The organism is Streptomyces sp. NPDC005435 (assembly GCF_040703155.1).
In the GTDB taxonomy this organism is placed as follows: domain Bacteria; phylum Actinomycetota; class Actinomycetes; order Streptomycetales; family Streptomycetaceae; genus Streptomyces.
Window position 1 is genome coordinate 228,387 of sequence record NZ_JBEXEQ010000008.1, and the last position, 56,465, is coordinate 284,851.

Consider the following 56,465-nt stretch of genomic DNA (forward strand, 5'->3'; position numbering starts at 1 on the left):
GTCTTCGCCGCCGGGGATCTCGTGGTCAAGGTCGGCCGCGACGAGAGCCTGCTGGAGCGCGCCCGGCGTGAACTGGCGGTCGCGGGCTGGCTGGCCGCCGAGGGCGTACCGGCGGTGCGCGCCGCCGAGGCCGAGCCGGTGCTCGTGGACGGCCACCCGGTGACCGTGTGGCACCGGCTGCCCGACGCCGTACGCCCGGCCGAGCCCGAGGACCTCGCGCGGCTGCTGCGGATCGTGCACGCGCTGCCCGCGCCGCCCGTCGCGCTGCCGGCCCGGGAGCTGCTGGGCGGGGTGGAGCGCTGGCTGCGCCTCGCGGGCGACGCGATCGACCCGGCGGACGCGGACTACCTGCGCGACCGGCGCGACGGTTTCGCCCCGGCGGCGGCCGCGCTGACCCCGCACCTGACGCCCGGTCCGATCCACGGCGACGCGCTGCCGCGCAATGTGCACATCGGGCCCGACGGGCCGGTCCTGGTCGACCTGGAGACCTTCTCCGCCGACCTGCGCGAGCACGACCTCGTGGTGATGGCCCTCTCCCGCGACCGCTACGGCCTGCCCGCCGAGAAGTACGACGCCTTCACCGAGGCGTACGGCTGGGACGTGCGCGCGTGGGAGGGCTGCTCGGTGCTGCGCGGCGCCCGCGAGACGGCCAGCTGTGCCTGGGTGGCCCAGCACGCGCCCGCCAACCCCAAGGCGCTCGCGGAGTTCGAGCGCCGGGTGGCGTCGCTGCGGGACGGGGACGAGTCGGTGCGCTGGTTCCCGTTCTGAGCCCGGAGCCCCCGGAAACCGGGCCGCCGGCTCAGACCCGCTCCTCCACCAGCTCCCGCACCGGCCAGCTCCCGTCCACCACGGCCTCGGCATCGCCCTTGCGCCGCAGGAAGCTCTGGAAGTCCGCCGCCCAGGCCGCGTACCACTCGATCTGGCGCCGGTGCAGCTCGGCCGGGCCCAGCGCGGCGATCTTCGGGTGCCGCTCGGCTATCGCGACGGCGAGGCGGGCGGCGGCGAGGGCGTCGGCCGAGGCGTCGTGGGCGGTGCCGAGCACTATGCCGTACTCGGCGCAGACGGCCTCCAGGTTGCGCTTGCCGCGCCGGTAGCGGTCCACCCAGCGGTCGATCGTGTACGGGTCGACCACCGGGCCCAGGGGCTCGCCGCCGAGCCGCTCGGTGAGCGACGGCAGGCCGTGGCGGCGCAGTTCGGCGGAGAGCAGGGTGAGGTCGAAGGCGGCGTTGTAGGCGACGACCGGTATGCCGGCCCGCCAGGACGAGACGAGGGCGTCCGCCACGGCGTCGGCGACCTGGTCGGCCGGGCGGCCCTCGGCGGCGGCGCGTTCGTTGCTGACGCCGTGCACCGCGACCGCGTCGGCCGGGATCTCCACGCCCGGGTCCGCGAGCCATTCCCGGCGGCCGGCGAGCTCGCCCGCTCGGACCTCCAGGACGGCGGCGGTCACGATGCGCGACTCCTGCGGGTCGGTTCCGGTCGTCTCCAGGTCGAAGCCGGTCAGTGGTTGGCGGTGCCAGGCCATGGGTGTCCCCCTTCGTGGTGGTGCGTTCCCCCCAGTGGTCTCCACCATGGCACGCGGCACTGACAATCCCCGGGCGGCCCCCACCCCACGGCGGGACGAATCAGGACACCGGGCGCGAATCCACCCAAGCCGTTTCGAATTCCTCACGGTAGGTCGGGAAGAGACCGGCCTCGCCCACCTGGTCGGGGCGGACCACCCGGCTGCCGCCGCGCAGCACCAGCACCGGCGACTCCATGCCCCGCGCCCCGCGCAGATAGGACTGCACCACACCGACCCCGTCCGCGCCGTCCCCGTCCACCAGATAGGCGGTGAAGCGCGGTGTCTCGTCGTAGACCTGGATCTCGAAGGCGCCGGGGTCGCGCAGCCGGGAGCGGACCCGGCGCATGTGCAGGATGTTCATCTCGACCGAGCGGCTCAACTCGCCGCGTTTCATGCCGAGTTCGCGCTCACGGCGCTTGACCGCGCTGGAGGCCGGGTTGAGGAAGAGCAGCCGTACCCGGCAGCCGGTCTCCGCGAGCCGGACCAGGCGGCGTCCCGAGAAGTTCTGCACCAGCAGGTTGAGCCCGATGCCGATGGCGTCCAGGCGCCGGGCCCCGCCGAACAGGTCCTCCGCCGGGAACTGCCGCATCAGGCGCACCCGGTCGGGGTGGACGGCCACCACGTCCGCGTACCGGTCGCCGACCAGGTCCTCGACCGCGTCCACCCGCAGCCGGCCCGCCGAGGGCACGTCGCCGCCCGCGCCGAGCAGTTCGAGGAGGCGGCTCGAGGCGCGCTCGGCCTGGCCGAGGACGGCCTCGGACAGGGCGCGGTTGCGGGAGACGACGTTGCGCGTCACCTCCAGCTCGTCCAGGGCGAGTTCGAGATCGCGCCGCTCGTCGAAGTACGGCTCGAAGCACGGCCAGTGCTGCACCATCAGCTCGCGCAGCTGGGGCAACGTCAGGAAGCTGAGCACGTTGTCGTCGGCCGGGTCGAGCAAGTAGCCCTTGCGACGGCTGACTTCACGCACCGCGACGGCCCGCTGCACCCACTCCTGTCCGGCGGGTCCGGCAGCGGCCACCACCCAGTCGTCGCCGTGGACGGGCTCGTAGACCGGGCGCAGCACGGCGGCCACGACGGCGCGCAGCCGCTGTTCGACGAGGTTCAGCCAGATGTAGGCCCGGCCGGCCCGCTGGGCGCGGGTGCGCACCTCCAGCCAGGCGCTCGCGTCCCAGTCCAGTTCCGGTCCGATCGACCCCGCGTCCATCGGCCGTGCCAGGGACACCGCGCCGGGCGGGACGTCCGTGGAGCTCCCCTCGTGACCCTCGCCACCAGGGGGCAGCTCCAGCCCTCCCGACCCCACCCTGCACCGCCTTCCGTCCCCCGGACCTTCCCCGTCCCAACGATCAAGGAAGGGTACTCCGGGAGCGGCGGGCGGTGCAGCCGGATGGACAGGTCGGTTTCTCAACTTCCCGACGCGCAGTGGGGGTTCCGCACCGCGCGAGAGGCGGGAGTGAGCGGATTCATAGCGGTGGGGGCGCCGGGGCGGCCGCGTCCGCGCAGGTGCGGGCGCTGCCGGACCGTCCTGGCACCGGGGGGCGACACGGCGGAGCCCCGTGTTGACCCGGGGCCGTCCCGGGCTCGCCCGGGAGCCGTGTCCCGGCCGATATCCGGCCGGTGCGGAACCGAGGCGCCATGGGGGCACCAGACGGGGTAGTCCTCTGAGGGTCCCTCACTTTCGGGGAGACTCGCCGCCGACGCGCCCCCAGCGGGGCCGCCCACCTGAAAGAGTCGTGTCCATGCAGGTCTGGCCTGGAGAGGCGTATCCACTCGGTGCCACCTATGACGGCGCCGGAACCAACTTCGCGGTCTTCACGGAGGCCGCGGACCGAGCAGAGCTGTGTCTGCTGCACGACGACGGCTCCGAGACGGCGGTGGAACTGCGGGAGAGTGACGCGTTCGTGCGGCACGCGTACGTCCCGGGCATCATGCCGGGCCAGCGCTACGGCTTCCGTGTCCACGGCCCCTACGAGCCCGGGCGCGGGCTGCGCTGCAACTCGGCCAAGCTGCTGCTCGACCCGTACGCCAAGGCGGTCAGCGGGGCGGTCCGGTGGGGCGAGGAGGTGTACGGCTACCACTTCGACGCCCCGGACCAGCGCAACGACCTGGACTCGGCGCCGCACACCATGGCCTCGGTGGTGATCAACCCGTACTTCGACTGGGGCGACGACCGTCCGCCGCGCACCGACTACCACCACACGGTGATCTACGAGGCCCATGTCAAGGGCCTGACCATGCGCCACCCGGGGCTGCCGGAGGAGCTGCGCGGCACCTACGCGGCGCTCGCCCACCCGGCGATCATCGAGCATCTGACCAAGCTCGGGGTGACGGCTCTTGAGCTGATGCCGGTCCACCAGTTCGTGAACGACCACCGCCTTGCCGACATGGGCCTGACCAACTACTGGGGCTACAACACCATCGGCTTCTTCGCCCCGCACAACGCCTACGCCTCCTGGGGCGACCGGGGCCAGCAGGTCCTGGAGTTCAAGTCGGCGGTGCGGGCGCTGCACGAGGCGGGTATCGAGGTGATCCTCGACGTGGTCTACAACCACACGGCCGAGGGCAACCACCTGGGTCCCACCCTGTCGTTCAAGGGCATCGACAACCCGTCGTACTACCGGCTGACCGAGGACCCGCGCTACTACATGGACACCACGGGCACCGGCAACTCCCTGCTGATGCGCTCCCCGCACGTGCTCCAGCTCATCATGGACTCGCTGCGGTACTGGGTGACCGAGATGCACGTCGACGGCTTCCGCTTCGACCTCGCGGCCACGCTGGCCCGGCAGTTCCACGAGGTGGACCGGCTGTCGTCGTTCTTCGACCTGGTGCAGCAGGACCCGGTGGTCTCCCAGGTGAAGCTGATCGCCGAGCCGTGGGACGTGGGCGAAGGCGGCTACCAGGTGGGCAACTTCCCGCCGCTGTGGACCGAGTGGAACGGCAAGTACCGCGACACGGTACGGGACTTGTGGCGCGGTGAGCCGCGCGCGCTCGCGGAGTTCGGCTCCCGGCTCACCGGTTCCTCCGACCTGTACCAGGACGACGGGCGCCGGCCGCTCGCGTCGGTCAACTTCGTGACCTGCCACGACGGTTTCACCCTGCACGACCTGGTGTCGTACAACGAGAAGCACAACGCGGCCAACGGCGAGGACAACCGGGACGGCGAGAGCCACAACCGGTCCTGGAACTGCGGGGTCGAGGGCGACACCGACGACCCGGAGGTGCGCGAGCTGCGCACCCGGCAGATGCGCAACTTCCTTGCCACGCTGATGCTTTCCCAGGGCGTGCCGATGATCAGCCACGGTGACGAGTTCGCCCGCACCCAGCGCGGCAACAACAACGCCTACTGCCAGGACAACGAGCTGTCCTGGGTGGAGTGGCCCGAGGACGGCGGTGAACTCCTGGAATTCGCCCGGGCGATGGTGTGGCTGCGCCGCGACCACCCGGTGTTCCGGCGGCGCCGTTTCTTCCACGGCCGCCCGGTGGAGGGCACCCACGACGAGTTGTCGGACGTCGCCTGGTTCACGCCCGAGGGCGAGGAGATGACCCAGCGGGACTGGGACTCGGCGCCCGCGTCCGCGCTGACCGTGTTCCTCAACGGCAACGCGATCTCCGAGCCGGGGCCGCGCGGGGAGCGGATCGCGGACGACTCGTTCCTGCTGATGTTCAACGCCTCCCCCGAGCCGCTGGACTTCCTGGTCCCGGCCGACCACGGCCGGCAGTGGCAGGTGGTGGTCGACACCGCCCGGCCCGAGGGAGTACCGCCGAATACGGGGCCGAAGGTGGCGGGGGGCGAGCGGATCACGCTGCCGGACCGGAGCCTTACGGTGCTGCAGCGGCCGGCGTGAGGGGGCCGGGGGTGGTCGTGGCCGGTCCGTACGGGTCGCCGCTGGTCCGTACGGGGACCGGTGTCACGAAATCGGGCACACGGGGTACGTAGCACAGCATGACTGCTGCCGCGCGACCCCGGCCGGGCGTGCCCACGGCCACCTACCGACTCCAGCTCCAGCCCTCGTTCCCGTTCGCCGCCGCCGAGGCGGCCGTCCCCCAGGTGGCGGAACTCGGCGTCTCCCATCTGCATCTCTCCCCGATCCTGGAGGCCGTGCCGGGCTCCGCCCACGGGTACGACGTGACGGACCCCGCGCGCGTGCGCGAGGAGCTGGGCGGCGAGGCCGGGCTCCGCTCGCTCGCGCACACCGCGCACGAGCACGGGCTCGGCCTGGTGGTGGACATCGTGCCCAACCACATGGCGATGGCCCCCCGGCACAACCGCGCCCTGTGGGAGGTGCTGCGCGAGGGCCCCGAGTCGCCGTACGCCCGCTGGTTCGACATCGACTGGGAGGTGCGCGGCGGCCGGCTGCTGCTGCCCGTGCTGGGCGGCCCGGTCGCGGCCGTACGGGACGAGCTGGTCGTCGACGGCGACGTGCTGCGCTACCACGACCACGCCTTCCCGCTCCGCCCGGGCACCGCCCACCTGCCGCTGCCGGAGCTGCTGGACGCGCAGTGGTACCGCCCGGTGTGGTGGCGCCTTGCCCGCACCGAGCTGAACTACCGCCGCTTCTTCAGCATTTCGGAGCTGATCGGGGTCCGCGTGGAGGACCCCGAGGTGTTCGGCGCGACCCACGGGACGATCCTGCGGCTGCTCGACGAGGGTGTGATCGACGGGCTGCGCGTGGACCACCCGGACGGTCTCGCGGACCCGGACGCCTATCTGGCCCGGCTGCACGAGGCGACCGGCGGCCGCTGGACCGTGGTGGAGAAGATCCTCGCCGACGGCGAACGGCTGCCCGCCTCCTGGCCCGTGGCGGGCACCACCGGCTACGACGCCCTGCGCCATGTCGACGGCCTCTTCACCGACCCCGAAGGCACCGGCGAACTCGCCGACCACTACCGGGCGTTCGCGGTCCCGCAGGCCGACCGGGGCGGCGACTGGGAGGCCACCGTACGGCGGGCCGCCTACAAGGTGCTCACCCATGAACTGGCCGCCGAGGCCGACCGCCTCACCCGTGCCGCCGTCCGCCTGTGCGCCGCCTCACCCGACCTCGCCCTGCGCGACCGCGCCCCCTGGGCGCTGCGCACGGCCCTGGAGGAACTCCTCGTCCGGCTGCGCGTCTACCGCCCGTACGCCTCCGAGGACGCGGCCACCGTGATCACGCCCCAGGCGGCGGAGGAGGCCCGGCGCGCCTTCGCGGTGGCCGAGGAGGCGGAGGCGGTGGACGTCGTACGGGCGCTGCTGACCGGTGCGGCCGACGGCTCGGTCCCCGAACTCACCGAGTTCCGGACCCGGTTCGCGCAGACCGCATCCGCGCTGCGCGCCAAGTCCGTGGAGGACACCGCCTTCTACCGCTATGTGCCGCTGCTGTCGGTGAACGAGGTCGGCGGCGATCCGGGCCGGCCGGGCGTCTCCCCGGCCGAGTTCCACGCGTACTGCGCGCGTCTGGCCCTCGACTGGCCGGGCACCGGCACGGTCGTCAGCACGCACGACACCAAGCGCAGCGCCGACGTACGGGCCGCGCTCGCGGTGCTCAGCGAGTGCCCGGGCCGCTGGGCCGCCCTGCTCGCGGACCTGGCCCGTACCGTCGGCCCGGCGCCGGACGGCCAACTCGCCTGGGCCGCCTGGCAGACGGTGTTCGGCCTGGGCCCGGCGGAGGAGGAGCGCGTCCGCGAGTCCCTTCTCAAGCACGTGCGCGAGGCGGGCCTGTACACGAGCTGGACGGAGCGCGAGGCGCCCTACGAGGAGGCCGTGACCGCGTTCGTCTCGGCGGGCCCCTGCGGGCCGCCCGGTGAACGCGTGGCCGCCCTCCGCAAGGCCCTGGACCCGCACATCCGCGCCAACGTCCTCGGCACCGCCCTGGTCCATCTGACGATGCCGGGCGTCCCGGACGTCTACCAGGGCACGGAGGCGGAGTACCGGGCCCTGGTGGACCCGGACAACCGCCGCCCGGCCACGTTCCCCGCGAAGGCCCCCGGCGAGAAGGGGGCGCTGACGGCGGCGGCGCTGCGGCTGCGCGGCCGCCGTCCGGACGTCTTCGGCACCTCGGGCACGTACGCCCCGCTGTCCGTCGAGGGCCCGGCCGCCGACCACTGCCTGGCCTTCTCCCGCTCCGGCGAGGTGATCACGGCGGTGACCCGGCTGTCCCTGCGGCTGGCCGAGTCCGGCGGCTGGCGGCAGACGACGCTCTCCCTGCCCCCGGGCCGCTGGCGGGACGTCCTCACCCCGGACCGGGAGTTCAAGGGCTGCGTACCGGTGGCGGACCTCTTCGGCCCGCTGCCGGTGGTGCTTCTGGAGCGGGCCGACGAGGACGCCGAGGGGGTCTGACGCGGGGACGGCGAGCGGTCACGCGTCCAGCGCGAACACCGCTCCCGTCCGCGCGGACATGACGCACCCGTTGGAGAAGGTGTGGGTGTACTCGACGCGGTGGCCGTGCCAGAAACCGGAGGCGTGGGCGGTGACCGGGGCGTAGAGCATCGTGCAGAAGACGTCCTTCGGCGGGATGCGGTCGATGTCCCCGCCCGCCGCGGCGAGTTGGGCGCAGGCCTGCGCCGCGTGGGCGGTGCCGCGCGGCGGGTCGCACACGAGGAGGGCGCGGCGGGAACCCGGGGCGAGGGTCTCGCCCCGGCTGACGGTGAGGTGGAGCCAGCCGCCGGGGAAGGCGGGGCGGGGAGTGGCGGAGGCCGGGGCGGCCGTGAGGAGGCCGAGGGCGGCCATCAGGGCACCGGCCGCCGCTGTCGCACGGGTGAGAATGGTCATGCCCGGTGCATCGGCACGGGCGGGCGGCTTCCGCAGCGGAGGTCACCCGAACGATGAGCCCACCCACCTGCGGAGGAACGCCAGTTCGAGCCGCCTCAGCTCGCCGACAGCCGGTACATGACCTTCCCGAACCCGACGTGGTCGCCGTCGCGCACCACCGTCGCGCCCAGCACGCGATGGCCGTTGACCGTGGTGCCGTTGGTGGAGCCGAGGTCGCGCAGGACCCACAGGCCGCCCTGGTGGCGGAGTTCGGCGTGGACGCGGGAGACGGTGTCGTGGTTCAGGCGGAGCCCGTTGGCCGGGTCGCGGCCGATGCGCAGGGGGTGGCCGTGGCCGGGGTGGGGCAGGAGCAGCTTGGGCAGCCGCTCGGCCTGCCAGGCCCTGCGGAGCCGCATGGTGAAGCCGGAGACGGCCCCCACGCTGCCGAACAGGGCGCGGGCGAAGCCGTTTCCACCGGGCAGGTCCGCGGTGACGGCGGCGAGTTCGGCGTGGCTGCGCGCGGCGAGGACCAGCTCCATGCGGTGCAGGAACGTGTCGTGCGACATCCGGCCCATGGCGGCGCCGTCACGCAGCACGCGCAGCGCCTTGTCGCGCTCCGCGTCGGAGATCCGCGCGGCGCGGACGGGGAACTCGAAGGACGACGTCACGCTGCTGATTGTCGGTCAGGCGGCCCGTGGTGTCCAGAACGGGGAAGTCCGCTCCCCCGGCGCGTACTTGCGCGCCCCGCGCACGCCCCCGCGACACCCGCCCGGAAAGCCCTGATCCGACAGCGGATTGATCGCTTTCGCGGCACGATGGACGGACTACCTCACGATGAGCAGACGAAGGGGAACCGTCCGTGCAGTTCGAGGTGTGGGCACCACAGGCAGAACGGGTCACGCTCCGGTGCGGTCAGGCGCGGCAGGCGCTGGCACGCGATCCGGGGCGCGCGGGATGGTGGACGGGGGAGGCGGACGCGGCGGACGGCACCCGGTACGGCTTCGCGCTGGACGACGGGCCCGAGCTGCCCGATCCCCGCGCGCGCCGGCTGCCGGACGGTCCGGACGGGCCGAGCGCGGTCGTGGACCACGACCGTTACGAGTGGCGGACGCCCTGGACGGGACGCGGGCTGCCGGGCGCGGTGCTCTACGAGCTGCACGTCGGCACCTACACCCCCGAGGGCACCCTGGACGCGGCGGCGGACCGCCTCCCCCATCTCGCGGAACTCGGCATCACGCACGTGGAGTTGATGCCGCTGTCCTCGTTCCCCGGTGTCCACGGCTGGGGGTACGACGGAGTGGCGCCCTGGGCGGTGCACGAGCCGTACGGCGGACCCGAGGCGCTGAAGCGGTTCGTGGACCGGGCGCACGAGCTGGGACTCGGTGTCGTACTGGACGTGGTGCACAACCACTTGGGCCCGTCGGGGAACCATCTCCCCGCGTTCGGGCCGTACTTCACCGACACGCACCAGACGCCGTGGGGCGCGGCGGTGAACCTGGACGCGCCGGGTTCGGACGAGGTGCGCGCGTACTTCCGGGACAGCGCGCTGGCCTGGCTGCGGGACTACCGCCTGGACGGGCTGCGCCTGGACGCCGTGCACGCGCTGCACGACACCCGCGCCCGCCACTTCCTCGAAGAGCTGTCGGAGTCGGTGGACGCGCTCGCCGCCGAGACGGGCAGGCCGCTGTTCCTGATCGCCGAGTCCGACCTGAACGACCCCCGGTACATCACCCCGCGCGCCGCGAACGGCCTCGGTCTGCACGCCCAGTGGAACGACGACTTCCACCACGCCCTGCACTCCGCGCTGACCGGTGAATCCCAGGGCTACTACGAGGACTTCGCGGCCGCGCCGTTCGCCGCGCTCGCCAAGACGCTCACCGGCGGCTACTTCCACGACGGCACGTACTCCACCTTCCGGGGCCGGCGCCACGGACGCCCGCTGGACCGCGCCCGGCTCGGCGGGCACCGGCTGCTCGGCTACAGCCAGACCCACGACCAGATCGGCAACCGTGCCCAGGGCGACCGTCTTTCGGCCGGCCTCTCCCCCGGTCTGACGGCCTGCGCGGCCACGCTGACGCTCACCGCGCCGTTCACGCCGATGCTGTTCATGGGCGAGGAGTGGGCGGCGGGCACGCCCTGGCAGTACTTCACCGACCACACCGACCCCGAGCTGGCCGAGGCCGTACGGCGGGGCAGACGGCGGGAGTTCGCCGCGCACGGCTGGTCCGAGGACGAGGTGCCCGACCCGCAGGACCCGGCGACGCGGGAGCGGTCCTGCCTGGACTGGTCGGAGCCGGAGCAGCCGGCGCACGCCCGCGTCCTCGACTGGTACCGGCGCCTGATCGCGCTCCGCCACGCGTACCCCGACCTGACCAGCCCCGCCCTCGCCGGCACCAGCGTGGCCTACGACGAGGACGCCCGCTGGCTGGCGTTCCGGCGCGGGGACGTACGGGTCGCGGTGAACCTGGGCAAGGAACCGGCGTCCATCCCGCTCGGCAGCGGCCGTATGGAGGTCCTCGCCGCGTGGGACGAGGTGGAGGCGCCGGGCGCGGACGGACGGCTGCGGGTGCCGGGCGAGTCGTGTGTGGTGCTGGCGCGGGTCTGAACGGACCTGTAAAGCAACGGAGTTGAGGCCCGCCACCCTCACTCGAACTCGGTGACCCGCTCCAGCAGGATCGGTTCCCAGGCCCGCCGCAGCCGGGTGCGCGGCAGCGCGGGGTCGTCGGCGGTGCGGCCGTCGAGCCGGGCCGCCAGGCGGACGAGGGTGTCGCAGCGGGCCAGCCACAGGCCGCGCAGACAGGGGCGGGGCCCGTAACCGGCGAGGGTCGCGGCGCGGACGGCGGCCGGGGCGCCGACGGCGGCGGCGAGCCCGGCGATGTCCTCGGCCGGATCGCCCAGCGCCGCGCCGCCCCAGCCGAGAACGGCACGCACCCGGCCCTCGGTGCCGACGAGGACCCGCGCGCCGGTCAGCCCGTGGTGGGTGAGCACGGCGGTGCCGGGCTGCGCGGCGAGCCGGGCGGCGGCCGTCGCCGGGAAGGGCTGGAGCAGGGTGCGGTCGAACTCGTCGGCCGCGGCGAGGCGTTCGGCCGTGTGCGCGGCGATGCGGCGCAGGGCCTCCAGGGAGCGCGGCGGCGTACGCGGCACGCCCAGTGTCTCGGCCTGGCGCGGGGACACCTCGCGCAGCCCGGAGAGCAGTCCGGCGAGGTCGGCCTCGCCGAGCGCGGACACCTCGTGCTCGTCGCCGCTGCCGCCGGACAGCCGGGCGTCGAGCACACAGGCGAGGCCGGGCACCCAGTCGCCGTGCGCTACCCCGGCCGGGACGGCGACGGGCACCCGGGAGCGCACCAGGTCGCGCAGCCGGGGTTCGCGGCGCAGCCGGGCGGCGGATTCGCGGTCGGGGGCGAGCCGCAGCACATGCCGGGCACCGACCCACCAGGTGTAGCCGTCGCCGCCCTCGACCGGCCGGACGTCGAGCCCGGCGGAGCCGTCGCCGGCCGTGCCGTCTCCCCTGACGGGCGCGCGTTCCCTGAGGAGGGAGCGGACGAGTGCGCGCACGGTGCCGACGGTGGGTGCGGGTGCCTGGGTCATGGTCGTGGCGGGCCGTTCCGGTGGGTGGTCGCTGGGGTCTCCTCCATCCCTCAGTCCACTATGACCATCTCGCGCGTGGTGTTGTTGAGGCGCCGGCCGCCGTCCTCGGTCACCGTGACGATGTCCTCGATGCGCACCCCGAAGCGGCCGGGCAGATAGACACCGGGCTCCACGGAGAAGCACATGCCGGGCACCAGGGGCTGCTCCTCCCCCTCGATCATGTACGGCGGCTCGTGCGTGGTGACGCCGATGCCGTGCCCGGTGCGGTGGATGAAGTACTCGCCGTACCCGCCCTCGGTGATCACCGCGCGGGCGGCGCGGTCCACCTCCTGGCAGGCCACCCCGGGCCGTACGGCCTCGAAGCCCGCCTGCTGGGCGGCGCGCACCAGGTCGTGCACGCGCTGTTCCTCGTCGGTGGGTTCGCCGACGTGGACGGTGCGCGTGGTGTCGGAGCCGTAGCCGTCCTTCAGGCCGCCGAAGTCGAGGACGACCATGTCGCCGTGGCGGATGAAGCGGTCGCCGACCTCGTGGTGCGGGTTGGCGCCGTTGGGTCCCGAGCCGACGATGGTGAAGTCCACCTGGGAGTGGCCGAAGCGGCGCAGCAGGTCCGCGAGGTCCTGGGCCACGTCCGACTCGCGGCGGTCGGCGAAGGGCACCTTGCGGATCTCCTCGAACGCCGCGTCCGCCGCCGCCCCGGCCGCCGCGAGCAGCTCGACCTCGGCCGCGTCCTTGACCGCGCGCAGCATGGGCAGCGCGTCGGTGAGGGCGGCGTAGGAGCTGTGCGGCAGGGCGCGCTGGAAGCCGAGCAGATGCATGGCCCAGGTGTTGTCGCTGACGCCGAAGCGGCCCCGGCCGTCGAGGAGGGCGGCGGTCATGGCGTACGGGTCGACGCCGTCGGTCCAGGGGCGCAGTCCGAGGGCCGTAGAACCGGCGGCCGCCTCCGCGTCGGGGGCCTCCAGCGTGGGCACGACGAGCACCGGCTCGCTGCCGGGCGTGAGCACCAGCAGGGTGAGCCGCTCGGTCACGGCGGGCGGGGTGTAACCGGTCAGCCAGACCATGTCGGGTCCGGGCGCCACCAGCAGCCCGGCGAGTCCGGCGTCGGCCGCCTCCCGGGTCGCGCGGGCCATACGGGCCCGGTAGTCGTCGGCGGTGAAGGGCGCGGGCGTACTACCGGTCATCCGGTGCCTCCGGGCGCTGTCGTGGTGCGGGTGCGGGTGCTGTCGTGGTGCTGGTGCGCGTGCTGGTGCGAAGCGGTGCCGGGCAGCATCCTGCCCGCCCGCACGGACGCGCGCGACCCGGTCGGGACACGACGCGGCGGCGAGGCGCGGGGCAAGCGGGCGGCAGGGGGTCGTCACGGCGGCCGGGGACGGGCACGACCAGCGGTTTTCCGCGCGCGGAGGGTGCGGGGCGTGCGGGGGCGTGCGAAGGCGTACGGGCGGCCGTCGCCGGCCGGTACGGCGGATCACCTCATCGAGGGCCACGGCGCGGTACGGCGTCAGCGCCGCGCGGACTCCCCCTCGCCGGACTGGGGGACGGTGTCGCCGATGACGGCGGCGAGGCGCTGGAGCTGGGCGGCGAGTTCGCGGCGCTCTTGCGGGGCGAAGTGCGACAGCGCCTCGGACTGGCGGGCCCGCAGCTCCGCCCGCATGGCGGCGAGCCGGTCGGCGCCGTCGTCGGTGAGGCGGACGAGGACCTGGCGTTCGTCGTGCGGGGAGCGCTGCCGGGTGACCACGCCCGACGTCTCGAGCTGCTTGAGCATCCGGGTGGCGGTGGGGACGCTGACCTCGGCCGTGACGGCGAGCCTGCCGACCGGCAGTCCCTCGCTCCGGGCGTCCGCGGCGAGGGGTTCCAGCAGGGTGAGCTGGGCCATGGACAGTCCGGCCCCGGAGCGGCCCACGGTGGCCGCGCGGGAGCGGCGCATGGCGTAGAAGAGCCGGTCAGCGGCCTGCGCCAGCTCTCTCACGCTCGCCTCGTCGCGGTCCGGTTCCTGGCGGTCGTCCACTGCGGGGTTGCTTGTTTCTCTCATGACTGTTAGCTTACTAAATGAAGTCGTTAGCAAGCTAAGCTTTAGGAGGCTTTGAGTCATGGACTTCCCCGCACGCATCGACGTTCACAACCACATCGTCCCGCCGGTCTGGGCCGAGACCCTGGCCGCGCGCGGCATGAACTCCGGCGGCTGGGCCATCCCGGCCTGGAGCCCGAAGAGCGCGATCGCGATGATGGACCAGCAGGGCATCGCCACCGGTGTCATGTCCGTCACCTCGCCCGGCGTCCACCTCGGCGACGACGCCGACGCCCGCCGCCTGGCCCGCGCGGTCAACGAGTACGGCGCCGAGGTCGTCAAGGACAACCCGGACCGCTTCGGCCACTTCGCCAGCATCCCGCTGCCCGACGTCGACGCCGCCGTCGCCGAGGCCGTGTACGCGCTCGACGTCCTGGGCGCCGACGGCGTGGTCCTCATGTCCAACGCCCACGGCAAGTACCTCGGCGACGCGGACTTCGAGCCCCTGTGGGCCGAGCTGGACCGCCGCTCGGCGAACGTCTTCGTCCACCCGGCGCAGCCCCCGATGACGCTGCTGCCCGGCACCCCCGCCCCGCTCGCGGACTACGTCTTCGACACCACCCGCACCGCCCTGAACATGGTGCTCAACGGCGTCATGGACCGCTACCGCAACGTGCGCGTGATCCTGTCCCACGGCGGCGGCTTCCTGCCGTATGCCGCGTACCGCTTCTCCGGCCTGACCTCCACCGTCGTGGACCCGGAGCGCGACGCGGACGACATCGTGCGCGCCCTCAAGCGGTTCTACTTCGACACCGCCCTGTCCGCCAGCCCCTCCGCCCTGCCCGCCCTCCTCGCCTTCGCCGAGCCCGGGCACGTCCTCTACGGCAGCGACTGGCCCTTCGCCCCGACGGAGGCCGGCTCCTACTACAACCACTTCCTGGAGACCTACCCGGACTTCACCCCGGGCCAGGCGGCGGCCATCGACCGCGGCAACGCCGAGGCGCTCTTCCCCCGCCTCGCCCGCTGACCCCACCCTCCGGGCGCACCTGACGCGCCACGCCATACCGCGATGCCCCGCACCAACGGTGCGGGGCATCGGCGCGTCCTGCCGGACGGGCGTGGCGTCTCGTGCGTCCGTCCTCGTCAGGCGAGGCGGGAGAAGATCCTCTTGGCGTTGCCGTGGTTGAAGGCCTTCTTCTGCTCGTCCGTGAGACCGCTGTGCGTGTCCAGGAGATGGTTGAACGCCGTCGCCACGGGCGCGGGCGCGTAGGGGAAGTCGCTGCCGAACAGGATGCGTTCATGGTCCGCGAAGGCCAGGAAGCTGGGGAAGGCGTCCGGCCCGGAGGACAGCGCGGTGTCCCAGTAGAACAGCTTGAACTTCGCGAGCAGTTCGTCGGTGGTGGGGCCGCCGGGGTCGAGGGCCGGCTGCAGCTCGCAGAACCGCATCACCGCGTACGGGACGAAGCCGCCCGCGTGCGCCAGGATGATCTTCGCGTCCGGGTTGCGGTCCAGCACCCCGGTGAACACCATCTGCACGGCGTTCCGGGTGGTGTCGAACGGATAGTCCACCAGCGGTCCCGGCACACCCCCGAGGGTCTCGATCGGGGGGCGGGCCGGATGGATGAACACCACGGCCGACCGCCGGTTCAGCGCCTCCCACAGCGGCGCGAACTTCGGGTCGCCCAGGTAGGAACCCTCGTAGTTGCTCATGAGCACGACGCCGTCGGCGCCCAGCTCGTCCAGCGCGTACTCCGCCTCCGCCACGGCGCCCTCGACGTCCGGCAGCGGAACGGTGGCGAAGTTCCCGAACCGGCCCGGGTACCGGGTGACCAGGTCCGCCACGTACTCGTTCACCCGGCGCGCCATCTCCCGGCGCTCCTCGCCCTCCCAGCCGACCACGCTCGGCGCGGTCAGCGACAGGACGCTGGTGGCGATCTGCTGGTCGTCCATGTACGCCAGGTGCGCCTCCGGGCTCCACGCCGGGGTGGCCCAGCCCGACGGGTCGCCGCCATGACTCGGCAGTGCCTGGCCCCAGAAGGGGGGCACCACATGCGTGTGGACGTCGATACGGTCCGCGTTCGCCATCGCAGGTTCCCTTTCGGCCCCGTTCCGGAAGATGCCCTTGGACCGTAACGAGCGGTCGGCAAGGTCACCACGCGGACGCCGCCGTACGGGGACTCGGTCAGGTCACCACCCCCGGCACCGCCGTCAGCCGCTGCTCCGCCCCGTCGCGATGGCGCACGGTCACCGTCACCTCCGCGCCCGGGCGGGCGCGGGCGACCGCCCGGGCCAGGTCGGCGGCCGTGGCGATCGGGGTGGGGCCGAAGCGGATCAGGGCGTCGCCGCGGACCAGACCCGCCGTGTAGCCGGGGCCGGGGACGTGTACGGCGGTGATCAGCGCGCCCATTTGTCCGGCGTCCACGGCTTCCAGGCCGAGCGTGGCGCCGGACCGGGCCTCGGCGGGCCCGGGCGCCGGGGGAACGGGGGCGGACGGAACCATGTGCCGCTGCTTCCCGCCGTGGACGCCGAGGCCGAGCGCACTGGTGCCGGCCATGCCGAGGCCCACCCCGGACAGCACCAGCACACCGCCGGCGGACAGGGTGAGCACCACGCTCCACAGCCGCCTACCCCGCCGCCGCTCGCCGTGCGGACGGCCCGTGGCCGCCCGTTCGACGGGCTCCGGCCGCGCGTCCTCGCTCCGCCACCGGCCGGGCATCGGCGTCGCCCGCAACACACTCTGTTCCATGATTCGTTCGCCTCCACCGGTGGTCTACCCAGGTCACGCGCCTCCGACGAGCCACGAACGAGTGACACCGACGCGGGCGGGGAGTGTCACCGGTCTGCCGACAGCCGCGCGACCAGGTCACCGACGGCGCCCGCGAGCGCGGCCGAGTGCAGGAGTTCGGTGCGGTGGACCAGGCGGGGCGCGGCGAGCGGTACGGCGACGGTGCCCGAGGCGGCGGCGGCCGCGAACCGGGGCAGCAGGGCGAGGCCGTGGCCGGCCGCGATCAGCGCGGTGAGGGTCCGCACATCGGTGCCCGCGTAGGCCAGGGCGGGCCGGAAGGCGCCGCCGCCGTTCACGGCGCGCAGCCGGGCAAGGGGTACGGCGGCGTCGGGGGCGTCGATCCAGCGGGCGTCGGCGAGGTCGGCCAGGCGCAGCCCGGGGCGCCCGGCGAGGGGGTGGGCGATGGGCAGCAGGACGGCGAGGGGCTCCTCGGCGACAGGGTGCGCGGTCAGCGGGGCCACGTCGGGCAGCTGCAACGGGTCGCTGGGCGCCGCCGGGCCGTCGACCAGGCCGAGGTCGGCGTGCCCGGTGGCGACGGCGGCGGGGATCTCGCCCCGGCCGAGCACCTGGACGCTCACGCCCGACGCCGGGAGCGCGGCGAGCACGCGCGGGCCGAGTGCCGTCGAGGTGGTCGCCAGGGTCACCCCGCTCGGCGGCGCCGCGGCCATGCGGATCACGTCGGCGCGGGCGGCGTCCAGGCGCAGCAGCAGCGGGGCCGCGTGCTCCAGCAGCCGGTGGCCCGCCGGCGTCGGGACGACCGGGCGGCGCGTCAACAGCGGTGCGCCCAGGTCCTGTTCGAGGGCGGCAATGTGCTGGGAGACCGCCGACTGCGTGTACCCCAGCTCCCGTGCGGCGGCGGAGAACGAGGCGAGTCGCGCCACCGTGACATAGGTGCGCAGCAGATGCGGGTCCATGATCCACAGCATCCCACGCCCATCAGCATCTCTTATCAACCATGCATGAATCATCGTTGGACGTGAACGGCGGTGGCCGCCCAGGATGGCTGTCATGACCGAAACCGCAGTACGCACCGCCACCGTCGCCCTCGTCGGCGACCGCTCCCCCAACGTCGTCTCCCACACCCGGATTCCGCGCCTCCTCGACGCCCTCGCCGAACGGGACCGGCTGGTCCTGGACGCCTACTGGATTCCCACGGAGGACGCCGAGGCCCCGGGCGCGGTACGCGGCTTCGACGCGGTGTGGGTGCTGCCGGGCAGCCCGTACCGCAGTGAGGCGGGTGTGCTCGCGGCCGTCCGCACCGCGCGGGAGGAGGGCATCCCGTTCCTCGGCACCTGCGGCGGCTTCCAGCACACCCTGCTGGAGTTCGCGCGCAACGCCTGCGGGCTGACCGGTGTCGCGCACGCCGAGAACGACCCCGGCGCCGAGGACCTGCTGATCGAGCCGCTGGCCTGCTCCCTGGTGGGACACGAGGCGACGGTCGTCCTGGAGGCGGGCTCCCTGGCCGAGTCGGTGATCGGCTCGCCGCGCACGGTCGAGCGGTACTTCTGCTCCTACGGCCCCTCCCGTCATCTCGACACGCTGCGCGCCCACGGCATGCGGTTCTCCGGGCACGACACGGACGGGCAGGTCCGGGTCGCCGAACTCCCGGACCACCCCTTCTTCCTGGCCTCCCTGTTCCAGCCGGAGCTGTACGGCGACGGCTCCCGCCCGCACCCGATGATCCGGGCGCTGGGCCGGGCGGCGGTCGAGCACGCCGCGAAGACCGCCCAGCCCGCCTGACCTGGGCCGACTGACCCGCCCAGCCCGGGTCCCGTCGCCCGCCCCCGGTCCGCCCGCGCGCGGGAGGGCTCCGTCAGCCGATCAGCTGGAGCCGCGCCGGAGCCTGTCCGGGGACGAACCGGTGGGCCCGGCCGCCCAGCCACTCCGCCTTGTAACGGTCCACCGAGCGATGCCAGTTGAGGATGCCGGCCAGCCAGTTCTGGAGGTCGAGCACATAGAGCCCCATCTCCGCGCGGGCCTCCTCGGACAGCTTGAAGTCCTCGTAGAGCACGGGGAGTTCATGGGCGACCACATGCTCGAACTGTTCCATGCGCTGGGTCATCAGATCGTGGACGACGGCGAGCGCGGCCGGATAGTCGACGCCGAAGAAGTTCTGCACGACGAGGATCGCGTTGTGGATCTCGCCCTCGTACTCGATCTCCTTCTGGTACGAGAACACGTCGTTGAGCAGGCAGGCGTAGTCCATGGCCGCGTTCTCCAGCGAGCGCACCGGGCCGCTGGCGTAGACCTCGGGCGGGATGGCGGGGCCCCGGCCCGCACGGCACATGCTCAGGGTGAGGTCGGAGCCGAAGGTGGCCCGGCGCATCTCCAGGTAGTCGACCGGGTCCGGGACGCGGTTCTGGAGCTGGTTGGACAGCTCCCACACCCAGCTCTCGGTCATCACGTCCACCGCGGCCTTGAGGGTGACCCGCTGCTCGGCGGTCATCGGGGCCGTGGTCCGCTCCCACAGGTCGATCAGCGCGCGCTCCATCGCGTTGGCCGGCACGATCTCCGGCGGCCCCTCAAGAGACATGCACGCGGAGAGCCGGGCGGTGGTGAGGCGGGCGGCGGCGAGGTCGCGGCGGTGGCCGTAGACGAGGGGGTAGTAGTCGTCGCCGTAGGTGCCCCAGGCGAGCCACTGGGCGCTGAGGTCGAGGCCCTCGGCGGTGGCGTCGGGGTCCAGTCCGGCGGAGCAGAGCGCCAGGTCGTAGGCGGCGAGTTTGTCCTCGTCCCAGACGCCCTCGCCGAGGATGCCCATGCGGGTGCACCAGGTGACCAGGTTGCGGCGCGAGGTGTCGGCGTGGGGGCTCAGCTCCAGCGGGAACGGCATGTGGAACTCGGGCAGCAGGGAGGGCCCGACCTTCTGGAACGGCACATGGGTGTGCCGCCGCAGCCGCTCGTTCGCCGCCGAGGCGAGCAGGGCGCCCACGTCGGCCGCGGACGCGCCCGGACCGCTCGGGAGCTGCCAGGGGGAGCTGGAGCGTGCCCCCTTGTTCATGTAGCGGCTCGACCGCAGATGCCATTCATGGCCGCCGCTCTGCCAGTCCTGGAGTCCCTTGGTGTACGCGGCGACTGCGGCCACCTCGTCCGGCCGGAGCCCGTTCTCCAGGGCGACGGCGGGGACCTCGGTGAGCGCGGTGTGCTCGAACTGGTGCAGGCGTGAGGTCAGGATGTCGTTGACGGTGTCGGCGGCCTGCTGGGTGGTGCAGTCGAAGAACGTCTCCAGGACCAGGACGCCGTTGCTGTTCTCCCCCTCGTCCTCGACCTCGCGCTGGTAGGAGAAGAGGTCGTTGCGCAGGTGGACGGCGTCGGAGAAGGTCTCCATCAGGACGCGCAGCGGACGGCTCTCGGCGACCGACGCGGGCACCTCGGCCGTCGCGTACTCCACGAGCCCGGCCGACCAGGGGGCGCCGCCCACCTTGCGGCGCATCTCGATGTACTCGACCGGGTTGGCGATCCGGCCCTCGTTGATGTTGGACAGCTCCCACAGCGACTCGTTGAGCAGATGCTCGGTCGCGACGGCGAAGCGGCGCCGCCAGTCCGCCGACATGGCCGGCACCGTGCGCGCCCACAGGTCGGCGAGGCCCGCCTCCACCGGGTTCTCCGGCTCCGGGACGGGGGTTTCGAGGTCGAGCGGCATGAACAGCGGCAGCCGGTCCAGGTGCGCCTTGCCCGCGGCGCGGTCCTGGGTGCGTTTGTACATGTCCAGGAAGTGGTCGTCGAAGAAGAACACCCACACGTACCAGTCGGTGATCAGCGAGAGCGCGGGCCCGTCGCAGTCGGGGTGGGTGTAGGCGCACAGCAGGCCGTAGTCGTGCGCCTCCAGGTCGGCCTGGTCCCAGATCCCGGAGCCTTCCAGCATCCCCATCTCGCGCGCCCACGCGGTCGAGTGGGCGCGCGCCTCGTCGACATGGGGGTTGAGCCGCGCGGGATACGGCATGTAGAAGTTCGGGAGTTCGAACGGCTGCGTCATGCCCGGGTCCTGCCCGGCGGCCGAACGGGTCATCCTTCGCACACCGGACGATCACACCATCGCGTGAACCCTCCCGGCATTCGGGAACTTCCGGAACCCCTCCTGCCGTTGGACGGGACAGCCGACGGGCACCCTCATGTCACATCCGGGGATCGACCTGGATCAGCGCGTGGGTACCACTGGTGCGCCAGGACCGTCCCTCGGCCGCGTTCAGCGCGGTCTCGGTGGCGGCCGGCAGGCCGGTGATCACGTCGGACTTGAGGGTGCGCAGGGTGGCGACGGGGCCGGGGAAATAGGCGGTCACGTCGCGGAAGGGCGTGGTGGGCGGCCAGTACCGGTCGCCGACCAGGCGGCGGTAGTTGAGGTCGCCCTTGAAGAGGGTCAGCCGGGCTTCGGCGAACTCGGCGCGCAGGTCGTCCGGCAGGTCGGTGTACGGCAGGGGGGAGGCGAGGAAGGGGTGGGTGCGTACGGTGAGACGGCCGTCCGCCATGGCCCGCCACAGGGTGTCGCCGTACGCGGCGGCGGCCCCGGACGCGGACCGCAGGCGGGTCAGCGCGTCCACCACGTCGGCGGTCGTGGCGTCGGAGACGTAGTACGGCCAGGGCTTGACGTAGAGGACGGCGCGGGCGATCCGGTGCTCGTCGAGGAGGTGGGCGGTCAGCAGCAGGTCGGGGACGAGTTCGCGGCCCGCGTTGTCGGCGACCAGGCAGAGCGTGCCGGCGCCGTCGGGCGGGAGCAGCGACCAGAGGGTGTCGCTGTCGTCGGCGACCAGGCCCGGTGTGGCGGCGCGCGACCGGGCGCCCTCGGCGGAGAGCCGGAAGCTGAGGTCGGCGCGGTTGCCCCAGAGCGAGCCGTGCAGCAGGGCGCGGCCGCGCTCCCCGGCCGGCTTGCCCTCAAGCGCGTCGAGCGCGGCCAGCTCCTCCTGGGTCTCCGGGGCGCCGAGTTCGGCGTACTTGAAGGGGCGGAAGGGGTCGATGCCCTGCCAGGGGCCGGGGGCGAAGTAGCCGACGGCGTCGAGGAGTACGCGGTAGAAGTAGCTCTCGGACCACAGCCAGGGCGCGTCGTACCAGGACTTGCCCACGTACTCGGCGAGACCCCAGGCGTGCCAGCGGGCACGGTCGGCGGGGTCCGTCTCCTCGGGCAGGTCCTCGATGACGCCGTCGGCGCAGGAGCGGAGCAGGCCGTCCAGCGCGCGGTGCTGTGCGGGGCCGTAGGGGAGGGCGTCCCGCACCTGGCGGATGATCGCGGGGTGCCGCTCGGCCAGCACGCTGTGCGGGAAGGAGCCGGGTGCGGCGCCGGTGATCAGGGGGGCGGTGGGGGCGTCGGGCATGCCGTCACCGTACCCCGCCGGTCAGGCGGCCCTGATCTCCCGCTCCAGCTGCGTGGCGAGGGCGAGATAGCGGGGGCGGCGGTGCACCGGGACCAGGCCCCTGAGCAGCAGGAACCACATCTCGGCCACCCTGCGCGGCAGCCGCGAGACCGGTTCGATGGAGCGTCCCGCGACCCGGGTGCCGACGAAGAAGCAGACGAGGGAGTGGGCGACGGTTCCGGCGTCCACGTCGGGGTGCAGATCCGAGTCCTTGACGGCGCCGGCGAACTTGCGGGTCGCGAACTCCAGCCATTCGGTGAACGGATGACGCAGTGGCGGCCGTACGGACACATCGGCGGTGACGAGCCGGAGCCCGGCGCGGGGCACCGGGTCGTCGACGGCGAGCCGGGCGATGCCGAAGGTCGTGCGCATCAGGCATTCCAGGGAGGAGCGGCCCCGGTTCTCGGCGTCGGCCACCACCTGCCGTACGGCGGCCGCCTGGAGTTCCAGGATCGCGTGGGCGAGGTCCTCCTTGGCGGCGAAGTGGAAGTACAACGCGCCCTTGGTGACACCCGCGTGCCCCACGATGTCACTCAGACTGGTGGATTCGTAGCCCTGCCGGTCGAAGAGATCGGCGGCGGCCGCGATGATCGTCGCCCGGGTCTGTTCAGCGCGCAGTTGCCTCGCCATCGACCGACCCCTCTCATGAACGAACGGGACACGCGGTTTGTTTTAACCCCGCGCATACGATAACTCACCGCAGGGGAACGGGAGTCCAGTAAGACGCAATGGATTTCGGCCACTTCCCTCAAGCCCGGCATCGCTTCCGTCCGGCGGCGCGATACGTGCCATTTCCGCACTCCTTCAAGGGAGTTGAGCGGCTCCGCTTGTGTCGCGCGGTAGGAATCGAGCCATGTGAGCGCGCTCGCCCGGCAGATGAGCACGGTGACGCTACGCGGGTGGAAACAGCCCGCGCGGTCGGTCTGAACGGCACGGCGCCCTCCCGCGTACTGGTGGGGACAGCCTTTGTTCCCGCGCCGAGGAGACGTCCCGGATGACCCGGTTGACCCGGACGACCGCCCGCCTGAGCGTCACGGCGGCCGCCGCGACGGCCCCGCTCCTGCTGCTGCCGTGGACGGCCACCCCCGCCCTGGCGCACGGCGCCCCCACCTCCCCGGTCAGCCGGGTGTACGCCTGCTCCCCCGACGGCGGCAGCGCGGGTACGGCCGCCTGCCGGGCGGCGATCGCGGCGAACGGCGGCACGTCCTTCGCCGCGTGGGACAACCTGCGGGTGCCGGGCGTCAACGGCCGTGACCGGCAGGTGATTCCGGACGGCAAGCTGTGCAGCGGGAACCTGTCCGCCTACCGGGGTCTGGACCTGGCGCGCGCGGACTTCCCGGCCACGCGGCTGACGGCGGGCGCGTCGATGACGATGACGTACACCTCCCCCATCGCGCACGCCGGAACGTTCAAGCTGTATCTGTCCAGGCCCGGTTACGACCCGACGAAGCCGCTGAAGTGGTCCGATCTGCCCGCCACCCCCTTCGCCGAGGTCAAGGACCCGCCGCTGACGAACGGGGCGTACCACATCCGGGCGACCCTGCCGAGCGGCCGGACGGGCCGTCAGATGCTGTACACGATCTGGCAGACCACCAGCACGCCGGACACCTACTACTCCTGCTCCGACGTCGTGTTCTCCGGATCGGGGTCGGGCTCGGGTTCGGGCAACGGCTCGGCGTCGGGCGGCGGTTCCGCGTCGGGCGCCGGCGCGAAGGCGGCGAAGAAGGAGCCCGCCGAGAAGCCGTCCGCCTCCCCCTCCCGCACCCACTCCGCGCATCCGAAGCCGTCGGCGTCCCCCAGCCCGTCGGCGAGCGGTTCGAGCGGCGAGCCGCGCAGGGACGCCTCCTACGCGCCGGTCACCTCGGACGACAGCACGCCGGTGGCCGAGGCGACCCGCGCGGACGCGGGCCCCTCGGCTCCGTTGCTGGCGGCCGGCGCGGCGGGGGTGCTGCTGATCACCGCGGCGGTGGCGTTCCTGCCCCGGCTGCGGCGCCGGCGCTGAACGCCCGAACGCTAGCGGTCAGTTGACGGAGACCGCCGCCCCGTTGTCGCTGACCGGCGCGTACTTGGCCGTGAAGTAGCCGTTCGCGAAGCACAGCGACGAGCCGGACACCTTGGTGAACTGCTGGTTGGTGAAGGCGATGCCGCTGTCGGCGTTGTCGGCCTTGCCGTTCAGGCTCGGCGCCTGGTAGACGCAGGTGATGCTGCCCAGCAGGGTGCGCAGCTTGACCGTGGTCTGGATGGTGGACCCGGCGGCGGGCAGCACCGTGAGGGTGCCGTCCGAGGCGACCGACGCGGTGTACGGCAGGTTGTCGACGGTGATGCCGCTGACGCCGAGCACGCCGACGACGTTGCTGGAACAGCTGGAGCTGTCGAAGCTGTGCCCGGTGACCGACTCGGTGGCCGTGCCGGGCGCGTCCGGGTTGCCGGTGACGCTCGCGGTGAACTGGGAGGACGTGCAGACGACTCCGCTGGTGCCGGTGGCGCTGGAGTAGAGCGTGGCGGAGGTGCCGGAGGCCAGCGGGGCGCTGAGGGTGTCGCCGACCGCGACGGCGGTGCCGCCGGGGCCGCCCGTGGTCAGGACGGCGGTGCCGTCGGCCGAGGCGGGGACGGCCGCGGTGAGGGCGAGCGCGGTGGCGGTACCGGCGAGGGCGAGGAGCGTGCGGGTGCGCATACGGGTGCCTCTCTTCGACGTGGGGGGAGTGCGGGGTGGGGCGCTGACGGTGCCGTGTGCGATGCCGCGCGGCAGAGCCGGCCGAGGTGCGGCGACCAGGGGTCACGGGGCGGCTGCCGAAGCGGACGGGTGCCGGGAACGCGGCCGACGCCGCGCGGCGGGTCCGGCGCCACGGACCCAGGGGAAACCAGGGAGAGTTGTAGACCTGATGGTTCGTCAACGTCAATACGGCGCAAGGCAATTGAGGGAATCGGTGAACGTGCGGCGAGCCGTCCAACAACCCCGCGTCCACCAACTCCCGTGCGGTGCGCGCAGTTTGCACACCCGTTTTTCACAACTCCCTTGACCCTTCAAAGTAACCGGCGGTAACTTCCTGGCAGGCTACCGCCGCGTAACACGACAGCCCCCGAGCCCGCCGGGAGTGCGGGGACGGCGTTCGCGGCAGCCGCTGTCCGCGCCAGGACAACGCGCCACCTGAAGCCCAACCCGCATTGATCCGTGCCCATGGGAGCAGACATGGCCTCGTCCCCGGACTTCGCGTCCGCCGACCACACCCCAGAGAACCCGGACGGCGGTTCCCCCGCGTCGTCCCCGGACCCGGCCGCCGCCGGGGACGGCAGACGCGGGCGGGTCCGGCTGCGCCGTGCCGCCGTCCTCGCGGTGCCGGCGACGCTGGTCGCCGCCGCTCTCGCCGTCTTCACCGCCCAGGGAGCGCTGGGCGTGCAGTTCGCGATCTCCGGAATGCCGTTCACCGTCACGGCCACCGAGCTGGACGGCACCGGCTTCGAGCAGTTCGGCGGCCTGGACAACATGGCGGACGGCAGCCCCAACGCCGGCGACACCGGCGGCCAGGTGCTGGTCGTCACGTCCGCGATCAAGAAGGCCAAGCTCACCAAGCTGTGCCAGAGCGTCGACCTCGGCGGCACCAACCTGCTCATCACGGCGGGCAGCGGCAAGAACCGGGTGTCCGCGACGGACCTCACCACGGACTCGACCAAGCTGTCGGGCGACGCGGCGTTCAAGAACATCGAGATCGGCAACGACGCGAGCACGCTCGACAAGGCGAACGCCAAGGGCCCGATCGGCGTCTTCAGCCAGCAGGCCGACACCGTGCACATCGACAACCTGCGGCAGACCAACTACGCCACCACGGCGGCTGTGTTCAAGCTGCCGGGGCTCAACCTGCGCTTCAGCGACTCGGGCTGCTGATGGCGGAGCGTCCACGGCGGTCCACGCGAGCGGCGTTCCGCGCCTGGCGGGGCGGCCGGCCGTTCTGGGGCGGGCTGCTGCTCGCCCTGGGCGGGGCCGAGATCCTGCTCACCGAGAAGGCCTCGCTGAAGGTCGTCATGCACATCGGCATCCAGGGGGTGGCCGGCTATCTGCTGCCCACGCTGATGGTGCTGCTCGGGCTGCTCATCCTGTTCAACCCCGCGCAGCGGCTCTTCTACGCGCTGACCGGCATCCTGTTCTCGCTGGGCACCTGGATCACGTCCAACCTGGGCGGCTTCTTCATCGGTCTGCTCCTCGGCGCGACCGGTGCCTGCCTGGCCTTCGGCTGGCTCCCCGACCAGGAGCCCCGTGTCTCCCGGCGGGAGCGCCGCAGACGGGCCCGTGCCCTGGCCGATGATCCGAGCAAGGGCGTGGAGAAGGCGGCCTGAGCCCGCGGGGCCCTAGGGGGTGTCTCCCCCTAGGGCCCGGCATACGCAACCGGCGCCGGAAGCTGCCTCAGCTCCGGCGCCGGAAGCCGTCTCGGCGCCGGACGTCGTACGACCGGCTGAACCCCGCGCGAGTCCCCGTCCTTCGATCAGGTGACACGGGAACCCGGGCGGGGCCACGGCGCGTTCACCGTACGGTCGGCTGCTCCGCCGCGCTCGTCCCGGCGGCCGTACCGGCCGGACCAGCGGGAGCGGCACCGGCACCCGGCGCCGCGTCCTCCGTCTTCATCGCCTTGGCCTCGCTCTTGAGGATGCGCATGGACTTGCCCAGCGCGCGGGCGGTGTCCGGCAGCTTCCGGGAGCCGAACAGCACGATGAATACGATCGCGACGACCAGCAGGTGCCAGGGTTCGAGTCCGTTGCGGAGCATGACCGCCCTCCCTCTCTCACGGGTGTTCACGTGTTTTTCTCACGTGCTTCCTGACGGCCGGGGCTCCCGCGCCGCCGGCCCGCTCAGTAATGATTGCTACATTGCGCAACTGTACAACCTAGGGTGAGACACAAGAGGGCGCCGATGAGTATCACCAGCAGCCGGGGCACGGCACCGTCGCGACGGCGCGGCGGCGACCGCGGCGACCGCAGCGGCCCGGGCGACGGGGCCGAGTCCCCGCGCGCCACGGCCCGGGACCGGCGCCGCAAGCGTGGCCGCAAGCTGCGCACGGTCCTCGTCGTGTTCCTGTCCGTGGCCGTGCTGGTCACCGCCGGGGCGGGCTGGCTGTATCTCCAGCTCGACGGCGACATCCGCACCTTCGACTCCGGCGGCCTCTCCGACAACCGGCCCGCCGCGGGCTCGTCCAAGGGTGAGAACGTCCTCGTGATCGGCTCGGACGCGCGCACCGACGGCAACGCGGCCCTGGGCGGCGGCGACAAGACCGCCATAGGGCGCTCCGACACCACTCTGCTGCTGCACATATACGCCGACCACCAGCACGCGCTCGCGGTGTCGATACCGCGCGACACCCTGGTCACCATCCCGCCCTGCAAGCTGCCGAACGGCACCTGGACCCAGACCCAGCAGAACACCATGTTCAACGCGGCCTTCTCCGTCGGCGAGACCGACAAGGGCAACCCGGCCTGCACCCAGAACACCGTCGAGCAGCTGACCGGACTGCGCGTGGACCACACGGTGGTCGTGGACTTCAAGGGCTTCGCCTCGCTCACCGAGGTCGTCGGCGGCGTCAAGGTCTGTCTGCCGAACGACGTGTACGAGAAGGACCTCAACCCCAACCGCGCCACCCGGGGCTCGCTGCTCTTCCCCAAGGGCGAGCAGAAGGTGGCGGGCAAGCAGGCGCTGGACTACGTACGGCTGCGGCACGGCATCGGCGACGGCTCGGACATCGGCCGTATCAAGCGGCAGCAGGCGTTCATCGCGAGCCTCCTGAAGGAGGTCAAGACCAAGGGCTTCACCCCGACCCGGCTGCTCCCGCTGGCGACGGCGGCCACCAAGTCGCTGACCGTGGACCCCGGTCTCGGCTCCGCCGACAAGCTGCTCTCCTTCGCGATGTCGATGAAGGGCATCGACCTGCACAACACCAAGTTCATCACCATCCCCTGGCGGTACTCGGGTTCACGGGTGGCGGTGGTGGAGCCCGACGCGAGCGAGCTGTGGGCCGCGCTGAAGGACGACCGCACGATCGACGGCAAGGACGCCAGCGGCAAGAAGGGCAGGAAGCACAAGGGCGCGCAGGCGTCCGCCTCCCCCACCCCCTCGGCGGAGCCGGTCTCGGGCGCGGGCATCAGCGTGGCGGTCTACAACGGCACCACGGTGACCGGCCTCGGCGCCAAGGGCGCCCAGCTGCTGACCGCCGACGGGTTCACCGTCACCGGCACGGCCACCGCGACCTCCCAGGACCACGCGACGACGGTCGTGCAGTACGGCCCCGGACTCGCGAGCCAGGCGCAGACCGTGGCCAAGGCGTTCCCGGGCGCCACGCTCGAACAGATCGGCGCGGCCCGCATCAACGTGGTCCTCGGCCAGTCGTACGCCACCGCCGCCTCGGCCTCCGCGGCCCCCGCCAAGGTGCCGAGCACCGTGGCCGACGACGCGCGCTCGGCGGACGAGAACCCGTGCGACAACCTGACCTACGGCTGAGACGCACCTGACCCGCGCCGGTCGTGGCGGGCCCGGGCCACGGCCAGCGCGAGGGCGTACACCCCGAGGACGGCGGCGAGCAGCGCGTAGTGGACGGCGGGCAGGCCCGTCATGCGCAGGGCGGCGCCCAGCGGGGAGAGCGGGATCAGCAGCCCGGCGGCGGCCAGCGCGGCGGCCGACCAGCCGACCGGGCCGGGGCGGCGGCGCCCGGCCACCCGGCGCCCGGTGCGCAGCAGGACCATCACCAGGGCCTGGGTGAGCAGGTTCTCGGTGAACCAGGCCGAGTGGAACAGCATCCGGCTGCCCGGCACGGTGTCGCCGTGCGGGGTGAGGGCGAGCACGGCGAAGGTGGCGAGGTCCGCGACCGCGTTGAGCAGCCCGAATCCGGTGATGAAGCGCAGGAAGGCGGGCGGCCGCAGCCGGGTCGGCCGGCGCAGCACCGCGCGGTCCGGGCGGTCGTGCGCGAAGGCCAGCTGGGCCGCGTCGAAGCACAGGTTCTGCGCGAGCACCTGCGCCGGGAGCATCGGCAGGAAGGGCAGCAGCAGTCCGGCGCCGAGCATGGCGAGGACGTTGCCCAGGTTGGAGGAGAGCGTGACGCGCAGGTAGGAGGCGATGTTCGCGCTGCTGTGCCGGCCCGCGACGACCGCGTGCCCGATCGCGGTGAGGTCCTTGCGGCCGAGCACCACGTCGGCGCTCTCCCGGGCCACGGCCACCGCGTCGCGCGGGGCGAGTCCCACGTCGGCGGCGTGCAGCGCGGGCACGTCGTTGACGCCGTCGCCGAGGAAGCCGACGGTGTGCCCGGCCTCGCGCAGCCCGGTGACGATGCGCGCCTTGTCCTCGGGGGTGCAGCGCGCGACGACCCGTACGCCCCCGGCCCCGGTCGCGTCCACCGCGGACGCCGGCGCCGCCTCCACCACCTCCAGCCCCAGGTCACGGCAGACGCGGGCGGCGGTGGCCGGGTGGTCGCCGGTGAGGACGTGCACGGTGACGCCGAGCGCGGCCAGGTCGCGCAGTGCCTCGGCGGCGCCGGGGGCGAGTTCGTCGCGGAAGCCGACCAGGCCCCGGAAGGTGAGCCCGCGTACGTCGGCCGCGCGGCAGGGCCGTACGGCGGCCGGGCGTTCGGCGGTCGCGACGGCGAGCACCCGCAGCCCGGACTCGGCCTGGCGGGCGGCCAGTGCGAGCAGCCGCCGGTGTTCGTCCTCGGGCAGCGCGCAGCGGTCCAGTACGTCCTCCACCGCGCCCTTGGCGACCAGCACATGGCGTCCGAGTCCGCCGCCCGCGACGAGGGCCGTGGCCATGCGGTGGGCCGGGTCGAAGGGCAGCACGGCGATGCCGTCGTACTCCTCGCCGACGGGTCCGGCGGCGCTGAGCAGGGCCTCGTCGAGGGCGTCGGGGGCGGGCGGTTCGGCCAGTTGCAGGGTCCACCAGGAGTTGACGGCGGCCCAGCGCAGCACCTCGGGGTCGGCCCGGCCGTCCGGTCCGAGCGCGGCGGCGACGACGGGCCGGTCCTCGGTGAGGGTGCCGGTCTTGTCGACGCACAGCACGTCGACGGCGCCGAGGTCGTGCAGCGCGGGCAGCCGTCGTACGACCACCTGGTGCGTACGGGCGAGCAGCGCGGCGGCCCGGGCGAGGCAGCTGGTGACGATCACCGGGAGCATCTCGGGGGTGAGCCCGACGGCGACCGCCACGGCGAACGGCAGGGTGGCCACGCCCCGGCCGTGCAGCGCGGCGGCGGCCATGAGGACGAGGGGCGGGGTGAGCAGGACGAAGCGGACCAGCACCCAGGAGATGCCGTGCACGGACCGGTCGAAGGCGCTCGGCTCCCGTCGCAGCGGGGCCCGCTGGGCGGCGGCGAACCGGGTGCGCGGGCCGGTCTCCACCACGACGGCGGTGGCGCTGCCCTGGGCCACCGCGCAGCCCTGGAAGCACAGATGGGCGTCGCTGCCCGGCGCGGGCGGGTCGGCGGCGTGTTTGGGCACCGGCGCGGACTCCCCGGTCAGCGCGTCCTCACGCACGGTCAGTCCCCGCGCGCGCAGCAGCCGTACGTCGGCGGGCACCAGGTCGCCGGGGCCGAGCCGTACGACGTCGCCGGGCACCAGGTCGGCGACCGGCACCTCGCGGGCGCGCGGCTCGGTCGATTCGCCGGTGCGGCGCAGCACGGTGGCCGTGCCCGTGACGAGCCCGCGCAGCGCGGCCAGGGCGCGGTCGGCGCGGCGTTCGCCGGTCACGCGCAGCGCGCAGCTGACGGCGACGAGGGCGAGGATGACGGAGGCGGTGCGCCAGGAGGCGACGCAGGCGGAGACCAGACCGAGGGTCAGCAGCAGGGCGGTGAAGGGGTCGCGCAGGGCGCGGGCCGAGCGGCGCGGCCAGGAGGGTCCGGCGGGGCGGGCGGGGGCGTTCTCGCCGAGGGCGGCGAGCCGCGCGGCGGCCTCGGTGTCGGTCAGTCCGCGCGGGCCGGTCTCCAGGCGCCGCAGGAGTGCGAGTGCTGTGTCCGGCACGGGTTCACAGGCCGTGCAGCCGGCGTACGGGCGCGGCGGGCCCGTCCTGCTGCCGGGCGGTGAGGCCGACCAGGCGGTGGACGACGTCCACGAGGGCGGCCTGTTCGTCGGTGTCCACGAAGTACACCTGGCGGCGGCCCTCACGGCGGGAGCGGACGAGTCCGGCGAGCTTGAGCTTGGTCAGGTGCTGGCTGACGGCGGGCAGCGCGCCGCCGACCCGCTCGGCGAGCCCGGTGACGTCGCTCTCGCCCTGGGCGAGCGCCCACACGATGTGCAGCCTGGCCGGTGAGGCGAGCAGTCCGAAGGCGGCCGCCGCCTCCGCGAACACCTCCGGGGAGGGGTCCTGCCGGGCGGTACCGGGCGGTGTCGCCACTGTGCTCGTCCTCCTCGGCTTCTCTCGGCGGTGTCCGTCGTGTCCGGGGAGCCAGTGTAGGTCGCCGGAGCGGCCCGCCCGTGCCGTGCGGGACGGGCGGAACGCCCGGCGGCGGTGTGCGCGCCGGGCGTTCCGGACCGGTTCGAGCCGCTGCGGGCCCGACGTGCCGTCAGCTCACCGTCGGCCCGCCGTCAGCTCAGGCCGGCGGACTTCAGCCACGCCCGCGCCACGTCCAGCGGGTCCTTGTGCTGGTTCTGCACCTGGGTGTCCAGATCGAGCAGGGTGTCGGTGTCCAGCTTGGCGGAGACGGCGTCGAGCGCGTCGGCCCCCTTCTGGGTGAGCGCGCCCTTGCGGACGAGCGGCTGGACGTTCTCGAAGCCGAAGAGGTTCTCGGGGTCCTGGAGGACGACGAACTTCTCCTTGGCGATGATCGGGTCGGTGCTGAAGATGTCCGCGACCTGTACGTCGTTCTTCTTCAGCGCGGTCTGGGTGAGCGGGCCGCCCGCGTCCAGCGCCTTGAAGGACTTGAACTGCAGGCCGTACACGTCCTTGAGCCCGACGAGTCCCTGGTGGCGGGTCTGGAACTCCGGGGAGGCGCCGATCACGAGGTCCTTCGCCGCGTCCTTGAGGTCGGCGATGGAGGACGTGCCGGTCAGCTTGAGCTTCTTCGCGGTGGCCGCGTTGACCGTGACCGAGTCCTTGTCCTCGGCAGCCGACGGCTTGAGCAGGGTCAGCCCGGAGTCGAGCTTGGCCTCGATCGCCTTCGTCGTCTCCTCGGCCGTCTTCGGGGTGGCCTTGGGGTCGAGGTAGGCGAGCAGGGCGCCGTTGTACTCGGGCAGGACGGAGATCTCACCGCTCTTGAGGACGCGGTACGTGGTCTCGCGGCTGCCGATGTTCGGCTTGTACGAGACCTTGATGCCCTTGGCCTTGAGGGCCTCGCCGTAGATGTCGGCGAGCAGGATGCTCTCGGCGAAGTTGTTGGAGCCGACCACGACGGTGCCGGCGGCGGCCTTGTCGCCGCCGGTCAGCGGGTTGTCTGAGGAGTTCTTGTCCGAGGAACCACAGCCCGCCAGCAGCGCCGTCGCCGCCACGAGCGCGGCCGCCGCCGCGACTCGGTTCCTCCGGGTGGGCCTGCTGATGCGGTTGTTGGAAGTCACCCGTCGATCCAAGCCAGCGCGCTCCTGGCCAGTCAAGTGCGTCATGGTCACCAATTGGCTTCGATTAGTGGGGAGTTGTGTGGTTCGGTGCTGGATTCCCGGCATGGTTCAACTACTCCTTCGCACGCCGGGCGAGACCACGAGCCGGGAGAGCGCCCAGAAGAGCACCAGGGTGGCCAGCGCCATCCCGGCGACCAGGGAGGCACCGCCGACGACCTTCTCGTAGTCCTTCTGGTAGAGCCCGTCGATGATGTAGCGGCCCAGGCCGCCGAAGCTGACGTAGGCCGCGATGGTGGCGGTGGAGACGATCTGGACGGCCGCCGTGCGCAGTCCGCCGAGGATCACCGGGAGCGCGACGGGCAGTTCCACCTGGAACAGGACGCGCGTCTCGGTCAGTCCCATGCCGCGCGCCGCGTCCACCGGGGAGGGGTCGACGGAGCGGATCGCCTCGTAGGTGGTGACGAGGATGGGCGGTACGGCGAGGATGACGAGCGGGATCATCACGGGCAGCACGCCGAAGCCGAGCCAGAAGAACATGAGCACGAGCAGGCCGAAACTGGGCAGCGCCCGCGCGGCGGTGGCGACCAGGGCGATGGCGTTGCCGCCGCGTCCGAGGTGGCCGGTGATCAGACCGACGGGCAGCGCGATCACGGCGGCGAGGACGAGCGCTTCGAGTGAGTAGCCGATGTGTTCGAGGAGCCGGGTGGGGATGGAGTCGTAGCCGTGCCAGTGCGCGTCGTTCGCGAAGAAGGCGCGGGCGAAGTCGAGTACGTTCACCGGGCGGCACCCTTCTGCGGCATCCAGGGGGTCAGCAGGGTGCGCAGCGCCACGAGGGCCGCGTCGACGAGGGTTCCCAACACCGCTGTGATGATGACGGAGTTCACGGCGAGAGCGGGCCGGTGGTAGATGTGCGCGTCGTTCAGCATGTTGCCGAGGGCGCCCTGGTTGCCGATGAGCATGCCGACGCTGACCAGCGAGATGCTGGAGACGCAGGCGACCCGGAGGCCGGCCATGATCGCGGGTACGGCGATGGGCAACTGGACCTGGAAGTAGCGCCGCAGGGCTCCGAGCCCCATCGCCTCGGCGGCGGCCAGGGTCTCCGGGGGCACCGAGCGGACGCCGTCCACGATGGCCGGGACGAGCACCACGAGGCTGTAGACGGCGAGCGGGATCATCACCGTGGTCTCGCTCATGCCGGTGTAGTCGATGAGCACGACGAAGAAGGCGAGCGAGGGGATCGCGTACAGGACCGTGGTGACGCCGAGCACGGGTGGGTACAACCAGCGGAATCTGACGCAGAGTTGGGCGACGGGCAGCGAGGCGAGCAGTCCGGCGAGGACCGGCAGCAGGGCCTCGCGCAGATGCAGCCCGATGAGTCCGGCGTAGCCGTGCTGGAGGTCGCTGGGGAGGTCGAAGTAGCCGTTCATCCCGCGGCCTTCGCATCCGCGCGGTGCTCGTCGTGCGCGGCGCGGATCGCCTCGCCGACGGCCTGCTGGGAGACCACGCCGACGGCGCGCCCGTCACCGTCCACGGCGACGGCCCAGCCGGTCGGGGAGAGCACGGCACCGTCGAGCGCGGTGCGCAGCGAGTCGGTGTCGGGACGGAACGGCCGTCCGTACGACAGCAGTCGGTCCTTGTCGATGCTTCCGGCGACGATCCGGTCCGGCTCGGCCCAGCCGAGGGGCGCGCCGTCGGCGTCGGTCACGAGGAGGTAGGGCGCGGTGGCGGCCGCGGAGATCCGCTCGGCGTCGGCGTCGATCGGGACGACGGGCGCGGTCTCCAGCTCCAGTTCCCCGGAGGTGAAGAAGGAGAGTCTGCGGATGCCCCGGTCGGCGCCGAGGAAGTCCTCCACGAACGGGTCGGCGGGCGCGCTCAACAGCTCGGCGGGCGGCGCGAATTGGGCGAGGTGACCGCCGGTGCGCAGCACGGCGACCATCGTGCCGAGCTTCACCGCCTCGTCGATGTCGTGGGTGACGAAGACGATCGTCTTGCCCAGCTCGTCCTGGATGCGGAGCAGTTCGTCCTGGAGCCCCTTGCGCACCACCGGGTCGACGGCGGAGAAGGGCTCGTCCATCAGCAGGACGGGCGGATCGGCGGCGAGCGCCCGCGCCACGCCGACGCGCTGCTGCTGGCCGCCGGAGAGCTGGTACGGGTAGCGCCGGGCGAGCGCGGTGTCGAGCCCGACGCGCTCCATCAACTCGGCTGCCTGCTCCCGCGCCGTGCGTTTGCCCGTCCCCAACAGGCGGGGAACGGTCGCGATGTTGTCGATGATGGTGCGGTGCTGGAAGAGACCCGCGTTCTGGATGACGTAACCCATCGACCGCCGCAGCGAGTTGACGGGACGGTCTCTGATGTCCTCCCCGTCCAGGAGGATGCGCCCCTCGCTGGGCTCCACCATCCGGTTGATCATCCGCAGGGTCGTGGTCTTGCCGCAGCCGGAGGGGCCGACGAGGACGGTGATCGCACGGTCCGGAATGTCGAGCGAGAGCCGGTCCACGGCGACCGTGCCGTCCGGATACCGCTTGCTGACTGAATCTATCCGTATCAAAACGCCGCGCGCCCTTCGGTTGGCAGGAGCCTTCAGACCGTGCCGGCCGAGTGTAGACGGCGGATGTTTCCGGCACCTGGTGCATGAACGGGCTTCCCCTACCCGAAGATCACCAGGCCATTCCCACTATTTTCGGCCGGATGCGCGGGGGTGGGCGGGGCGGAGGTGGCCGACACGCCACGGCCCCCGTCCGCGCGGGCGGACGGGGGCCGTGGGACGGACAGCCGCTCTACGACTCGGTGGGCTCCAGGCGCAGCGAGACGCTGTTGATGCAGTACCGCTGGTCCGTGGGGGTCGGGTAGCCCTCGCCCTCGAAGACGTGGCCGAGGTGGGAGCCGCAGCGCGAGCAGCGGACCTCGGTGCGGAGCATGCCGTGGGAGCGGTCCTCGATCAGCTCGACCGCGTCGGTGTCCTTCGGGTCGTAGAAGGACGGCCAGCCGCAGTGCGAGGCGAACTTGGTGCCGGAGGTGAACAGCTCCGCGCCGCAGGCACGGCAGGAGTAGACACCCTGGGTCTTGGTGTCCGTGTACTCACCGGTGAAGGCCGGTTCGGTGCCGGCCTGGCGCAGTACCGCGTACTCCGCCGGGCTCAGCTCCGCCCGCCACTGCTCGTCCGGCTTCTCGACGTCGTACGCCATGAGACTCAGCCCCTTACTTCCGCGTCAGGCGGTCCAGGATCAGCGGGCCCAGGTCGGTGACGTCACCCGCGCCCATGGTGAGAACGAGATCGCCCCGCTCCGCCATTCCCGCGACGACATCGGGGATCTCCGTCTTGTCGTGCACGGCGGTGACGTCGGCGCCCGCGGCGCGCGCGGCCTCGATGATCAGCTCGCTGGTGACACCGGGGATCGGGTCCTCGCGGGCCGGGTAGATGTCGAGCACCACGGAGGCGTCGGCGAGCGCGAGGGCCTGGCCCATCTCCTTGCCCAGCTCCTGGGTGCGGGAGAACAGGTGCGGCTGGAAGACGACGAGGATCCGGCGGCTGTCCCCGGCGGCGGCGCGCATGGCCTCCAGGTCGGCGGTCATCTCGGTGGGGTGGTGGGCGTAGGAGTCGATCACCTGGACGCCCGCCTGCTCGCCCTTGAGCTGGAGGCGGCGCTTGACGCCGGTGTACGCGGCGAGGGCGGTGGCCAGCTCGTCGGCGGGCAGGCCCAGCGCGACGCCGGCGGCGAGCGCGGCGACGGCGTTGAGCGCGTAGTGGCGGCCGGGGACGGAGACGGCGAAGGTCAGCTCGCGGCCGTCCATGAGCACGGTGACCTGGCTCTTCAGCCCCTGGGGCACGATCTTCAGGACCCGTACGTCGGCGTCCTCGGCCTCGCCGTAGGTCACCGTCCGCACACCGCTCACCCGGCGGGTCAGCTCGCGGGCGCCCTCGTGGTCGGCGGAGATCACCAGGGTGCCGCCGGGGACGATCTTGCCGGCGAAGGTCTCGAAGGACTCGTAGATCTCGTCCATCGAGGCGTAGTTGGCGTGGTGGTCCAGCTCCACGTTGAGGACGATGGCGACCTCGGGGGCGTACTTGTGGAAGCTGCGGTCGCTTTCGTCCGCCTCGGCCACGAAGATCTCGCCCTCGCCGTGCAGGGCGTTGGAGCCGGGGGCGTCCAGGTCGCCGCCGATGGCGTACGACGGCCGCGCGCCCAGCTCGGTCAGCGAGACCGCGAGCATCGAGGTGGTGGTGGTCTTGCCGTGCGTACCGGCGACGGCGATCGGCCGCAGGCCGCCCATCAGCGCGGCGAGCGCGTCGGAGCGGTGCACCACGGGGATGCCCAGCTCGGCGGCGCGCACCAGCTCGGGGTTGTCCTGCCGGATCGCGGACGAGACGACCACGCAGCTGGCGTCGTCGGCGAGGTGCGCGGCGTCGTGCCCGATGTGCACGGTCGCGCCCAGCGCCCGCAGCGCCTCCGCCGTCGCGGACTCCTTGGCGTCACTCCCCGCCACCTTCGCCCCACGCTGCGCCAGAATCTTCGCGATCCCCGACATCCCGGCGCCGCCGATGCCGATGAAGTGCGGTCGGTCCATGGCGATAGGAAGGCCGGGTGCCATGCGATGTTCTCCCAGAGGACGATGAGCCGGAACGCCCCTACCCTATGCGCTCCGCTCGGGACGGGTCCGCAACGGGCGGCGTGGTGAGCCGGGCTGCTCCGCAGGGGCGGGGCGAGGACGGGGCTGGTCCACATGGACGGGGGCAACGCCCGAGGCCGGCCGCACGGGACCAGGCGGAGAGCCAGGCTGCTCCACACGGACGAGAACGAGGACCGGGACTGGCCCGCCCGGCGCTGGTCCACATGGGCGGGGCGACGACCGGGGCTGCCCCGCACGGGACCAGGCGGAGAGCCAGGCTGCTTTACACGGACGAGAACGAGGACCGGGACTGGCCCGCACGGCGCTGGTCCAACTCGCCCCACGCCCCAGGCAGCCACGCGCTCTCCCTGCCCAACGCCACCCACCGGCAGGCACGCCTCACGGCCCGCGCCAGAGGCGACCAACCACCCCATCCCCACCCCGATCCGCCGCAGGCACCCCGGGCCACAACCCCGCCGGCAGCCGCCCATCACAGCCCGCACCGAAAGCAACCACACCCCCGCACCCGAGCCGCCACGGGCACCACCGACCACACCCCCGCCGAACACCACCACCGACAGCACCCCACGCCGGAGGCGACCACACCCCCTCACCACCCCCGCACACCCCCGCCAAACCCAGCGGAGCGCTCACGCCTTGCTGTGGGAGAACAGCTTCAGCACCGGCACCCCCACCTTGTGCCGGGCGCGGGAGGCCCAGTCGCGGTGGAAGAACTCTTCTACGTAGTGGGGGTCGGTGAGGACGATGACCTCGTCGGCGTGGACCTCTTCGACCAGGGTCTTGAGGGCGTCGAGGGGGTGGTTCTCGACCAGGCGGCCCTCGGCCTGGCTGCCGGCGGCGCGCAGGGCGCGTACGGAGACGTCGAGCGCCTGCTCCCCCACGTTCCGCGCGTCCGCGCCCTCGGGCGTCTCGCGCTCGTGTACGGCCTCGTCGATCTCGCCGAGCGCGATGTCGTCGATGGCCCGCAGCAAGCGGTCCGCCTGATCGCCGCGCGGCTGGAGCAGCACATGGAAGAAGACCGGCTCGTCCCCGTGCAAAGTGGTGACGAACTCGACGTCGGCCGACGTCAGGGCCTTCTCGATCATCAGAACGCTTGTGAACACCAGGCGCCTCTTCTCCTTCGAGGGTCGGTGGGACCCTCTGTCCACCGTGGGCCCGAAAAGGCCTGCGGAAACCATCCTGCCCCGTGCTCGCACGGGTAGTGCCGCACTAAGTGTGCCCGCCGGAAGCTAAACGGAACGGCAGATTCCGCTGTTTCGGCACCACCGTTTCAGGGACGGCGGTAACGCCCGAACAGAAATCCGTCCTCCTCCAGCAGTGACAGCAGCGTGAACCGGCGCGGCACCGCGACCGACGGACCCCCCGCGATCCGCTGCGCGTCCCCCGCCGCGAGCATCGGCGCGAGCGTCAGGCACATCTCGTCCAGCACGTCCGCCGCCACCAGCTGCCCCAGCAGCCGAGGCCCGCCCTCGGTGAGCTGCCGGGTGTAGCCGAGCCCGGCGAGCGCGTGCACGGCGCGGCCGGGCTCGACGTACCGGCCCTCCCCCGCGACGACGACCCGCGCCCCCGCCCGCTCGGCGGCGCGTACCCGGCCGGCGGGCGCGTCGGTGCCGGTGAGCAGCACCGTGGGCACCAGCGGCGAGGTGAACAGCGGCAGCGAGAAGTCCAGGTCGAGCCCGGCCGTGACGATCGCGATCGCCGGCGCGGGCCCCTGCCCCGCCGCCTCCCGCGCCGCCGCGAACTCGGCCCGCGCGCGGGCGGGCCGGTACCCCTCCTGCCGTACCGTCTCCGCGCCCACGAGCACCACGTCCGCAAGCGCCCGCAGCGTGCCGAAGATCCGCATGTCCGCCGGGCAGGAGATGGGGTGGGAGTGCCCGTCGTGCTGGGCGGCGCCGTCGAGCGTGGAGACCATGTTGGCCCGCAGGTAGGGGCGGGGCGAGGCGGGGTCCGGCGCGGGATAGGCGTACGCGGCGGCCAGCTCCGCGAGCGGCCACTCACCACCGGAGCCGGCAGGGACCACCCCACCAGGCGTCGCGCCGCCCTCGTCAGGGGCCTGGGCTGCTGTTTCGTGGGTCACAGGGAACAGGCGTCGCATTCGTGCAGTCTGACATGACGCTTAGCATGGGTAATCGTGTCGTCCTCCACCACCGCCTCCGGTTCCGGCAAGCTGACCGGCGCGGCCCCGCTGTCCCTGTGCGCGCGCGAGCCGCACGTCCCCGCCGACCGCCTGGTCGCGGAGATGGTGCCGCCGCCCCGCTTCGACTCGGTGCGCTTCGCCACGTACATCCCGGACCCGAACCAGCCCAGCCAGACGGACGCCGTCCATGTGCTGGAGACCTTCGCGACCGGACTCGGCGGTGTGCACGCCTCCACCGCCAAACGCGGTTTCCTCGGCTTCGGCCGGGCGAAGGCCCCCAAGACCCCCGCCGGCCCGCGCGGGGTGTACCTCGACGGCGGCTACGGCGTCGGCAAGACCCACCTGCTGGCCTCCCTCTGGCACGCCACCCCCGCCGAGCCCGCCCGCAAGGCGTTCGGCACCTTCGTGGAGCTGACGAACCTGGTCGGCGCCCTCGGCTTCCAGCAGACGGTACGAACCCTGTCCGGCCACGCCCTGCTGTGCATCGACGAGTTCGAGCTCGACGACCCGGGTGACACCGTGCTGGTCTCCAGCCTGCTCGGCAAGCTGGTCGAGTCGGGCGTGGCGCTGGCCGCCACCTCCAACACGCTGCCCGGCAAGCTCGGCGAGGGCCGCTTCGCGGCGGCCGACTTCCTGCGCGAGATCCAGGGCCTGTCCGCCCACTTCCGCGCCCTGCGCATCGACGGCGAGGACTACCGCCACCGGGGTCTGCCCGAGGCCCCCGCGCCGTTCACCGAGGAGCAGGTCACCCGCGCGGCCCACCGCACCGAGGGCGCCTCGCTGGACGCCTTCCCGGAGCTGCTCGGCCACCTGGCCAAGGTCCACCCGAGCCGCTACGGCGCGCTGACCGACGACCTGCGCGCGGTGTGCCTGACCGGCGTCCAGCCGATCCCCGACCAGTCGACCGCGCTGCGGCTCGTCGTCCTGGCCGACCGGCTCTACGACCGCGAGGTCCCGGTGCTGGCCTCGGGGCTGCCCTTCGACCGGCTGTTCAGCGAGGAGATGCTGAAGGGCGGCTACCGGAAGAAGTACTTCCGCGCGATCTCCCGCCTCACCGCGCTGGCCCGGGATGCGAAGAGTCTGGTCGACGACACGACGGACTGACAGATCGTCCGACTGACATACGATCAGCAAAAGAGCGGGTCAGGGGCCGGGTTCCGGCCACCCCACCCGCTCTTTTCACGCTCTTTTGCGCATGTAACCCGCAGTTAACCTTGCAAAGCCCCTCGCCGGGTTAACGTGTTTCTTGACCATCCATTGACCAATGCTTGGTGTGTGCGAGAGACGCGGGTTTCCGCAGGGGGGTGCGCATGTCCCGGTGTACGAAGGCCCGTTCGGTCCTCGCTCTGCTCGCCGCCGCGCTGCTCGCCCTCCAGCTCTTCGCACCCACGGGAACCTTCGCACCCGCGCATACGCTCGGTGAGTCCCAGGCCAACGACGCCCCCGGCATCACGCTCGCCCTCAAGGCGACGGCGACGGCCGACGGGGAGACGCTCCGCGAGCCCGGCCGCTCCCGCATGCCCCACAGCGCCCCGCACACCCGCGACAAACGGCGCGGCGCGGCGCCCGGGAACGGCCCCGAGCGCCCCCTCGTCATCCGGCGAGCGGCCGTCCCGGCGCCGCCCGCGGCCGGTTCCCCGCACCCCCGGGTCCCGAGATCCTCCGGAGTCCGTTCACCGGCAGTGCTTCAGGTCTTCCGCTGCTGAGTGCGGCCTCGCCTCCCCCCACGTACGTCGTGCAAGACCGACGCGCCTCGATGCGCGCCAGGAGGAGTCCACACACATGCAGCCCCTCATCGACAACGCCCGCACCTTCGGCCGGCGCCCTGAGGAGTTCGCCCGGCTCGCCGAGGGCCAGGCCCCCGAAGTCCTGTTCATCACCTGCTCCGATTCCCGGGTCGTCCCGGCCCTGATCACGGGCGCCCGCCCCGGCCAGCTGTTCGAGCTGCGCACCGCGGGCAACATCGTCCCGCCGTACGCCTCCGAGCGGCCCACCAGCGAGGCCGCCACCATCGAGTACGCCGTGGAGGTGCTCGGCGTCCGCGACATCGTCGTCTGCGGGCACTCGCACTGCGGCGCCGTCGGCGCGCTGGTGCGCGGCGACGACCTGGACGCCGTACCCGCCGTGCGCGACTGGCTGGCGCACGCGACCCCGCGCCCGGCCGGCCCGGCCGAGGACCCCGAGGTCGCCGAGGGCGTCCGGAGCCATGTGCTCACCCAGCTGCTGCGGCTGCGCTCGTACCCGTGCGTGGAGCGGCGCGTCGCCGAGGGCCGGCTCGGCCTGCACGGCTGGTACTACGAGGTGCACACCGGCGCCGTCCGCTCGCACCGTGCGCGCACCGACACCTTCGAGGCCCTGTGAGCGCGCCCGAGGGCGGGCGCGGTCCCGTCGGTCCCGTCGGTCTCATAGCCCGTCGTCCGCATCTGCGGCAGGACCTCACCGCGTCCCTCGTCGTCTTCCTGGTCGCGCTCCCGCTGTGCGTGGGCGTGGCCGTGGCCTCCGGTGTCCCGGCGGAGCTGGGGCTGGTCACCGGCATCGTGGGCGGCCTGGTCACCGGGATGATGCGCGGCAGCAGCCTCCAGGTGTCCGGACCCGCCGCCGGGCTGACCGTGCTCGTCTTCGAGGCGGTCCAGGAGCACGGGCTGCCCCTGCTGGGCGTGCTGGTGCTGGTCACCGGCCTGCTCCAGGTGCTCATGGGCACGCTGCGGCTGGGCCGGTACTTCCGGGCGATCTCGCTCTCGGTCGTCGAGGGGATGCTGGCCGGAATCGGTCTGGTGCTCGTGGCCGGACAGCTGTATCCGGCGATGGCGGCCAAGGCGCCCGACTCCGGCATCGCCAAGATGGCCGGGCTGCCCTCGGGGCTCGGCTCCGCGCTGGGCGACGGTGAGGCGCTGGCCTCGCTCGGGCTGTGCGCGGGCACGATCGCGGTCCTGGTGCTGTGGAAGCACGTGCCCGCCCGGGTGCGTACGCTGCCCGGTCCGCTCGCCGCCGTCGGGCTCGCCATGCTCGCCGTGCCGGTGCTGGACCTGCCGGTGGCGACCGTACGGGTGAACGGCCTGATGGACTCGCTCCAGCCGCCGCCCCTGAGCGCCTTCGGCGAGCTGTGGCATCCGGCGGTGATCGGCACCATCGTGGCGTTCACGCTGATCGCGTCCGCCGAGTCGCTGTTCAGCGCGGCGGCCGTGGACCGGCTGCACGACGGGCCGCGCACCTCCTACGACAAGGAGCTGATCGCCCAGGGCACGGGCAACGCGGTGTGCGGGGTGCTCGGCGCCCTGCCGATGACGGCGGTGATCGTGCGCAGCGCGGCCAACGTCCAGGCGGGCGCCCGGACGAAGCTCTCCCGCGTCGCGCACGGCGTCTGGCTGCTGCTGTTCGCCGCGCTCCTGCCGGGCGTCCTGGAGTACATCCCGATCCCGGCCCTCGCCGGCGTCCTGATCTACTCCGGCGCCAAGCTGGTGCCGCTGCGGCAGCTGGCCACGCTGTGGCGCGAGCACCGGGGCGAGGCGCTGGTGCTGGCCGTCACGGCGGTGTCGATCGTGGCGGTGGGGATGTTCGAGGGCGTGCTCGTCGGGCTCGCGCTGGCGGTCGCCAAGGCGGCCTGGGAGTCCTCGCACATCCGGCTGACGGTCGTGGACAAGGGCGCGGGTCCGGTGGACGCGTATCTGTCGGGCAACGCGACCTTCCTGCGGCTGCCGAAAATACTGGACAGCCTGGAGGCGCTCCCCCAGGACCGGCCGGTCCGGCTGGACCTGTCGGGCCTGCTCCACCTGGACCACGCCTGCCGCAGCGCCCTGGAGAACTGGGCGGAGCGGCACAGCGCGGACGGTACGGAGCCGGTGCGGCTGACGTCACCGGTACGGCCGGACGAGCGGGCGGGTACGCCGGCGGCGGGCTGAGCCGGGTCCGGACCGGGGCGGCGACCCGGTCCGCCATGGGGGCCGGGGTGCATTTCCGCACCCCGGCCCCTCCCATTTCCCGCCCGGTGCGCACCCCCGCCGCCGGGATCGTGGCCTCCGGCACCAAGGCGGGCATATCGTGGCAGCAGCGGACGTATCCGACTCTCGGGTAACCCTCGGGGAAGGGGGACACCATGATCGCCGAGCTGGTGGCGGCCGTCGCGGTGGCCGGTGGCGCCTCTGTGGTGTACCTGGCGGCGGCGGCACGCGTGATCAAGCAGTACGAGCGGGGTGTCCTGTTCCGCCTCGGGCGGCTCAGGGGCGAACCCCGGATGCCGGGCCTGACGCTGGTGATCCCGGTCGTCGACCGGCTGCACAAGGTCAACATGCAGATCGTCACGCTGCCCGTCCCCGCCCAGGAGGGCATCACACGGGACAACGTGACCGTGCGGGTGGACGCGGTCGTCTACTTCCGGGTGGTGGACGCGTCGAGCGCGCTGATCAAGGTGGAGGACTACCGGTTCGCGGTCTCGCAGATGGCGCAGACCTCGCTGCGGTCGATCATCGGCAAGAGCGACCTGGACGACCTGCTCTCCAACCGCGAGAAGCTCAACGAGGGCCTGGAGCTGATGATCGACAGCCCGGCCGTGGGCTGGGGCGTCCAGATCGACCGGGTGGAGATCAAGGACGTGTCGCTGCCCGACACCATGAAGCGGTCCATGGCCCGCCAGGCGGAGGCCGACCGGGAGCGCCGGGCCCGCATCATCAACGCCGACGCCGAACTCCAGGCGTCCAAGAAGCTGGCCGAGGCGGCCCAGCAGATGGCGGACACCCCGACGGCCCTCCAGCTCCGGCTGCTCCAGACGGTGATGGCCGTCTCCGCCGAGAAGAACTCCACCCTGGTCCTGCCCATCCCGGTGGAACTGCTCCACTTCCTGGAACGCGGCAACCGCGAACCGGGCCCGCCGCCCGGCCGTGAGCAGGGCACCCCGTCGGACAACGGCGACAGACCGGCCGCGCAGCAGCGGCCCGCCCCCGCCGAGCCCCTCGAAGCCGTCGAGACCACCGAGGCGGTCCCCCTTCCCGACCCCCTGCTCGGCCTCGATGCGGCACCCGACCCGGCGACGGCTCCGCCGGAGCGGACCTGACCCGACCCACCCGAGCGCCCCCACACCCGCCGGGCGGGTGACCGTGCCGACGCGTCGGCGGGGAGTTGTGCGGGCAGGTCTCCGTACAGTCCTACTTTCATACGGTGATTGCACTCGTACGCCGTATCACCGCCGTCTGCGCCCTCGGCGCGTCCCTCGCCGCCTGTGGTGGCGCGGATACGTCCGGCACCGCCAGACCGGCCCACGCCCAGCCCCATTCCTCCTCGCCGTCCCCCTCCCCCTCCAGCACGCGTCCCCCGGTCATGGCTCCCGGCCCCGGCGGTCTGGCGCCGGTGTTCGCGCACGGGCCGCGTGACAAGGGCAAGACCGTCGCGCTGACCTTCGACGCCGACATGACCGCCGACGAGGGGCCGCGCGCGGCGGCCGGGGAGCACTTCGACAACCCCGGGCTCATCTCGGCCCTGCGCTCGCTGAAGGTCCCGGCGACCGTGTTCATGACCGGCAAGTGGGCGGACACCTACCCCGACGAGGCCCGCTCCCTCGGTCAGGACCCGAACTTCGAGGTGGCCAACCACTCCTACAGCCACTATGCGTTCACCCCCAGCTGCTACGGCCTGCCGACCATCGCGCCGGACCAGATCCGCACGGAGGTCGACCGCACGTACGCCTCGCTGCGCAAGGCGGGGGTACGCAACCCGGTACCGTACTTCCGCTTCCCGGGCGGCTGTTACGACAACCAGGTGCTGCGCACGCTCAACGCCAGCGGGGTCACCGCCGTGCAGTGGGACGTGGTGAGCGGCGACGCGTTCGCCACCGACGCCGACGCGGTCGTACGGCAGGTGCTCGACGGGGTGAAGCCCGGTTCGGTGGTCGTCATGCACTGCACCCGCAGCGCGGCGCCGACGACCGAGCGGGTGGTGCGCGCGGTGGTACCGGAGCTGCGCAAGCAGGGGTACACCTTCGTGAAGGTCTCCCAGCTGATCGGCGCGACGGCGGGCCACCGCTGACGAGCCGCCGATGAGGCCCCGGGCCGCCGTCCGGCGCCGGGCCGTGGCGGACCGTCCCGCCCGGCGCCGGACGGCGGCTCGTAGGGTGGGCTCCCGTGAGTGAAGATCCCGCGGTCCCCCCGACCGCAGTCCCCGCGACCGCAGCCCCCGCGACCGCAGCCCCCGTGACCAGCCCCTTCCAGGACGAGCGCAACGCCCGCGACGAGGCGCCCCAGTTCGTGCTGCCCCTCGTCGTCCGCATCGAGCGCGACGCCCCGCCCGCCCGCACCGACGCCCTGGAGACCGCAGCACGCGCCGTGCTCCTGCTGCTCTCCGACGAGCGGTCGGCCGGTGACGGGGAGTGGGCCGACGCCGTACGGAACTGGGAGGACGCCCGCATCCGCAAGGTGGTCCGGCGGGCCCGCGGCGCCGAATGGCGGCGCGCCACGGCTCTGGACGGGATCACGGTGACCGGCGCGGAGGCCGAGGTACGGGTCTTCCCGCCGGTCCCGCTCGACGGCTGGCCCAAGGACCTCGTCAAGCTCCAGGTCTCCGGCACCGAACTGGACGACCCCGGGCCGCCCGCCGCACCCGACCCCGCCCTGCCCGTCCTCTGGCTCAGCCCGGACCTCAAGATGTCCGCCGGCAAGGCCATGGCCCAGGCCGGCCACGGCGCCCAACTCGCCTGGTGGGCCCTGCCTGACGCGGCCCGCACCGCCTGGCGCGCCTCCGGCTTCCCCCTCGCGGTCCGCACCGCCGCCCCCGCCGACTGGCATCAACTGACCACCAGCGGGCTCCCGTTGGTCCGCGACGCGGGCTTCACGGAAATCGCCCCGGGCTCCGCGACGGTGGTCGCGGACCATCCGGCGCTGCGGTAACGCCCGGGCCGGAAAGGCCCATCGGCCCGGCCGGCCCGGCTAGCGTGCACCCATGGACGATGACGGTGTCGCTCACGGTTTCACGTCGGTGGACGCGCAGGCCCGGCCCTCCGCATGGGTGGGCGTGCTGGAGCGGTTGAGCGCGGAGCCGTTCTACGCCGCGTACAAACAGCGGTTGCGGGAGCTGCTGCGCGCCGCGCCCGGTGGCCTGTTCCTGGAGGTGGGAGCGGGTACCGGCGAGGCCGCCGCGGCCCTGCGCTCGCGTGACGGCGCCGAAGTGGTCGCGGTGGACAGCTCGTTGACGATGGCCGGGCGGGCACGCGAGCGCGGGCTCCCGTGTGCCGTCGCGGACGGGCATCAACTCCCCTTTCCTGCGGCCCGGTTCGACGGCGTCTGGGCCGACCGGGTGCTGCAGCACGTCGCCGAACCGGCCCGGGTGCTGGCGGAGTTGCTGCGGGTGGTCCGTCCCGGCGGCCGGGTGGCACTGGCGGACCCCGACTACGGCACCCAAGTGCTCGACATCGGCGACGAGGAGCTGGCGCGCCGGGTGCTGGGCTTCCGGGCGGACGTGGCGCTGCGCAACGGCACGCTCGCCCACCGGCACGCCGGAATGCTCGCGGCCCATGGCCTCCGTGACATCACCGTGGAGGCGAGGACCCTGGTCGTGCGGGACCCGTCCGCCGTCGACCGGGTCATGGGCCTGCGCACCTGGGCGCACACCGCCGCGTCCCGGGGCCGTCTCGACCCCGTGGACGCGGACCGGTTCACGGACCGGTTCGACGACGCCGTGCGCACGGGCCGCTTCACCTACGCCGTCACGTTCTTCCTGACGGCGGGCACACTGCCCCCGCCGGACTGACACCCCGCGTCCGTCACCCCCCGCCCGCAACCTCAAATGTTCCTCTGAAGCCGCCCCGCCCGGGATTCGGCACCGCCCGCCCGGGCCATACCCCCGTCATCCGGAGAACACCGCCGGAGGAGAGACGGGGGACAGGGCCATGCGGCGACTGGGCACGGGGATCGGCTGGCGGCCGGAGATCGCGGACGCCGTGGACGCGATGCCGGGGGTCGACTGGGTGGAGGTCGTGGCGGAGAACGTCTGTCCGGGACATCTGCCGGAGGCGCTGGTGCGGCTGCGGGAGCGCGGGGTGACCGTGATTCCGCACGGGGTCTCCCTCGGTCTCGGCGGGGCGGAGCGCCCCGACGCCGGGCGGCTGGCCGCGCTCGCGGAGCGGGTGGCGGCGCTGGGGGCGCCGCTGGTCACCGAGCACATCGCGTTCGTGCGCGCGGGCGGCCCGCTCACCGCGTCCCCGCCGCTGGAGGCCGGACACCTGCTGCCCGTGCCCCGCACCCGCGACGCCCTCGACGTGCTCTGCGAGAACGTGCGCATCGCGCAGGACGCCCTGCCCGTCCCGCTGGCCGTGGAGAACATCGCCGCGCTGTTCGCCTGGCCCGGCGAGGAGCTGACCGAGGGGCAGTTCCTGTACGAACTGGCCGAGCGCACCGGCGTACGGCTGCTCATCGACGTGGCCAACCTGCACACCAACCACGTCAACCGGGGCGAGGACCCGGCGCGGGCGCTCGCGGAACTCCCCGTGGAGGCCATCGCGTACGTCCATGTCGCGGGCGGCTACGAGCGCGACGGCGTCTGGCACGACAGCCACGCGCACCCCGTCCCGGAGCCGGTGCTGGACATCCTCACCGACCTCGCCTCCCGGGTGACGCCGCCCGGCGTGCTCCTGGAGCGGGACGACAACTTCCCCGAACCGGTCGAGCTGGAGCGGGAGTTGACCCGGATCAGGGCCACCGTGGACGCGGCGGAACGGCCCCCCCGGAGCCACGGCACCCCCGCGCCCACCGCGAGCGGCGGGGTGGCCGTGCTGGCCCGCCCCGAGGCCCGTCAGCGCGTCGGCGTCGCCCAGACCGCCGTCCTCTCCGCGCTGGTGGCGGGGACACCGGTGCCCGAGGGGTTCGACCGGGCGCGGATGGGGGTGCAGGCGCGGGCGCTCGCGGCGAAGCGGGCGTCGGTGGTGGCCAAGGTGGCGCCGGAGCTGCCGGAGATCCTCGGGGAGGGGTACCGGGAGGCGTTCCTCGGCTACGCGCGCTCACGCCCGATGCGCGGCGGCTACCGGCAGGACGCGCTGGACTTCGCCGGCCAGCTGCTGAAGACCGGTCACCCGGCGGACGCCCGCGCCCGGCGCCGGCTGCGCGCCTGGTGGCTGGACCGCGTCGGCACGGCACCCCGGGGCGGCGCGGTCCGGCTGCTGCGGCGCGCCCGCGGAGCACTCACGGGCCGCTGACGGCGCGCCGGCACCCGGCCGCTGACCTGCGGGAAAAACGGAACGTCACATACCGCTAACACTCTGTCCCGCATTACGGACAAGCCATGGCGCTCACCCTGCGTACTGGCATAGAAACACTCCATGTTCTGGGTCCTTCTCCTGCTCCTGGCCTGGGGTTTCTCCGGTTTCGCGTGCGCCAGGCTGTGCCTGGCCGCCGGACGCCAGGGGACCACCGAGCGCACCGCCGCGACGGCGGACGACGGCCGCGATCTGACGCTGTACGAGGCCGCGTACCTCTCCGGCGGCCCCGCGCGCGTCGCGGATCTGGCGATGGTGCGCATGGCCCGCCGGCACCGGCTGCTGCTCGCGCACACGGGCTGGGCCACGGTGGTGAACCCGAGCGGTCACGACGAGATGGAACGATTCGTCATAGCCGCCATCGGCCCCGGCGGACAGTCCCGGATCGCGCCCGTACGCACCGCCGCCGCCCGCAGCGAGGCCATACGGCACCTGGGCGACCGGCTGGAGCACGCGGGACTCGCCGTGCCCGCCGGCTCGGGCACCGACGTGGCCTCCGGGGTCCGCCTGGTGCGCGCCGCCGCGCTGGCCGTGCCGGTGCTGGCCGCGACCGCGCTGCTGCTGCCCTCCGACACCGAGCTGTCGTTCCTGATGGTCGGCCTGTGGTTCCTGCTGCCCATGCTCCTGACGCTCGGCTTCCTGCTCATCGCCCGCTTCGAGCTGCGCCCGTACACGCGCTGGGCCTCCCCGGCCGGACAGCGGCTGCTCGTCGCGCTGACGGAACGCCGGGAGCGGCCCGAGGACGACGGTGACGACGACGGCTTCGGCTACGGCTACGGCGCGGACCGCGACGGCGGCGAGACGGGCTTCCTCACCTCCCTCGCCACACGCGGCATCCGCGCCCTGGCCGAGCCCGAACTGCGCGCCGCCTTCAACCACCGCGACCAGCCCTGGCGGGAGTGACCCCGCGGGCGTGAAGGCGCCCGCGCCGGGGGCGTGCGGGGAGCACTGACACCGACACGCCGGACGGTGCTTGCCTCGACGGGCGGCCGCCCGAAACATCCCTCCTGTCGTCGCCGAGCCGTGGCAGTCGGGCCCCGGCGGCCGCGCACCGGAGGAATACGCGATGAGAGCTGCCGCCCTGTACTCGGCCGCCGGGTCCCTGCTGCTGAGCGGACTGACCGGGCTGACCGGGCCGGCCACGGCTCCGGCGGGCAGCACCCCGAACGCCCCGGGCGCCCCCGCCCCTGCCTCCCCCGCCTCCGCCTCCGCCTCCGCCGAGTCACGTGGAGTCGCCCTCGCCGCCGCCCGCGCCAAGACCGCCGGCATCCGCTTCCGCACCTGCCCCGCAGACCGGCAGGCCCCCGACGGCATGCGCTGCGGCACCGTCAGCGTCCCGCTGGACTACGCGCACCCCGACGGCAAGCACCTCACCCTCGCCGTCAGCCGGATGCCCGCCACCCACCGCGATCCGGGGAACAGCAAGCGCCGCGTCCCCCGGCAGGGCGCCCTGGTCTACAACCCCGGCGGCCCCGGCGCCTCAGGACTCGCCTTCCCGGTGATCGGGATCGTCCCCGAGTGGAAGCGGATCGCCGCCGCCTACGACCTGGTCGGCTACGCCCCGCGCGGTGTGGCCCCCTCGGCCCCGCTGTCCTGCGTGAAGCCCGAGCAGTTCTACAAGGCGCCGAGCCCGGCCCCCGTCCACCCCTCGGCGGCGTACAAACGGGAGCGGATCGCCCGCGCGAAGGCGTACGCGCGCGGCTGCGCGGAGCGCTCGGGCAAAGGACTGCGCTTCTTCAACTCCCTGAACAACGCACGGGACTTGGACGTCCTGCGCGCCGCACTCGGCGAGCCGAGGCTGACCTTCATGGGCGCGTCGTACGGCACCTACCTCGGCGCCCTCTACGCCACCCTGTTCCCCGCGCACGTACGGCGCATGGTGCTGGACTCGCCGGTGAACCCCGCCCCGGCGAAGGTCTGGTACCGCGCCAACCTCGACCAGTCGGCCGCGTTCGAGCGCCGCTGGGCCGACTTCCGCGCCTGGGTCGCCCGGCACGACGACGTGTACGGCCTCGGCGCCTCGGCGGCGGCCGTCCAGCGCGCGTACGACACCGCGAGCGCGCGGCTGGCCGCCAAGCCCGCGGGCGGCACGGTCGGCCCCGGCCAGCTGCAGAACACGTTCCTGATGGCCGGGTACTACGACGACTACTGGCCGAGCCGGGCCGAGGCGCTCTCCGCGTACCTGAAGGGCGACGCGGAACCGCTGATCGGGCTGGCCGCGCCGAGCCCGGAGACGGCGAAGGAGGCCGAGAACGGCAGCGCGGTCTACTCGGCCGTCGAGTGCGACGACGCGCCCTGGCCGACGGACTTCGCGCTCTGGGACCGCGACAACACCCGCCTCGCCCGCGTGGCCCCCTTCGAGACCTGGGACAACGTCTGGGCGAACCTGCCGTGCGCCTACTGGCCGGTGCCGCGCCAACGCCCGCTGGACGTACGGACCTCGCCGGGCGCGACCCCGCCCGTGCTGATCCTCGCCGCCGAGCGGGACGCGGCCGCCCCGTACGCGGGGGCGCTGGAGATGGCCCGTCGGCTGGCCGGGTCCACGCTGGTGACCGAGCGGGGCGCGGGGACGCACGGCGTCGGGCCCGGCCCCAACCGTTGCGTCAACGCCCATGTGGACGCGTACCTCCTGGAGGGCCATCTGCCGGGCGCGCGCGCCGCGTGCGCCCCGCGCCCGGAGCCGCGCCCCGCCGAACCGGCGAAGCGCGGCAACACCCCGGACGCCCTCAAGGGCAAGGGCTAGGCGAGCCCGGCGACCAGGTCCGCGACCGACTTGCGGCGCCCGGTGTAGAAGGGCACCTCCTCGCGGACGTGCCGACGGGCCTCGGAGCCGCGCAGATGACGCATGAGGTCGACGATGCGGTACAGCTCGTCGGCCTCGAAGGCGAGCATCCACTCGTAGTCGCCCAGCGAGAAGGAGGCGACGGTGTTGGCGCGCACGTCCGGGAAGCCGCGGGCCATCTTGCCGTGGTCGGCGAGCATGCGGCGGCGGTCCTCGTCGGGCAGCAGGTACCAGTCGTACGACCGCACGAACGGGTAGACGCTCACGTAGTCGCGGGGCGTCTCGTCGGCGAGGAACGCCGGGATGTGCGAGCGGTTGAACTCCGCCGGGCGGTGCAGCGCCATGTTGGACCACACCGGCTCCAGGGCGCGGCCCAGCCGGGTGCGGCGGAAGAGGTTGTACGCCTCCTGGAGCTGGTCGGCGGTCTCGGAGTGCCACCAGATCATCAGGTCGGCGTCCGCGCGCAGGCCGGAGACGTCGTAGGTGCCGCGGACGGTCACGTCCTTGGCGGCGAGCTGGTCGAACAGCTCCTGGACCTCGTCGGCCCAGCCCGCCCGGTCCTCGGGCAGGACGTCCTTCAGCTTGAAGACGGACCACAGGGTGTAACGGATGACCTCGTTGAGGTCCTTGGCCAGCTTGCCCTTGTTCGGGATGCGGGCCGGCTCGGTGGTGGGGGCGTCGTCACTCATGGTCCCTATTCTCCCGCTCCGCCGTGCAGGCTCTGCACCGGGTTGGCGGTCAGCTCGCGCACACCGGTGAGGTCACCGCCGAGCTGGTCGACGGCCGCCTGCGCGCTCGCGATACAGGCCGGGATGCCGACGCCGTCGTACTGCGCGCCGCACACGGCGAGTCCGGGCAGCTTGGCGACGTGCTCGCGGATACGGGCCACGCGCGCGTGGTGGCCGACGGGGTACTGGGGCAGTCCGTCGGTCCAGCGGGTGACGTGGCTCGCGACGGGCGTGGCGTCCACTCCGGTGGCGGCGCACAGATCGTGCCGGGCGATGGCGGTCAGCTCGGCGTCGTCCCGGCCGAGGATCGCGGTCTCGCGGTGCCGGCCGACCGAGGCGCGCACCACGGCCAGCTCCGGGTCCTGCTCCCCGATCCAGCCCCACTTCCGGGAGGCGAAGGTGGCGGCCTTGATGGTGTGGCCGTCGACGGGCGGGACGAGGAAGCCACTCCCCTCGGGAAGCCGCGCGTCCTCGCGCCGGTAGGCGAGGCTGATCAGCGCCATGGAGGCGTACTCGACGGCGGCCAGCTCGGCGGCCGCGCCCGGGGCCTCGGCGCGCAGCAGGTCGGCGGCGGGGGCGGCGGGCACGGCCACGATCACGGCGTCCGCGCGCAGCACCCGGTCCCCGGCGGTGACGCGCCAGCCGGTGCCGTCCCGGCGCAGCTCGCGGGCCGGGATGCCGGTCAGGATCTCGCCGCCGCGCGCCCGTACGGCGTCGGCCACGGCGAGCGGGAGCGTGCCGACACCGCCCTCGATGCCGACGAAGACCGGCCCGGACTGCGGGGCCTGGGCGGCCCTGGCCTGGAGGGCGCGGACGGCGGCGGTGAGGGAGTCGTGGGTGCGGGCGGCCTGGTAGAGCTGCGGGACGGCCGAGCGCATCGACAGGCGGTACGCGTCGCCGGCGTACACCCCGCCGAGCAGCGGCTCGATCATCCGGTCGACGACCTCGCGGCCGAGCCGCGCGGCCACGTACTCGCCCACGGCCACGTCGTCCCCGACCTCGGTGCGCGGCAGCTCGGCGTCCTGCCCGATCCGCGCGAGCCCCTCTTCGGAGAGGATTCCGGCGAGGACGTCGGCGGTGCCGGGGACGCCCATGACGTGTCCCCTGGGCATCGGGCGCAGGCTGTTGCGCGTCCACAGCGAGGCGCTCGCGGTGGCGGGCGTGACGAGCTTCTCGCCGAGCCCGACCTCCCGGGCCAGCGCGACGGCCTCGGGGCGCCGGGCGAGCATCGACTCGGCGCCGAGGTCCATCCGGACGCCCGCGATCTCGCCGGGCAGCAGCTTGCCGCCCACCCGCTCCGCCGCCTCCAGCACCGTCACGCGGGCCCCGCGCTCCACCAGCCGGTACGCGGCCGCCAGCCCGGCGACCCCGGCCCCGACGACCACGACCCGGCCCTCACCCGTTCCACTCATGCCCCCACTCTCTCAAAACCGGCCCCCGCCCCGGCCCCGGGCCACCCTTCCCGGCGGCGGTGCCCACCGGCACGTGCGCGGGATCAGCCGGTGCCGCCGAGTGTGTCGCGGGCCGCCAGCCGGAAGTCCCTGACCGCCTGATAGAGCTCACGCTCCCGTTCGGCGGCGAGGGCGGAGTCCTCGGCCCTGTTCGTGGTGTCGCCCGCGCGGGCGTTCTCGGCCATCCGCCGCACGACCTGGGAGAGGGCGCCGGAGGCCTGGGTGACGCGCTCCGCGACATGGACGACGGCGACCGGGCCTTCGAGGACGACCACCTCGCAGGCCCGGTGGACCTCGCGGGCCAGGGTGACGAACCGGCGTGTCCTGTCCTCGACGTCGGCCGGGTCGGGTTCGGGAGCGCGCAGCGCGGCGAGGACGGCGTCCATCGCGATGTCGCGGTCGTGGAGGGCGCCGAGGTAACCGGCGTACGCGGCGCGGCGGTGCTCACGGGTCCACTGGGCGTGCTGGGACCGCGCCTGCGCACGGCCGCTCACGAGTGCGGCACCGAGGGTGGCGGCGGAGCCGACGGCGGCGCCGAGCAGGGCGGCGAGTCCTGAGTCCATGGGCCTCAGTCTGACGTTCCGTCACCCGTTCGGCGGCGCGTGACCGGGACATGGCGGCGCCGGTGCCCCGCGCGTGTCCGGACCGTGACCGCATCGGGATGCGGGGAGTCCAACGTTCGGGGGCGGTCCGGCGTCCAAGGAGCGTCGGTTGTCGTACACATCGGGGGTAGCCCATGCGCGCATCACGTTCGTACCCGTCCGTCCGGGCCCTGGCGGGGGCCCTGCTCGTGACCTCGCTCGCGCTCACCGGGTGCAGTGCGGCGGGCGGGGGGTCCGCCGCGCGAGGGGACTCCGCCGCGGGCGACAAGTCCGTGGCGGACGGGCCCGTCCAGCGGACCGGCGGGGCGGGCGGGAGCCCGGCCGGCGCCAAGGCCGGGGACCGGCGCGTGCCGCGGCTCACGGAGAGCGCGATCATCCGTACCGCCTCCCTGACCGTCCAGGTGAAGGACGTGCCCGACGCGCTGGACGCGGCCCGTACGACCGTCGCGGACGCGGGCGGGTTCGTCGGGAACGAGACCACCACCCGGGACGCGCGCGGACACGAGCGCACCCGGGTCGTGCTGCGCGTGCCCACCGCGAAGTACGACGAGGTGATGACCGGTCTCCAGGGCGCCGGCAAGCTGCTGGAGCGCAGCGCGAAGGCCGAGGACGTCACCGGTCAGGTGGTGGACGTGGAGAGCCGGATCACGTCGCAGCGGGCGAGCGTGGCCCGGGTGCGGGAGCTGATGGACCGGGCGGAGAAGCTGAGCGATGTCGTCGCCCTGGAGGGCGAGCTGAGCAGCCGCGAGGCCGACCTGGAGTCGCTGCTCGCCCAGCAGGCGTCCCTGAAGGACCGGACGAGCCTGGCGACCATCACCCTCTCGCTGACCACGACACCGGTGCACAAGGCCGCGAAGGACGACGACCCCGGCTTCCTCGACGCCCTCTCCGGCGGCTGGAGCGCCTTCCTCGCGGTCCTGCGCTGGATCACCGTCGTCGTGGGCGCCGTGCTGCCGTTCGCCGTGCCGGCCGCCGTCCTGGCGTTCCTGTGGCTGCGGGTCGTACGGCCCCTGCTGCGCAGGCGGCGGGCCGCGACGACCCCGCCGCGCCCGGAGAGCTGACCGGACGCGCGCCCGCCCCGTAGCGTGTCCGCATGAGCGAGCGTGACGAGCGGGGCGGGGCGGAGCGGCTGGTCGTGATCGGCGGTGACGCGGCCGGGATGGCGGCCGCGTCCCAGGCGCGGCGGCTGCGGACGCCGGAGGAACTGCAGATCGTGGCCTTCGAGCGCGGCCACTTCACCTCCTACTCGGCGTGCGGCATCCCGTACTGGGTGGGCGGCACGGTCACCGGGCGGGACCAGTTGATCGCCCGCACCGCCGAGGAGCACCGCGCCCGTGACATCGGCCTGAGGCTGCGCACCGAGGTCACGGAGATCGACGTTTCCGGCCGCCGGGTCCGCGCGCACGACCTGGACTCCGGCGAGACGTACTGGACCTCGTACGACAAGCTCGTCATCGCCACCGGCGCCCGTCCGGTCCGCCCGGACCTGCCCGGCATCGACGCCGACGGGGTGCACGGGGTGCAGACCCTGGACGACGGGCAGGCGCTGATCGACTCGCTCGCCCGCGCGCGGGGCCGGCGTGCCGTGGTCGTCGGGGCGGGTTACATCGGCGTGGAGATGGCCGAGGCGCTGATCCTGCGGGGCTTCGAGGTGACCGTGGTGGACCGGGGCGAGGAGCCGATGTCCACGCTCGACCCGGACATGGGCCGCCTGGTGCGCAAGGCGATGACGGGCCTCGGCATCACCATGGTGAGCGGCGCCGGGGTCACCGGGGTGCGCACGGACGGCGCGGGCAGGGTGCGCGCGGTGGTCACCTCGGACGCGGAGTACCCCGCCGACGTCGTCGTCCTCGGCATCGGCGTCCGCCCCGAGACCACGCTCGCCCGCGCGGCCGGACTCCCCCTCGGCGCGCGTGGCGGGCTGCTCACCGACCTGGCGATGCGGGTGCGCGGCCACGAGGACATCTGGGCGGGCGGCGACTGCGTCGAGGTGCTGAACCTGGTCTCCGGCCAGGAGCAGTACGTCCCGCTCGGCACCCACGCCAACAAGCACGGCCAGGTCATCGGCACGAACGTGGGCGGCGGTTACGCCACCTTCCCCGGCGTCGTCGGCACGGCGGTCAGCAAGGTCTGCGACCTGGAGATCGCCCGCACCGGCCTGCGCGAGAAGGACGCCGACCGGGCCGGCCTGCGCTACGAGCCGGTCGTCATCGAGTCGACCAGCCGGGCGGGTTACTACCCCGGCGCCGCCCCCATGACGGTCAAGATGCTCGCCGAACGCGACACCGGCCGACTCCTCGGCGTCCAGATCATCGGCGGCGAGGGCGCGGGCAAACGCGTCGACATCGCGGCGGTGGCGCTGACCGCGCGCATGACGGCGGAACAGATGA

51 protein-coding genes (2 of these 51 cut by a window edge) are annotated in these 56,465 nt (G+C 73.3%); 23 read left to right on the forward strand and 28 right to left on the reverse strand.

Annotated features, from left to right (window positions below):
* Positions 1–768, forward strand: the 3' portion of a protein-coding gene (locus AB0898_RS12735; protein ID WP_366802897.1) for an aminoglycoside phosphotransferase family protein. Its footprint begins 96 nt before the window's first position; the window shows 768 of its 864 coding nt (coding positions 97–864); its start codon lies beyond the left edge, outside the window; its stop codon occupies positions 766–768.
* 31 nt (positions 769–799) lie between these two features.
* Here AB0898_RS12735 and AB0898_RS12740 read toward each other — a convergent pair whose 3' ends face one another.
* Together AB0898_RS12740 and AB0898_RS12745 are read right to left on the reverse strand one after the other, a co-directional pair.
* Positions 800–1,522, reverse strand: a complete 723-nt coding sequence (locus AB0898_RS12740) for a 3'-5' exonuclease (RefSeq protein WP_366802898.1) — start codon at positions 1,520–1,522, stop codon at positions 800–802.
* Positions 1,523–1,622: 100 nt separating this feature from the next.
* Positions 1,623–2,861, reverse strand: a complete 1,239-nt coding sequence (locus AB0898_RS12745) for an SAV2148 family HEPN domain-containing protein (RefSeq protein WP_366802899.1) — start codon at positions 2,859–2,861, stop codon at positions 1,623–1,625.
* Positions 2,862–3,297: 436 nt separating this feature from the next.
* Between AB0898_RS12745 and glgX the strand changes: the two genes are divergently transcribed.
* Both glgX and treY read left to right on the forward strand, forming a co-directional pair.
* Complete coding sequence (gene glgX, locus AB0898_RS12750) at positions 3,298–5,406, forward strand: glycogen debranching protein GlgX (protein ID WP_366802900.1); 2,109 nt, start codon at positions 3,298–3,300, stop codon at positions 5,404–5,406.
* Positions 5,407–5,504: 98 nt separating this feature from the next.
* Entirely contained in the window at positions 5,505–7,877 is a 2,373-nt protein-coding gene (gene treY / locus AB0898_RS12755) for a malto-oligosyltrehalose synthase (RefSeq protein WP_366802901.1), read from the forward strand.
* An 18-nt stretch (positions 7,878–7,895) separates the two neighbouring features.
* On the opposite strand, the gene AB0898_RS12760 is transcribed toward treY, so the two are convergent.
* Both AB0898_RS12760 and AB0898_RS12765 read right to left on the reverse strand, forming a co-directional pair.
* Positions 7,896–8,309, reverse strand: coding sequence for an SSI family serine proteinase inhibitor (locus tag AB0898_RS12760; protein WP_366802902.1), 414 nt, complete (start codon positions 8,307–8,309; stop codon positions 7,896–7,898).
* A gap of 95 nt (positions 8,310–8,404) precedes the next feature.
* Positions 8,405–8,956: a DUF1707 and FHA domain-containing protein gene (locus AB0898_RS12765; protein ID WP_366802903.1), complete on the reverse strand. Its 552-nt coding sequence runs from the start codon at positions 8,954–8,956 to the stop codon at positions 8,405–8,407.
* A gap of 191 nt (positions 8,957–9,147) precedes the next feature.
* Between AB0898_RS12765 and treZ the strand changes: the two genes are divergently transcribed.
* Positions 9,148–10,893: a malto-oligosyltrehalose trehalohydrolase gene (gene treZ / locus AB0898_RS12770; protein WP_366802904.1), complete on the forward strand. Its 1,746-nt coding sequence runs from the start codon at positions 9,148–9,150 to the stop codon at positions 10,891–10,893.
* 38 nt (positions 10,894–10,931) lie between these two features.
* Here treZ and AB0898_RS12775 read toward each other — a convergent pair whose 3' ends face one another.
* The 3 genes from AB0898_RS12775 to AB0898_RS12785 all read right to left on the reverse strand — a co-directional run bounded on the left by AB0898_RS12775 (position 10,932) and on the right by AB0898_RS12785 (position 13,902).
* Positions 10,932–11,876: an aminoglycoside phosphotransferase family protein gene (locus tag AB0898_RS12775; RefSeq protein WP_366802905.1), complete on the reverse strand. Its 945-nt coding sequence runs from the start codon at positions 11,874–11,876 to the stop codon at positions 10,932–10,934.
* Positions 11,877–11,926: 50 nt separating this feature from the next.
* Positions 11,927–13,054 carry an aminopeptidase P family protein gene (locus tag AB0898_RS12780; RefSeq protein WP_366802906.1) on the reverse strand — a complete coding sequence of 376 codons (1,128 nt, stop codon included), beginning with the start codon at positions 13,052–13,054 and terminating at the stop codon, positions 11,927–11,929.
* A 317-nt stretch (positions 13,055–13,371) separates the two neighbouring features.
* Positions 13,372–13,902 (reverse strand): MarR family transcriptional regulator, encoded by a 531-nt coding sequence (locus AB0898_RS12785; RefSeq protein ID WP_366802907.1) that lies wholly within the window; start codon positions 13,900–13,902, stop codon positions 13,372–13,374.
* 58 nt (positions 13,903–13,960) lie between these two features.
* Here AB0898_RS12785 and AB0898_RS12790 point away from each other — a divergent pair, with 58 nt between their 5' ends.
* On the forward strand, positions 13,961–14,905 hold the full coding sequence (locus AB0898_RS12790) for an amidohydrolase family protein (RefSeq protein ID WP_366802908.1): 945 nt from the start codon (positions 13,961–13,963) through the stop codon (positions 14,903–14,905).
* Positions 14,906–15,021: 116 nt separating this feature from the next.
* On the opposite strand, the gene AB0898_RS12795 is transcribed toward AB0898_RS12790, so the two are convergent.
* The 3 genes from AB0898_RS12795 to AB0898_RS12805 all read right to left on the reverse strand — a co-directional run bounded on the left by AB0898_RS12795 (position 15,022) and on the right by AB0898_RS12805 (position 17,577).
* Complete coding sequence (locus tag AB0898_RS12795; protein ID WP_366802909.1) at positions 15,022–15,963, reverse strand: amidohydrolase family protein; 942 nt, start codon at positions 15,961–15,963, stop codon at positions 15,022–15,024.
* Positions 15,964–16,060: 97 nt separating this feature from the next.
* Complete coding sequence (locus tag AB0898_RS12800) at positions 16,061–16,624, reverse strand: PDZ domain-containing protein (protein ID WP_366802910.1); 564 nt, start codon at positions 16,622–16,624, stop codon at positions 16,061–16,063.
* A gap of 86 nt (positions 16,625–16,710) precedes the next feature.
* Positions 16,711–17,577, reverse strand: a complete 867-nt coding sequence (locus AB0898_RS12805; RefSeq protein WP_366802911.1) for a LysR family transcriptional regulator — start codon at positions 17,575–17,577, stop codon at positions 16,711–16,713.
* Between the two features lie 94 nt (positions 17,578–17,671).
* On the opposite strand from AB0898_RS12805, the gene AB0898_RS12810 reads away from it, so the two are divergent.
* A complete protein-coding gene (locus AB0898_RS12810; protein WP_366802912.1) occupies positions 17,672–18,403 on the forward strand; it encodes a glutamine amidotransferase-related protein in 732 nt (243 codons plus the stop codon).
* 73 nt (positions 18,404–18,476) lie between these two features.
* On the opposite strand, the gene cyc2 is transcribed toward AB0898_RS12810, so the two are convergent.
* From cyc2 to AB0898_RS12825, 3 genes are all read right to left on the reverse strand, one after another.
* Positions 18,477–20,636: a germacradienol/geosmin synthase Cyc2 gene (cyc2, locus tag AB0898_RS12815; protein WP_366802913.1), complete on the reverse strand. Its 2,160-nt coding sequence runs from the start codon at positions 20,634–20,636 to the stop codon at positions 18,477–18,479.
* Between the two features lie 139 nt (positions 20,637–20,775).
* Entirely contained in the window at positions 20,776–21,966 is a 1,191-nt protein-coding gene (locus AB0898_RS12820; RefSeq protein WP_366802914.1) for a damage-control phosphatase ARMT1 family protein, read from the reverse strand.
* A 21-nt stretch (positions 21,967–21,987) separates the two neighbouring features.
* On the reverse strand, positions 21,988–22,635 hold the full coding sequence (locus tag AB0898_RS12825; RefSeq protein ID WP_366802915.1) for a ScbR family autoregulator-binding transcription factor: 648 nt from the start codon (positions 22,633–22,635) through the stop codon (positions 21,988–21,990).
* Positions 22,636–22,999: 364 nt separating this feature from the next.
* Here AB0898_RS12825 and AB0898_RS12830 point away from each other — a divergent pair, with 364 nt between their 5' ends.
* Complete coding sequence (locus tag AB0898_RS12830) at positions 23,000–24,007, forward strand: lytic polysaccharide monooxygenase (RefSeq protein ID WP_366802916.1); 1,008 nt, start codon at positions 23,000–23,002, stop codon at positions 24,005–24,007.
* An 18-nt stretch (positions 24,008–24,025) separates the two neighbouring features.
* Here AB0898_RS12830 and AB0898_RS12835 read toward each other — a convergent pair whose 3' ends face one another.
* On the reverse strand, positions 24,026–24,679 hold the full coding sequence (locus tag AB0898_RS12835) for a Tat pathway signal sequence domain protein (protein WP_366802917.1): 654 nt from the start codon (positions 24,677–24,679) through the stop codon (positions 24,026–24,028).
* 516 nt (positions 24,680–25,195) lie between these two features.
* Between AB0898_RS12835 and AB0898_RS12840 the strand changes: the two genes are divergently transcribed.
* Both AB0898_RS12840 and AB0898_RS12845 read left to right on the forward strand, forming a co-directional pair.
* A complete protein-coding gene (locus tag AB0898_RS12840; RefSeq protein WP_366802918.1) occupies positions 25,196–25,888 on the forward strand; it encodes a DUF6230 family protein in 693 nt (230 codons plus the stop codon).
* On the forward strand, positions 25,888–26,337 hold the full coding sequence (locus tag AB0898_RS12845) for a DUF6114 domain-containing protein (protein WP_366802919.1): 450 nt from the start codon (positions 25,888–25,890) through the stop codon (positions 26,335–26,337). The genes AB0898_RS12840 and AB0898_RS12845 overlap by 1 nt, the downstream gene beginning before the upstream one ends.
* A 184-nt stretch (positions 26,338–26,521) precedes the next feature.
* Here AB0898_RS12845 and tatA read toward each other — a convergent pair whose 3' ends face one another.
* Positions 26,522–26,764 (reverse strand): Sec-independent protein translocase subunit TatA, encoded by a 243-nt coding sequence (gene tatA / locus AB0898_RS12850; RefSeq protein ID WP_366802920.1) that lies wholly within the window; start codon positions 26,762–26,764, stop codon positions 26,522–26,524.
* 144 nt (positions 26,765–26,908) lie between these two features.
* Between tatA and AB0898_RS12855 the strand changes: the two genes are divergently transcribed.
* Complete coding sequence (locus AB0898_RS12855; protein ID WP_366802921.1) at positions 26,909–28,486, forward strand: LCP family protein; 1,578 nt, start codon at positions 26,909–26,911, stop codon at positions 28,484–28,486.
* Here the strand turns inward: AB0898_RS12855 and AB0898_RS12860 are convergent.
* The 10 genes from AB0898_RS12860 to AB0898_RS12905 all read right to left on the reverse strand — a co-directional run bounded on the left by AB0898_RS12860 (position 28,477) and on the right by AB0898_RS12905 (position 39,238).
* Positions 28,477–30,984 carry an HAD-IC family P-type ATPase gene (locus AB0898_RS12860; RefSeq protein WP_366802922.1) on the reverse strand — a complete coding sequence of 836 codons (2,508 nt, stop codon included), beginning with the start codon at positions 30,982–30,984 and terminating at the stop codon, positions 28,477–28,479. The two genes, AB0898_RS12855 and AB0898_RS12860, sit on opposite strands and share 10 nt — an antisense overlap.
* A gap of 4 nt (positions 30,985–30,988) precedes the next feature.
* The gene (locus AB0898_RS12865) at positions 30,989–31,357 is read right to left on the reverse strand and encodes a metalloregulator ArsR/SmtB family transcription factor (protein WP_366802923.1); all 369 of its coding nucleotides are present in this window, start codon (positions 31,355–31,357) and stop codon (positions 30,989–30,991) included.
* Between the two features lie 191 nt (positions 31,358–31,548).
* Positions 31,549–32,514, reverse strand: a complete 966-nt coding sequence (locus AB0898_RS12870; protein ID WP_366802924.1) for an ABC transporter substrate-binding protein — start codon at positions 32,512–32,514, stop codon at positions 31,549–31,551.
* A gap of 108 nt (positions 32,515–32,622) precedes the next feature.
* Positions 32,623–33,291, reverse strand: a complete 669-nt coding sequence (locus AB0898_RS12875) for an ABC transporter permease (RefSeq protein ID WP_366802925.1) — start codon at positions 33,289–33,291, stop codon at positions 32,623–32,625.
* A complete protein-coding gene (locus AB0898_RS12880; protein ID WP_366802926.1) occupies positions 33,288–33,941 on the reverse strand; it encodes an ABC transporter permease subunit in 654 nt (217 codons plus the stop codon). Before AB0898_RS12880 ends, AB0898_RS12875 begins: the two co-directional genes overlap by 4 nt.
* Complete coding sequence (locus AB0898_RS12885; protein WP_366802927.1) at positions 33,938–35,062, reverse strand: ABC transporter ATP-binding protein; 1,125 nt, start codon at positions 35,060–35,062, stop codon at positions 33,938–33,940. Before AB0898_RS12885 ends, AB0898_RS12880 begins: the two co-directional genes overlap by 4 nt.
* 229 nt (positions 35,063–35,291) lie before the next feature.
* Positions 35,292–35,699: a peptide-methionine (R)-S-oxide reductase MsrB gene (gene msrB / locus AB0898_RS12890; RefSeq protein ID WP_366802928.1), complete on the reverse strand. Its 408-nt coding sequence runs from the start codon at positions 35,697–35,699 to the stop codon at positions 35,292–35,294.
* A gap of 13 nt (positions 35,700–35,712) precedes the next feature.
* The gene (gene murC / locus AB0898_RS12895) at positions 35,713–37,104 is read right to left on the reverse strand and encodes a UDP-N-acetylmuramate--L-alanine ligase (RefSeq protein ID WP_366802929.1); all 1,392 of its coding nucleotides are present in this window, start codon (positions 37,102–37,104) and stop codon (positions 35,713–35,715) included.
* Positions 37,105–37,772: 668 nt separating this feature from the next.
* The gene (locus AB0898_RS12900) at positions 37,773–38,246 is read right to left on the reverse strand and encodes an indole-3-glycerol phosphate synthase (RefSeq protein ID WP_366802930.1); all 474 of its coding nucleotides are present in this window, start codon (positions 38,244–38,246) and stop codon (positions 37,773–37,775) included.
* A 167-nt stretch (positions 38,247–38,413) separates the two neighbouring features.
* Positions 38,414–39,238 (reverse strand): pyrimidine reductase family protein, encoded by an 825-nt coding sequence (locus AB0898_RS12905; RefSeq protein ID WP_366802931.1) that lies wholly within the window; start codon positions 39,236–39,238, stop codon positions 38,414–38,416.
* Between the two features lie 36 nt (positions 39,239–39,274).
* Here AB0898_RS12905 and zapE point away from each other — a divergent pair, with 36 nt between their 5' ends.
* The 11 genes from zapE to AB0898_RS12960 all read left to right on the forward strand — a co-directional run bounded on the left by zapE (position 39,275) and on the right by AB0898_RS12960 (position 51,255).
* Entirely contained in the window at positions 39,275–40,384 is a 1,110-nt protein-coding gene (zapE, locus tag AB0898_RS12910; protein ID WP_366802932.1) for a cell division protein ZapE, read from the forward strand.
* Positions 40,385–40,590: 206 nt separating this feature from the next.
* The gene (locus tag AB0898_RS12915) at positions 40,591–40,986 is read left to right on the forward strand and encodes a hypothetical protein (protein WP_366802933.1); all 396 of its coding nucleotides are present in this window, start codon (positions 40,591–40,593) and stop codon (positions 40,984–40,986) included.
* Positions 40,987–41,062: 76 nt separating this feature from the next.
* Complete coding sequence (locus AB0898_RS12920) at positions 41,063–41,641, forward strand: carbonic anhydrase (protein WP_366802934.1); 579 nt, start codon at positions 41,063–41,065, stop codon at positions 41,639–41,641.
* Positions 41,638–43,179, forward strand: a complete 1,542-nt coding sequence (locus AB0898_RS12925; protein WP_366802935.1) for a SulP family inorganic anion transporter — start codon at positions 41,638–41,640, stop codon at positions 43,177–43,179. The genes AB0898_RS12920 and AB0898_RS12925 overlap by 4 nt, the downstream gene beginning before the upstream one ends.
* Positions 43,180–43,373: 194 nt before the next feature.
* Entirely contained in the window at positions 43,374–44,327 is a 954-nt protein-coding gene (locus AB0898_RS12930; protein ID WP_366802936.1) for a slipin family protein, read from the forward strand.
* A 104-nt stretch (positions 44,328–44,431) separates the two neighbouring features.
* A complete protein-coding gene (locus AB0898_RS12935; RefSeq protein ID WP_366802937.1) occupies positions 44,432–45,295 on the forward strand; it encodes a polysaccharide deacetylase family protein in 864 nt (287 codons plus the stop codon).
* Between the two features lie 95 nt (positions 45,296–45,390).
* Positions 45,391–46,152: a peptidyl-tRNA hydrolase gene (locus AB0898_RS12940; protein ID WP_407078333.1), complete on the forward strand. Its 762-nt coding sequence runs from the start codon at positions 45,391–45,393 to the stop codon at positions 46,150–46,152.
* A gap of 52 nt (positions 46,153–46,204) precedes the next feature.
* On the forward strand, positions 46,205–47,011 hold the full coding sequence (locus AB0898_RS12945) for a methyltransferase domain-containing protein (RefSeq protein ID WP_366802939.1): 807 nt from the start codon (positions 46,205–46,207) through the stop codon (positions 47,009–47,011).
* A gap of 139 nt (positions 47,012–47,150) precedes the next feature.
* Complete coding sequence (locus AB0898_RS12950) at positions 47,151–48,452, forward strand: DUF692 domain-containing protein (protein ID WP_366802940.1); 1,302 nt, start codon at positions 47,151–47,153, stop codon at positions 48,450–48,452.
* A 123-nt stretch (positions 48,453–48,575) separates the two neighbouring features.
* Positions 48,576–49,415: a TIGR04222 domain-containing membrane protein gene (locus AB0898_RS12955; protein WP_366802941.1), complete on the forward strand. Its 840-nt coding sequence runs from the start codon at positions 48,576–48,578 to the stop codon at positions 49,413–49,415.
* Positions 49,416–49,578: 163 nt separating this feature from the next.
* The gene (locus AB0898_RS12960) at positions 49,579–51,255 is read left to right on the forward strand and encodes an alpha/beta hydrolase (protein ID WP_366802942.1); all 1,677 of its coding nucleotides are present in this window, start codon (positions 49,579–49,581) and stop codon (positions 51,253–51,255) included.
* Here AB0898_RS12960 and hemQ read toward each other — a convergent pair.
* From hemQ to AB0898_RS12975, 3 genes are all read right to left on the reverse strand, one after another.
* On the reverse strand, positions 51,252–51,983 hold the full coding sequence (gene hemQ / locus AB0898_RS12965) for a hydrogen peroxide-dependent heme synthase (RefSeq protein WP_366802943.1): 732 nt from the start codon (positions 51,981–51,983) through the stop codon (positions 51,252–51,254). The two genes, AB0898_RS12960 and hemQ, sit on opposite strands and share 4 nt — an antisense overlap.
* Positions 51,984–51,988: 5 nt before the next feature.
* The gene (gene hemG / locus AB0898_RS12970; protein ID WP_366802944.1) at positions 51,989–53,434 is read right to left on the reverse strand and encodes a protoporphyrinogen oxidase; all 1,446 of its coding nucleotides are present in this window, start codon (positions 53,432–53,434) and stop codon (positions 51,989–51,991) included.
* 83 nt (positions 53,435–53,517) lie between these two features.
* Entirely contained in the window at positions 53,518–54,036 is a 519-nt protein-coding gene (locus tag AB0898_RS12975) for a proline dehydrogenase (protein WP_366802945.1), read from the reverse strand.
* Between the two features lie 173 nt (positions 54,037–54,209).
* On the opposite strand from AB0898_RS12975, the gene AB0898_RS12980 reads away from it, so the two are divergent.
* Entirely contained in the window at positions 54,210–55,136 is a 927-nt protein-coding gene (locus AB0898_RS12980) for a DUF4349 domain-containing protein (protein ID WP_366802946.1), read from the forward strand.
* Positions 55,137–55,168: 32 nt separating this feature from the next.
* A protein-coding gene (locus AB0898_RS12985; RefSeq protein WP_366802947.1) for an FAD-dependent oxidoreductase crosses the window boundary here: on the forward strand, positions 55,169–56,465 show its 5' portion. 125 nt of this gene lie beyond the right edge of the window; the window shows 1,297 of its 1,422 coding nt (coding positions 1–1,297); its start codon is at positions 55,169–55,171; the stop codon falls past the right edge of the window.

Bases quoted from the DNA above. Each gene is read 5' to 3' on its own strand.
- AB0898_RS12795 (WP_366802909.1), bottom strand. From the start codon at position 15,963: ATGGCGAACGCGGACCGTATCGACGTCCACACGCATGTGGTGCCCCCC.
- AB0898_RS12810 (WP_366802912.1), top strand. From the start codon at position 17,672: ATGACCGAAACCGCAGTACGCACCGCCACCGTCGCCCTCGTCGGCGAC.
- AB0898_RS12930 (WP_366802936.1), top strand. From the start codon at position 43,374: ATGATCGCCGAGCTGGTGGCGGCCGTCGCGGTGGCCGGTGGCGCCTCT.
- AB0898_RS12950 (WP_366802940.1), top strand. From the start codon at position 47,151: ATGCGGCGACTGGGCACGGGGATCGGCTGGCGGCCGGAGATCGCGGAC.
- AB0898_RS12955 (WP_366802941.1), top strand. From the start codon at position 48,576: ATGTTCTGGGTCCTTCTCCTGCTCCTGGCCTGGGGTTTCTCCGGTTTC.
- AB0898_RS12780 (WP_366802906.1), bottom strand. From the start codon at position 13,054: ATGACCGGTAGTACGCCCGCGCCCTTCACCGCCGACGACTACCGGGCC.
- AB0898_RS12945 (WP_366802939.1), top strand. From the start codon at position 46,205: ATGGACGATGACGGTGTCGCTCACGGTTTCACGTCGGTGGACGCGCAG.
- AB0898_RS12835 (WP_366802917.1), bottom strand. From the start codon at position 24,679: ATGCGCACCCGCACGCTCCTCGCCCTCGCCGGTACCGCCACCGCGCTC.
- AB0898_RS12840 (WP_366802918.1), top strand. From the start codon at position 25,196: ATGGCCTCGTCCCCGGACTTCGCGTCCGCCGACCACACCCCAGAGAAC.
- msrB (WP_366802928.1), bottom strand. From the start codon at position 35,699: ATGGCGTACGACGTCGAGAAGCCGGACGAGCAGTGGCGGGCGGAGCTG.
- AB0898_RS12855 (WP_366802921.1), top strand. From the start codon at position 26,909: ATGAGTATCACCAGCAGCCGGGGCACGGCACCGTCGCGACGGCGCGGC.
- AB0898_RS12825 (WP_366802915.1), bottom strand. From the start codon at position 22,635: ATGGCGAGGCAACTGCGCGCTGAACAGACCCGGGCGACGATCATCGCG.
- AB0898_RS12880 (WP_366802926.1), bottom strand. From the start codon at position 33,941: ATGAACGGCTACTTCGACCTCCCCAGCGACCTCCAGCACGGCTACGCC.
- cyc2 (WP_366802913.1), bottom strand. From the start codon at position 20,636: ATGACGCAGCCGTTCGAACTCCCGAACTTCTACATGCCGTATCCCGCG.
- AB0898_RS12830 (WP_366802916.1), top strand. From the start codon at position 23,000: ATGACCCGGTTGACCCGGACGACCGCCCGCCTGAGCGTCACGGCGGCC.
- AB0898_RS12915 (WP_366802933.1), top strand. From the start codon at position 40,591: ATGTCCCGGTGTACGAAGGCCCGTTCGGTCCTCGCTCTGCTCGCCGCC.
- hemQ (WP_366802943.1), bottom strand. From the start codon at position 51,983: ATGAGTGACGACGCCCCCACCACCGAGCCGGCCCGCATCCCGAACAAG.
- AB0898_RS12760 (WP_366802902.1), bottom strand. From the start codon at position 8,309: ATGACCATTCTCACCCGTGCGACAGCGGCGGCCGGTGCCCTGATGGCC.
- AB0898_RS12785 (WP_366802907.1), bottom strand. From the start codon at position 13,902: ATGAGAGAAACAAGCAACCCCGCAGTGGACGACCGCCAGGAACCGGAC.
- AB0898_RS12980 (WP_366802946.1), top strand. From the start codon at position 54,210: ATGCGCGCATCACGTTCGTACCCGTCCGTCCGGGCCCTGGCGGGGGCC.
- AB0898_RS12775 (WP_366802905.1), bottom strand. From the start codon at position 11,876: ATGACCCAGGCACCCGCACCCACCGTCGGCACCGTGCGCGCACTCGTC.
- AB0898_RS12790 (WP_366802908.1), top strand. From the start codon at position 13,961: ATGGACTTCCCCGCACGCATCGACGTTCACAACCACATCGTCCCGCCG.
- AB0898_RS12845 (WP_366802919.1), top strand. From the start codon at position 25,888: ATGGCGGAGCGTCCACGGCGGTCCACGCGAGCGGCGTTCCGCGCCTGG.
- glgX (WP_366802900.1), top strand. From the start codon at position 3,298: ATGCAGGTCTGGCCTGGAGAGGCGTATCCACTCGGTGCCACCTATGAC.
- AB0898_RS12960 (WP_366802942.1), top strand. From the start codon at position 49,579: ATGAGAGCTGCCGCCCTGTACTCGGCCGCCGGGTCCCTGCTGCTGAGC.
- treY (WP_366802901.1), top strand. From the start codon at position 5,505: ATGACTGCTGCCGCGCGACCCCGGCCGGGCGTGCCCACGGCCACCTAC.
- AB0898_RS12905 (WP_366802931.1), bottom strand. From the start codon at position 39,238: ATGCGACGCCTGTTCCCTGTGACCCACGAAACAGCAGCCCAGGCCCCT.
- AB0898_RS12820 (WP_366802914.1), bottom strand. From the start codon at position 21,966: ATGCCCGACGCCCCCACCGCCCCCCTGATCACCGGCGCCGCACCCGGC.
- AB0898_RS12800 (WP_366802910.1), bottom strand. From the start codon at position 16,624: ATGGAACAGAGTGTGTTGCGGGCGACGCCGATGCCCGGCCGGTGGCGG.
- AB0898_RS12975 (WP_366802945.1), bottom strand. From the start codon at position 54,036: ATGGACTCAGGACTCGCCGCCCTGCTCGGCGCCGCCGTCGGCTCCGCC.
- AB0898_RS12740 (WP_366802898.1), bottom strand. From the start codon at position 1,522: ATGGCCTGGCACCGCCAACCACTGACCGGCTTCGACCTGGAGACGACC.
- tatA (WP_366802920.1), bottom strand. From the start codon at position 26,764: ATGCTCCGCAACGGACTCGAACCCTGGCACCTGCTGGTCGTCGCGATC.
- AB0898_RS12805 (WP_366802911.1), bottom strand. From the start codon at position 17,577: ATGGACCCGCATCTGCTGCGCACCTATGTCACGGTGGCGCGACTCGCC.
- murC (WP_366802929.1), bottom strand. From the start codon at position 37,104: ATGGCACCCGGCCTTCCTATCGCCATGGACCGACCGCACTTCATCGGC.
- AB0898_RS12920 (WP_366802934.1), top strand. From the start codon at position 41,063: ATGCAGCCCCTCATCGACAACGCCCGCACCTTCGGCCGGCGCCCTGAG.
- hemG (WP_366802944.1), bottom strand. From the start codon at position 53,434: ATGAGTGGAACGGGTGAGGGCCGGGTCGTGGTCGTCGGGGCCGGGGTC.